The 57,671-nt window shown below is 42.6% G+C and carries 46 protein-coding genes and 1 tRNA gene; 31 read left to right on the top strand and 16 right to left on the bottom strand.

Annotated features, from left to right (window positions below; genetic code table 11):
• Positions 1–215 precede the first annotated feature (215 nt).
• Entirely contained in the window at positions 216–2,348 is a 2,133-nt protein-coding gene (locus MTF64_RS11980; RefSeq protein WP_248451526.1) for an alpha-galactosidase, read from the top strand.
• A 63-nt stretch (positions 2,349–2,411) separates the two neighbouring features.
• Here the strand turns inward: MTF64_RS11980 and MTF64_RS11975 are convergent, their stop codons facing one another.
• Entirely contained in the window at positions 2,412–3,113 is a 702-nt protein-coding gene (locus tag MTF64_RS11975; protein WP_004588172.1) for a FadR/GntR family transcriptional regulator, read from the bottom strand.
• A 178-nt stretch (positions 3,114–3,291) separates the two neighbouring features.
• Here MTF64_RS11975 and MTF64_RS11970 point away from each other — a divergent pair, with 178 nt between their 5' ends.
• Together MTF64_RS11970 and MTF64_RS11965 are read left to right on the top strand one after the other, a co-directional pair.
• Positions 3,292–4,050, top strand: a complete 759-nt coding sequence (locus MTF64_RS11970) for an SDR family NAD(P)-dependent oxidoreductase (RefSeq protein ID WP_054983386.1) — start codon at positions 3,292–3,294, stop codon at positions 4,048–4,050.
• A gap of 1 nt (position 4,051) precedes the next feature.
• Complete coding sequence (locus tag MTF64_RS11965) at positions 4,052–5,008, top strand: 2-dehydro-3-deoxygalactonokinase (protein WP_248451525.1); 957 nt, start codon at positions 4,052–4,054, stop codon at positions 5,006–5,008.
• A 95-nt stretch (positions 5,009–5,103) separates the two neighbouring features.
• On the opposite strand, the gene glpD is transcribed toward MTF64_RS11965, so the two are convergent.
• The 7 genes from glpD to galE all read right to left on the bottom strand — a co-directional run bounded on the left by glpD (position 5,104) and on the right by galE (position 14,117).
• Complete coding sequence (gene glpD / locus MTF64_RS11960; protein ID WP_096041020.1) at positions 5,104–6,609, bottom strand: glycerol-3-phosphate dehydrogenase; 1,506 nt, start codon at positions 6,607–6,609, stop codon at positions 5,104–5,106.
• 201 nt (positions 6,610–6,810) lie between these two features.
• Complete coding sequence (gene glpK / locus MTF64_RS11955; protein WP_096041021.1) at positions 6,811–8,313, bottom strand: glycerol kinase GlpK; 1,503 nt, start codon at positions 8,311–8,313, stop codon at positions 6,811–6,813.
• 205 nt (positions 8,314–8,518) lie between these two features.
• A complete protein-coding gene (locus tag MTF64_RS11950) occupies positions 8,519–9,847 on the bottom strand; it encodes a dienelactone hydrolase family protein (RefSeq protein WP_248451524.1) in 1,329 nt (442 codons plus the stop codon).
• A 31-nt stretch (positions 9,848–9,878) separates the two neighbouring features.
• Complete coding sequence (locus MTF64_RS11945) at positions 9,879–10,880, bottom strand: Gfo/Idh/MocA family oxidoreductase (protein WP_248451523.1); 1,002 nt, start codon at positions 10,878–10,880, stop codon at positions 9,879–9,881.
• A 19-nt stretch (positions 10,881–10,899) separates the two neighbouring features.
• Positions 10,900–12,048: a galactokinase gene (gene galK / locus MTF64_RS11940; RefSeq protein ID WP_248451522.1), complete on the bottom strand. Its 1,149-nt coding sequence runs from the start codon at positions 12,046–12,048 to the stop codon at positions 10,900–10,902.
• Positions 12,038–13,102, bottom strand: a complete 1,065-nt coding sequence (locus MTF64_RS11935) for a UDP-glucose--hexose-1-phosphate uridylyltransferase (RefSeq protein WP_029774133.1) — start codon at positions 13,100–13,102, stop codon at positions 12,038–12,040. The genes galK and MTF64_RS11935 overlap by 11 nt, the downstream gene beginning before the upstream one ends.
• Before the next feature lies 1 nt (position 13,103).
• A complete protein-coding gene (gene galE, locus MTF64_RS11930; RefSeq protein ID WP_004588180.1) occupies positions 13,104–14,117 on the bottom strand; it encodes a UDP-glucose 4-epimerase GalE in 1,014 nt (337 codons plus the stop codon).
• Between the two features lie 306 nt (positions 14,118–14,423).
• On the opposite strand from galE, the gene MTF64_RS11925 reads away from it, so the two are divergent.
• Positions 14,424–15,251, top strand: coding sequence for an SDR family NAD(P)-dependent oxidoreductase (locus MTF64_RS11925; protein WP_248451520.1), 828 nt, complete (start codon positions 14,424–14,426; stop codon positions 15,249–15,251).
• A gap of 144 nt (positions 15,252–15,395) precedes the next feature.
• Here the strand turns inward: MTF64_RS11925 and MTF64_RS11920 are convergent, their stop codons facing one another.
• Complete coding sequence (locus MTF64_RS11920; protein WP_004588182.1) at positions 15,396–15,635, bottom strand: YdcH family protein; 240 nt, start codon at positions 15,633–15,635, stop codon at positions 15,396–15,398.
• A gap of 301 nt (positions 15,636–15,936) precedes the next feature.
• Between MTF64_RS11920 and MTF64_RS11915 the strand changes: the two genes are divergently transcribed.
• The 10 genes from MTF64_RS11915 to speD all read left to right on the top strand — a co-directional run bounded on the left by MTF64_RS11915 (position 15,937) and on the right by speD (position 27,639).
• Entirely contained in the window at positions 15,937–16,926 is a 990-nt protein-coding gene (locus tag MTF64_RS11915; RefSeq protein ID WP_248451519.1) for a zinc-dependent alcohol dehydrogenase family protein, read from the top strand.
• A gap of 332 nt (positions 16,927–17,258) precedes the next feature.
• The gene (locus tag MTF64_RS11910; RefSeq protein WP_248451518.1) at positions 17,259–19,532 is read left to right on the top strand and encodes a bifunctional diguanylate cyclase/phosphodiesterase; all 2,274 of its coding nucleotides are present in this window, start codon (positions 17,259–17,261) and stop codon (positions 19,530–19,532) included.
• Positions 19,533–19,660: 128 nt separating this feature from the next.
• Positions 19,661–20,242 (top strand): aminodeoxychorismate/anthranilate synthase component II, encoded by a 582-nt coding sequence (locus tag MTF64_RS11905; protein ID WP_089346413.1) that lies wholly within the window; start codon positions 19,661–19,663, stop codon positions 20,240–20,242.
• A gap of 46 nt (positions 20,243–20,288) precedes the next feature.
• Positions 20,289–21,449 carry an HDOD domain-containing protein gene (locus MTF64_RS11900; RefSeq protein WP_248451517.1) on the top strand — a complete coding sequence of 387 codons (1,161 nt, stop codon included), beginning with the start codon at positions 20,289–20,291 and terminating at the stop codon, positions 21,447–21,449.
• A 444-nt stretch (positions 21,450–21,893) separates the two neighbouring features.
• Complete coding sequence (locus MTF64_RS11895) at positions 21,894–23,099, top strand: aspartate aminotransferase family protein (RefSeq protein ID WP_248451516.1); 1,206 nt, start codon at positions 21,894–21,896, stop codon at positions 23,097–23,099.
• Between the two features lie 84 nt (positions 23,100–23,183).
• The gene (gene astA, locus MTF64_RS11890) at positions 23,184–24,200 is read left to right on the top strand and encodes an arginine N-succinyltransferase (protein WP_089346416.1); all 1,017 of its coding nucleotides are present in this window, start codon (positions 23,184–23,186) and stop codon (positions 24,198–24,200) included.
• A gap of 16 nt (positions 24,201–24,216) precedes the next feature.
• A complete protein-coding gene (gene astD / locus MTF64_RS11885) occupies positions 24,217–25,686 on the top strand; it encodes a succinylglutamate-semialdehyde dehydrogenase (protein ID WP_248451515.1) in 1,470 nt (489 codons plus the stop codon).
• A 140-nt stretch (positions 25,687–25,826) separates the two neighbouring features.
• Positions 25,827–26,174, top strand: a complete 348-nt coding sequence (locus tag MTF64_RS11880; protein ID WP_089346418.1) for a DUF3802 family protein — start codon at positions 25,827–25,829, stop codon at positions 26,172–26,174.
• Positions 26,175–26,324: 150 nt separating this feature from the next.
• Complete coding sequence (locus MTF64_RS11875; protein WP_089346419.1) at positions 26,325–26,738, top strand: OsmC family protein; 414 nt, start codon at positions 26,325–26,327, stop codon at positions 26,736–26,738.
• Between the two features lie 88 nt (positions 26,739–26,826).
• Positions 26,827–27,639 carry an adenosylmethionine decarboxylase gene (speD, locus tag MTF64_RS11870; protein ID WP_089346420.1) on the top strand — a complete coding sequence of 271 codons (813 nt, stop codon included), beginning with the start codon at positions 26,827–26,829 and terminating at the stop codon, positions 27,637–27,639.
• A 77-nt stretch (positions 27,640–27,716) separates the two neighbouring features.
• Here speD and MTF64_RS11865 read toward each other — a convergent pair whose 3' ends face one another.
• Positions 27,717–29,000, bottom strand: coding sequence for an aromatic amino acid transport family protein (locus tag MTF64_RS11865; protein WP_248451514.1), 1,284 nt, complete (start codon positions 28,998–29,000; stop codon positions 27,717–27,719).
• 426 nt (positions 29,001–29,426) lie between these two features.
• Between MTF64_RS11865 and MTF64_RS11860 the strand changes: the two genes are divergently transcribed.
• Positions 29,427–30,224, top strand: a complete 798-nt coding sequence (locus tag MTF64_RS11860) for an alpha/beta hydrolase (RefSeq protein WP_341606050.1) — start codon at positions 29,427–29,429, stop codon at positions 30,222–30,224.
• Positions 30,225–30,483: 259 nt separating this feature from the next.
• Positions 30,484–31,200, top strand: coding sequence for a hypothetical protein (locus MTF64_RS11855; RefSeq protein ID WP_248451512.1), 717 nt, complete (start codon positions 30,484–30,486; stop codon positions 31,198–31,200).
• Positions 31,201–31,404: 204 nt separating this feature from the next.
• Here the strand turns inward: MTF64_RS11855 and cysQ are convergent, their stop codons facing one another.
• The 6 genes from cysQ to cysG are packed head-to-tail and all read right to left on the bottom strand — an operon-like array spanning position 31,405 to position 38,362.
• Positions 31,405–32,175, bottom strand: coding sequence for a 3'(2'),5'-bisphosphate nucleotidase CysQ (gene cysQ, locus MTF64_RS11850; protein ID WP_248451510.1), 771 nt, complete (start codon positions 32,173–32,175; stop codon positions 31,405–31,407).
• A gap of 5 nt (positions 32,176–32,180) precedes the next feature.
• Complete coding sequence (gene cysC / locus MTF64_RS11845) at positions 32,181–32,777, bottom strand: adenylyl-sulfate kinase (RefSeq protein WP_089346424.1); 597 nt, start codon at positions 32,775–32,777, stop codon at positions 32,181–32,183.
• Between the two features lie 29 nt (positions 32,778–32,806).
• Entirely contained in the window at positions 32,807–34,531 is a 1,725-nt protein-coding gene (locus MTF64_RS11840; protein WP_089346425.1) for an SLC13 family permease, read from the bottom strand.
• A 31-nt stretch (positions 34,532–34,562) separates the two neighbouring features.
• Complete coding sequence (gene cysN, locus MTF64_RS11835) at positions 34,563–35,987, bottom strand: sulfate adenylyltransferase subunit CysN (protein ID WP_248451508.1); 1,425 nt, start codon at positions 35,985–35,987, stop codon at positions 34,563–34,565.
• The gene (cysD, locus tag MTF64_RS11830; protein WP_089346427.1) at positions 35,987–36,886 is read right to left on the bottom strand and encodes a sulfate adenylyltransferase subunit CysD; all 900 of its coding nucleotides are present in this window, start codon (positions 36,884–36,886) and stop codon (positions 35,987–35,989) included. The genes cysN and cysD overlap by 1 nt, the downstream gene beginning before the upstream one ends.
• A gap of 48 nt (positions 36,887–36,934) precedes the next feature.
• Positions 36,935–38,362: a siroheme synthase CysG gene (gene cysG / locus MTF64_RS11825; RefSeq protein WP_104643439.1), complete on the bottom strand. Its 1,428-nt coding sequence runs from the start codon at positions 38,360–38,362 to the stop codon at positions 36,935–36,937.
• 281 nt (positions 38,363–38,643) lie between these two features.
• Between cysG and deoC the strand changes: the two genes are divergently transcribed.
• The 15 genes from deoC (at position 38,644) to tuf (ending at position 57,211) form a co-directional block, all read left to right on the top strand.
• On the top strand, positions 38,644–39,387 hold the full coding sequence (gene deoC, locus MTF64_RS11820) for a deoxyribose-phosphate aldolase (protein ID WP_248451507.1): 744 nt from the start codon (positions 38,644–38,646) through the stop codon (positions 39,385–39,387).
• A gap of 13 nt (positions 39,388–39,400) precedes the next feature.
• Positions 39,401–40,249, top strand: a complete 849-nt coding sequence (locus tag MTF64_RS11815) for an SPFH domain-containing protein (protein WP_248451505.1) — start codon at positions 39,401–39,403, stop codon at positions 40,247–40,249.
• 106 nt (positions 40,250–40,355) lie between these two features.
• A tRNA-Trp gene (locus MTF64_RS11810) sits at positions 40,356–40,432 on the top strand.
• A gap of 132 nt (positions 40,433–40,564) precedes the next feature.
• Positions 40,565–40,942 (top strand): preprotein translocase subunit SecE, encoded by a 378-nt coding sequence (secE, locus tag MTF64_RS11805; protein WP_004588203.1) that lies wholly within the window; start codon positions 40,565–40,567, stop codon positions 40,940–40,942.
• Between the two features lie 4 nt (positions 40,943–40,946).
• A complete protein-coding gene (gene nusG, locus MTF64_RS11800) occupies positions 40,947–41,504 on the top strand; it encodes a transcription termination/antitermination protein NusG (RefSeq protein ID WP_024032045.1) in 558 nt (185 codons plus the stop codon).
• Between the two features lie 214 nt (positions 41,505–41,718).
• Complete coding sequence (gene rplK / locus MTF64_RS11795; RefSeq protein ID WP_004588205.1) at positions 41,719–42,147, top strand: 50S ribosomal protein L11; 429 nt, start codon at positions 41,719–41,721, stop codon at positions 42,145–42,147.
• A gap of 3 nt (positions 42,148–42,150) precedes the next feature.
• Positions 42,151–42,855, top strand: a complete 705-nt coding sequence (gene rplA, locus MTF64_RS11790; protein ID WP_004588206.1) for a 50S ribosomal protein L1 — start codon at positions 42,151–42,153, stop codon at positions 42,853–42,855.
• 323 nt (positions 42,856–43,178) lie between these two features.
• A complete protein-coding gene (gene rplJ / locus MTF64_RS11785; protein WP_024032046.1) occupies positions 43,179–43,673 on the top strand; it encodes a 50S ribosomal protein L10 in 495 nt (164 codons plus the stop codon).
• 75 nt (positions 43,674–43,748) lie between these two features.
• Entirely contained in the window at positions 43,749–44,111 is a 363-nt protein-coding gene (rplL, locus tag MTF64_RS11780; RefSeq protein ID WP_004588208.1) for a 50S ribosomal protein L7/L12, read from the top strand.
• Between the two features lie 272 nt (positions 44,112–44,383).
• Positions 44,384–48,409: a DNA-directed RNA polymerase subunit beta gene (gene rpoB, locus MTF64_RS11775; RefSeq protein ID WP_004588209.1), complete on the top strand. Its 4,026-nt coding sequence runs from the start codon at positions 44,384–44,386 to the stop codon at positions 48,407–48,409.
• Positions 48,410–48,513: 104 nt separating this feature from the next.
• Positions 48,514–52,686 (top strand): DNA-directed RNA polymerase subunit beta', encoded by a 4,173-nt coding sequence (rpoC, locus tag MTF64_RS11770; RefSeq protein ID WP_054983402.1) that lies wholly within the window; start codon positions 48,514–48,516, stop codon positions 52,684–52,686.
• Between the two features lie 193 nt (positions 52,687–52,879).
• On the top strand, positions 52,880–53,254 hold the full coding sequence (rpsL, locus tag MTF64_RS11765) for a 30S ribosomal protein S12 (protein WP_002958885.1): 375 nt from the start codon (positions 52,880–52,882) through the stop codon (positions 53,252–53,254).
• Positions 53,255–53,351: 97 nt separating this feature from the next.
• Positions 53,352–53,822, top strand: a complete 471-nt coding sequence (gene rpsG, locus MTF64_RS11760; protein WP_004588211.1) for a 30S ribosomal protein S7 — start codon at positions 53,352–53,354, stop codon at positions 53,820–53,822.
• Positions 53,823–53,849: 27 nt separating this feature from the next.
• Positions 53,850–55,964: an elongation factor G gene (gene fusA / locus MTF64_RS11755; protein WP_054983403.1), complete on the top strand. Its 2,115-nt coding sequence runs from the start codon at positions 53,850–53,852 to the stop codon at positions 55,962–55,964.
• Between the two features lie 62 nt (positions 55,965–56,026).
• Positions 56,027–57,211 carry an elongation factor Tu gene (tuf, locus tag MTF64_RS11750; RefSeq protein ID WP_004589660.1) on the top strand — a complete coding sequence of 395 codons (1,185 nt, stop codon included), beginning with the start codon at positions 56,027–56,029 and terminating at the stop codon, positions 57,209–57,211.
• Positions 57,212–57,671: the final 460 nt, after the last annotated feature.

Below are 57,671 nucleotides of genomic sequence, written 5' to 3'. Positions count from 1 at the left end.
TTAAATTTTTTAACCGCTGTTCAAGTTAATGACTGGTATAGCCAGTAATAATATTGGCTAAATTACACCGTAAACACTATCTAAAAGTAATTTGTATGATATATACTATTATTTTAAAATCACTGACTGCAATTTGATGCAGTAAGCGGCGAGTAAGCACACATATAATGTACTCGCGTATTAAACTCATCTTCATTAAAGAGGACAGGAGAATCATGGCTGATATTAAACCATTCTTTCGATTAGACAGCGCAAACAGCACCGTTATTTTCGACTGCCAGAGCAAAACCCCAGCGTTACTTTATTTTGGTAAGCGCTTATCTGAGCAAACAACTGAAACAATGCTAACTCAGCTTGCGACTCGTCAGGAAGTAAAATGTGCCGTGGTTGAAGAAGCACCTATTTCTCTTTCTCCGCTATTAGGTGAAGGCTTTACCGGCGCGCCAGGGCTAGAGCTGTCAAACGACACCATAGCTTGGTCAGTTGGCCCTGCTCTTCAAGATGTTCGTCAGCCAACCCCTTCTAGCTTAGAGTTTGTAAGTGTTGATGAGCTGCGTGGTATTGAAGTAGTGCACAGCATCACACTTGATAGCAACACCGATGTGCTAAGTGCGCATACCGTATTAACTAATTTAAGTGATGCACCACTAAGCGTTAACTTTTGCGCCGCACCTACGTTCCAACTACCCGATAGCATGAATAAGCTAGTGAGCTTTGAAGGACGTTGGTCTAACGAATTTCAACGCCAATCGGTTGATTTAGTATTAGGTAGCTTTGTACGCGAAAACCGCAAAGGTAAAACATCGCACGACGTATTCCCTGGTTTATTAGTTCATAGCGAAGGCGCAGGCGAGCAACAAGGCGAGTGTTATGGCTTTCATTTAGGTTGGAGCGGTAACAACAAGCTACGCGCTGAGCTATTACCCGAAGGGCGCCGTTATGTGCAAATGGGTGAGTTATTATTACCGGGCGAGCTAACCCTTGCTAAAGGCCAAACGTATCAAAGCCCAAGTATTTATGGCTCGTTTTCGAGCGATGGCTTTAGTGCACTGTCGCGTAATTTTCATCGTTTTGTTAAAGCTAACTTACTTAGCCAGGCGCAGCGCGAAAAAACACGCCCAGTACATTACAACACGTGGGAAGGTATTTACTTCGATCATGATGTAGACACGCTAAAGCAGCTAGCCGATAAAGTAGCGCCATTAGGTATTGAGCGTTTTGTACTGGACGACGGTTGGTTTAAAGGTCGCCGTGGTGATTATGCTGGCCTAGGTGATTGGACCGTAGACTACGAAATTTACCCAGACGGCCTATCGCCAGTGATTGACCATGTAAACAACTTAGGCATGGAGTTTGGTATTTGGTTTGAACCTGAAATGGTAAACCCAGATAGTGACTTATACCGCGCTCATCCTGATTGGGTATTAGGCTCAGAAAATAACGAGCAACTTAGCTTTAGAAACCAGCTAGTGCTTGATTTAACGCGCACAGAGGTTGTTGAATACCTATACAAAGCGATTGATGACATTTTAGTTGAATACCCAACAATTAAGTACATTAAATGGGATATGAACCGCGATATAAACCACGCGGGTAACTTCTCAGGCAAGCCTGCGGTGCATCAGCAAACACTGGCACTGTATCGCTTAATTGACCGTATTAAAGCGGCGCATCCTGGCCTTGAAATAGAAAGCTGTTCGTCAGGTGGTGCCCGTGTAGATTATGGTGTTCTTGCACACACAGACCGTGTATGGACGTCAGATTCTAACGATGCACTTGACCGTCTTGAAATTCAACGCGGCTGTTCGTTCTTCTTCCCATCGTCGGTTATGGGTGCACACGTAGGCCCTCGTGATTGTCATATCACAGGACGTAATGTCAGTATTGAAATGCGTGCTGCGGTATCTATGTTTGGCCATATGGGTATAGAAATGGACCCACGTGAGCTGACCGATCACGAATACAATGCGCTTAAAGCGGCTATTTCGCTGCACAAAGAGCACCGTGAATTTATTCATGCTGCCGATTTGTACCGCCTCGATAGCGACGATTTATCAATTAACTTTGGTTTAATCAACGAGCAAAAATCAAAAGCGTTATTTGCGTATAACAGTGTACGCGAAACACCGCGCACTGCGCCTAATAAGCTTCGTTTTGTTGGTTTAGATGCAGATACGCAGTACACACTTAATTTAGTGTGGCCTGTTAAATTTGAAGAATACCGACCTTCGTCTATTGCCGCTGTTAACGGGCAAACTTTTACGGGTGAGGCGTTGATGGAATTTGGCCTACAAATGCCAATTTCATTCCCGCAAACATCGCTTATTTTTGAGCTTAACAAAGCTTAAAATATAGCAAGCAGTAAAAAGGGAGCTAATTAGCTCCCTTTTTTAATAATGTTTTTTAAGCTATTAGTCGAGTTTAGACTCAATCAGCTCAAGCGCTTCTTCTAAAATGGTTTCTACTGCTTTTTTAGCGCGCTCTGGGTTGCGCGATTTAATCGTATCTAAAATATCAGCATGCTTTGCAACGTCGGCCCCTGGCACACCTTTAATGTGGTTGGTGTAACGAATACTTACACGCAGCGCGGTGCTAATAAATTCAGTGAGCTGTACAAAAAAGCGGTTATTACTGGCTACTAAAATACTGGTATGAAAGGCAATATCGGCTTCAAGCGGATCGTCTAAGCCTTGGTCTGCATCGGCCATGCGGGCAAGTGCGTTGTCTATTTCAGCAAGTTGTTCGGCGCTGGCATTTTCAGCTGCTAGGGCAGCGGCTTGTGGCTCAAGTGCGACACGTACTTGCGTAAACTCTTTTAATAAAGAAAGCGACGGTTTACTGCTTAAAATCCAGCGCAGTACATCTGTGTCAAACATATTCCAGCTGCTTTCTGGCAGTACACGGATCCCTTGCTTAGGGCGAGAAGATATTAAGCCCTTAGCAGAGAGCATTTTTACAGCTTCGCGTGTTGCACTGCGGCTCACATCGTATTTTACGCATAGGTCAGCTTCTGAGGGCAGGCCTTCGTTAACAGGGTAAACGCCACGCACAATTGCAAAGCCTAAATCATGGGTTAATTGTTGTGTTAAATTTTGACGAGGTTGGCTTTTCATTGAGCGTTATCCGAATGAGTTATTGCTTTATTATATATCATATATCATATTAATGTACGAAAGGATATGTTATAAACTTTGTTAAAGGCAAGTATTTTAACACAGCTGTAACAGTAATCCTCTTTAGCAAATAATTATAAATATTGAGAGGGGCAGTCTGTATTATGGAGAAACGCATTTGAATAATCACGCTCACTACCCCAGTATTTCTGGCAAAGTTGTTTTTATTACCGGGGGCGCTTCAGGCATTGGCCGTGCAATGGTAAAGGCGTTCGCCGCTCAAGCTGCCAAAATTGCCTTTATAGATATTAATAACGAGGCTGCCCAATCTCTTATAGCCTCACTGCCTAATGCTAAATTATGGTTTAGGCAGGTTGATGTAACCGACTCAAATGCTTTACAGCAATCTTTGGTAGATGCATGTGCTGAACTAGGCGCTATTAATGTACTGGTAAACAATGTAGCCAATGACCGCCGCCAAGCCAGTGAAGACGTTACAGTACAAGATTGGGATCAATGCCTACAAATTAACTTAAATCCGGCATTTTTTGCCTCGCAAGTCGCTATGTCTTTTATGAAGGGCGAAGGCGCGGGGAGCATTATTAATTTTAGCTCTATCAATGCCATCATGGGGCAGCCACAAATGGCGGGTTACGTAACGGCAAAGGCCGGTTTAATCGGCATGACTAAAGCACTGGCGCGCGATTATGGTGAATTTGGTATTCGGGTGAATGCTATTTTGCCGGGTTGGGTTGCCACCGACCGCCAATTAGCCAGTTGGTTTACCGAGCAAGAGCAAGTGAAGTGGATGGAAGCCATGGCACTTAAAAAGTTAGTAACCCCTGAAGATGTAGCTAATTTGGCACTTTTTTTAGCTGCCGACGAAAGCAGTATGATCACCGGTCAAGGTATTAAAATTGACGGTGGGAGGCTCTAAGTTGCAGCACTTAAACCTTTTTATAGCCGTAGATTGGGGCACGAGTCATTTACGCGCCTATTTATGCAGCGTAAATACCACAGGGCAGTTAACTTTAATTGCTCAGCGCGACGGCCCAGGTGTGATTAGAGATAAACAAAACTTTGAACATACTTTAATTGGTGTCGTTGCACCATGGACCAGCGAATACGGCGTTTTACCTATTTATATGGCAGGGCAAATCACCTCAAGTATTGGCTGGAAAGAAACCCCTTATTTAGCGTGCCCCATAAACCCCGAAAGCCTACTTAGTGGCGCAATTAATTTTGATTGTGCAGGTAATAAAGTCAGTGCTTTGCCTGGTACAAAATGCACATTACAAAACAATTTATTTGATGTAATGCGCGGCGAAGAGCTGCAAATATTAGGTTTTTTAAAACAAAACCTGGCCTATCAGCAAGGCAACGTACTCATTTGTTTACCCGGTACCCACACTAAATGGGTGCTGTTAAAAGATGGCCAAATTATCTGTTTTAAAACCGCAATGACCGGCGAATTATACGACTTGCTATGTCATCAAAGTGTGCTTATTCCTAACGACTGTGAAGCGGGGGAATTTGATTGGCATGCATTTGAGCAAGGCTGTGAACTCACGTTAGGCAGTGACAGCGGTAATTTGGCGCACGGTATTTTTAGTGTCCGTACGCGCCAGCTTTCAAAAGAGTTAACACCAGTGCAAGCCAAGGCATACTTGTCGGGCGTGCTTATTGGTAGCGATGTACGCGCTGCACGCCATGCCAGTGAGTGGCAATTAGTGAATAATTCTAAAGTAGTGGTTATTGGCACAGAGCAACTAAATACCTGCTTTACCCATGCGTTAAATTGCATTGGTGTGCAATGTTTAGAGTTTGACGTGAAAGAGGCTACGTTAAGTGGTTTTAACTACTTATTTAATAGTAATAAAACCAAGCAAACATAAAAAAGCCCCTAATATTGATTGTGCAATCATTGGGGGCTAGTTCTTAAATTAAATAAGGGTTAAAGCTGCTGTTAGGCTGTTAGGCTGTTAGGCTGTTAGGCTGTTTTAGCCGCTTGGCTTTGCGTAATATAATGATTAAGCGTTGCCACTTGTGCTTCATTAAAGCGCAGCCCTAGTTTACTTCTGCGCCATAAAATATTGTAAGCGTTACCTGCCCATTCTTCATTTAGTAAGTAATCGACTTCTGCTGCAAATAAGCCATGACCAAAGTCTTGGCCTAAATCACTGAGCTGGGTTGCACTGCCTAATATTAGCTTTGCACGAGTCCCGTAGGTACGTACAAAGCGTTTAAGAGTGATTTCTGGTAACCAACTATAAGCCGCTTTAAGCTCATTGGTCAGCGCTTCTACCGAGCTAAAATCGCCACCGGGTAAGGCGCTGTGTTTGGTCCACGCTTCACTCATTTGTGGGTAAAATTCTTCAAGCTTATTCACTGCAGCTTCGGCAAGTTTACGGTAAGTGGTAATTTTGCCACCAAACACACTTAACAGTGGTGTGTGTTTGCCTTCACTTGAAAGCTCTAACTTGTAATCACGCGTTACTTTTTGTGCATTCACTGATTCGTCATCAAGCAGTGGGCGCACACCCGAAAAGGTATGTACTATGTCTTCGCGTTTAATATGGTTTTTAAAGTAGCTGTTAGTAATATCGATTAAGTAATCGATTTCTTCATCACTAATTTTTACATCTTGCGCTGCGCCTTTGTGTTCAACATCGGTGGTGCCTACTAGCGAGTAGTCATCTTCAAACGGTATAACAAACACAATGCGCTGATCTTTATTTTGTAAAATGTAGGCTTGTTTTTCATCGTGAATACGCGGCACCACAATATGGCTGCCTTTAACAAGGCGAATATTTTGTGGTGACTTTTCTATCAGTGCTTCGTCAAATAATTTTGCAACCCAGGGGCCTGCTGCATTAACAATACCTTTGGCTTTAATAGTTTGTTGTGCCTTAGTTTGTTGTTGCTCAAGCGTTACCTGCCATTGGTTATCGATGCGTTTTGCACTTACGCACTTGGTTTGCGTAGCAATGGTCGCGCCTTTGTTTTGGGCAGCTAAGGCGTTTAAAATTACCAAACGTGAATCATCAACCCAGCCATCTGAGTATTCAAACCCTTTGGTAATTGAAGGTTCTAATACGCTGTTTTCACCAAACTTAATGCCACGCGAGCCAGCCAGTGTTTCGCGCTTAGCTAGGTTGTCGTACATAAATAAGCCAATGCGGATCATCCATGCTGGGCGTAGGTGCGATTGGTGCGGTAGCCTAAAGGTAAGCGGCCACATAATATGCGGGGCATTTTTAAGCAGCACTTCGCGCTCAGCCAAGGCTTCTTTTACTAATCTAAATTCGTAATGTTCAAGGTAGCGTAAACCGCCGTGGATCAGCTTAGAACTATTTGAAGACGTTGCACTGGCAAGGTCTGATTGTTCACACAATAGCACTTTTAATCCTCTGCCTGCTGCATCAGCTGCTATTCCAGTGCCGTTTACACCGCCACCGACGACGAGTAGGTCGTATTCGTTATCTGCTAATTCCACCGAGCTAACCTTTTTATTTGTAATATAAATAAGACATATAGCATCATAAAGCTGCGGCTCTTATTTGACAATAGATAACCGCGCTTTTTGCTTGTTAATTTTTAATCCTGATCTTTTTAAAACATACAGCGTACAACGCGCCATTTAAGCGCTGTTGCCGGTGTTTTGTAAGCCGCTAATTTTAATTAGCGGCTGGGCGTATTACGCTTGTTTGCTATCGTCACTAGAGAGACAAACTTGCGCTACACAGTGCTGCCACTTTGCGTATAAATCATTACGTTCGTCAGCGCTCATTGTTGGCTCAAAGCGACGGTCGCAGGTCCACATTTTTGCTAATTGCTCAGTTGACTCATACACACCGGTTTGTAAGCCTGCTAAGTATGCTACGCCTAAAGAGGTGGTTTCGGTCACTGTTGGGCGTTCTACCGTTGCGCCTAAAATGTTTGATAAAAAGGTCAGTACCCAGTTATTTTTAACCATGCCGCCATCTACCCGTAACACGCTTGGGCGTAAGCCATCACGCTCCATTGCTTTTTGTAAGTCTTTGGTTTGATACCCAACCGATTGCAGCGCAGCAGCAACAATGGTGCTAATGCCCGAGTCGCGGGTTAAGCCTAAAATAGCGCCACGTGCATTTGGGTCCCAGTAGGGCGCGCCTAAACCTGTAAACGAAGGCACTAAAAATACCCCATGATCAAGCGGTACATCTTTTACTAACGATTCGCTCTCTCCGGCATGGCTTAATAGTTTTAAGCCTTCAACAATCCACTGCATCGTGGCGCCTGCCATAAAAATGCTGCCTTCAATGGCATATGTTGGTTTGCCATTTAGCCTATAAGCCACCGTGGTTAGTAAGCGGTTTTCAGAGGTAAGCGCTTTTTCGCCGGTATTCAGCATTAAAAAACAGCCCGTACCGTAAGTACTTTTTGCCATACCTTGCTCAAAACATGCGTGGCCAACAAGGGCTGCTTGCTGATCGCCGGCAATACCACATACGCGTATTGGTGCGCCAAAAATCTCATCGCTGGTTGAGCCAAACTCGTCGGCTGAGTCCATCACTTGGGGCAGCATAGATTCAGGAATTTCGAATAAATCGAGTAGTTCTTGATCCCATTGCTGAGTATGAATATTAAATAACATAGTGCGTGATGCATTGGTGGCGTCGGTGCGGTGCTCTTTACCACCGGTTAACTGCCATAGTAAGTAGGTATCAACGGTACCAAACGCCAGTTCACCTGCAAGGGCTTGTTCGCGTGCGCCTTCAACGTTGTCTAAAATCCAGCGTACTTTAGTGGCCGAAAAATACGGGTCTAGCAGTAAGCCGGTTTTATCGCTTATGGTTTGGCAAAGCTCGTCAGTGCTTAGGCTTTCGCAGTAATCGCTGGTGCGGCGGTCTTGCCACACAATGGCGTTATAAATAGGTTTGCCGGTTTTTTTGTTCCACACTAAAGTGGTTTCACGTTGGTTGGTGATACCAATGGCAATAATTTCTTCAGGCTTAACGTTTTTATCTGCTAATACTTCGCGGCTGGTACTTAGCACGGTTTGCCAAATATCGTTAGGGTCGTGTTCTACCCAACCATTTTGTGGAAAATGCTGCGAAAATTCTTGTTGTGCTGAGCCAAAAACGTCTGCATCTTTTGTAAACAAGATGGCCCGAGAGCTTGTGGTTCCTTGATCAATTGAGAGTATGTATTTTGACATGATATTTGTGTTATTTATCTTATCTTATATATGACTAGATTGCCTTTAACTTACATTAATGGCAATGATTTTTTCTTAAAATAGCCGTTTAAAAAATAAGCACGCTGTTTTTATTTGCTAACTCTTTTAAATAACAGGTGTTTTATAGCAGCATTATTTTAAGTGCGTATGCGGCTAAATATAAAAATAGCCGCCAAAGTTTGTGTTACTTGGTGCGCGGTTTAGCTTGTTGCCAATCCATACCAGTAGAAAAACGATTATCAAACCCATGCCATGCTGGTAGTGGCTTACCATTAACCACAGCTTGGTCGCCATTTTGTGGCAAGTCTAGGTATTCACATTGGCTGGTAATGCCTTTTACGTGGCAGTCCATCATAGCAAGTACAAAGTGTTTGTTGGTCTCGTTTAGGGTGCGCATTGACCACGATGGCTCGTAGTAATGGCCTATATCTAATTCGCTGCTACGTTTGGCAATAGCAGGAGCAGGGTGCGGCGCAATATTATGGCGCGCATTTTTGTAAGTAAGCAGGTACTTGTCGGTGCTTCCCGTTTGGTTATATAGGTTTTTAATGCCTTCATAACCGGATATATCATCTAAGCTACCCGCGATATAAAGCGAAGGCACTTTAATGTTTTGCATAGCACTGGCATTAAATAAGTTATGTTGCCCGCCCCAAGGCGCAAAGGCCACCATGGCTTTTATGCGTGTATCTACTTGTGGGTTTTTATATTGCCCACCCGCACAGCTATTAAGTAATTGCTGCACGTGTTTAATTTGTTCAGGGTCTTTCATACCGGTAAACATTGCAGTGGTTTGCTCGTTAAAGTCATAACATCCACCAATTGTATTAACCGCGCCAAAACCACCCATAGAGTAACCAATTATGCCTGCGCTTTTGTTATCTACTTGCTTGCTGGCAAAGTTGTTTTGTTCGTTAAAGTAGTTAAGTACAAATTGTTGATCGCGTGAGCGGTTAATAAGGGTACTAAAAAAGCCCGAAAACGGCGCATTTTTAAAATCAACATCTGCATTGGTTGAGTCGGTATGATCTATGGCTGCCACAATGTACCCGTGCGATGCTAAATGTTCGCCCAAGTAATACATAATTGTACGATAGCCGGTATAACCGTGTGAGAGCACAATAACAGGGTAGTGCTCTTTGTTATTAATGGCTACATCGCGCATGGCATCGGCTTGTAAGGTAAACGCTTTACCTGTACGGGTTATGTCGCTGTAGCTGGTTAAGGGTGCGTTTGCACTGTCTGCTGCTGGGTACCACACTTCTACTTTTAAAGGGCGATCTTTTTCCCCTTGGGTTGCAGGGTCAAACTGCGCGGGATTTATCAAATCAAGCGTTTGTACGCCAACGCTGTAACTACCTTTAGCAGCAAGCTCAGGAAGTACTTCGCTGGTTAAAGGTGGGTAGAGTTGCTCTGGCGTTTTTTGATCTGCAAAAACACTACTTGCTGTTAAGCAGCCCGTTGCTAGCAGCAAGGCCTTTGAAAGCGCCTTTAACGTGTGTGTGGTTGTCATTGTGTATCCTTGTTGTGTGTATTTTTTATTATTAATCTAGCTGATGGGCTTCAACGCTATCGCTGTATTTAAGTTGCCACTGCGCCCGAAGCGTATCCATTATGTGCATTACCCGCAGGCTTGTGCTGAGCGGTAATACATTGCTTTGTGTTTGTTGTTGTAAAATACATTCGCTAGCGTGAGTAATTTCGAATTTAAAGTTTTCATCGTCATTAAAGCTAAAATCAAACTGCTGCACTTGTTGTGCGTTTAAATGAAGCTCTAGCGACTGTGCACCAACAAATTCAGCAATGCGAATATACCCGTGCTCCCCTAAAATACAGGCTTCGGTAGGGCCATTTTGTTGTAACGCGCTACTAAGCTGCGCAAATTGCCCTTGGCCGTAATTTATAAGGGTTACACTGCGCTCATCTACGCCGGTCGTGCTTTTGTGTACTAATGATTTAATTTGTTCAGGGGCTTTATTAAATACCACATCGGCAATTGATATAGGGTAAATACCTAAATCAAGCAATGCGCCACCTGCGGTCGCTGGGTTCATTAAACGGTGTGAGTCAGCAAAGTTGCCCGCTAGGCTAAAGTTGGCATTCACACTGTGTACTTTGCCTATTACGCCCTCGCTTAATAACTGCTGCAGTTTTACTATGGCAGGTAAAAAGCGCATCCATACACCTTCCATTAAAAAGCAGTTTTGTTGCTCGGCTAACTGGCTAAGGGTTGTGAGTTGCTGTGCATTAACAGTAATGGGTTTTTCGCTGAGTACATGCTTATCGTGCACTAAGCATTGCGCAATAGTTTTAAAGTGTTGTTCGTGGGTATTAGCAATATAAATGGCGTCAATGTGTGGGCATTGCATAAGGGCCTGGTAGCTCTCATAGCCTTTAACTGAATAGTGTGTGGCAAATTCTTTTGCGCGTTGCTCGCTGGTCGATGCAGCGCCAATAAGCTGTGCATTAGCGCAATGCGCAATGCTTTTAGCAAAGGTGTGAGCAATATTGCCACACCCAATAATACCCCAATTAACCTTTGCCATGCTTATTCCTTAATGATGTTTAAAAAGACGTAATTTGTAATCCTGAACCTGCTGAACATACGTAAATGTCGGCATTTAAATTAAAACGTTCAAAGTAGTGCTGCTCAACCGCTGCTTTAATAAGTGGTACTTCTGCATCACGGCATAAACATACAATCGCACCGCCAAAACCGCCGCCGGTCATACGTACTGCACCGCGTTCGCCCATCGCTTCTTTACAAATTTCTACTAGGCCGTCGGTTGCTGGTACGGTTACTTCAAAGTAATGCTTAAGCGATTGGTGCGATGCTGCCATTAGCTCGCGCAGCGTATCAATGTCGTTATTTTGCAGCGCTTTAGTTGCTGCAATTACACGCTCGTTTTCGCTAATTACATGGTGTGCACGTTTGTATTCGTTTTCGCTTAGTGCATCTTTAGTTGCTTCAAGCGTGTCCATGGTGGCTTTACGAAGCGTGGCTACATTCATTTTTGCAGCTGCTTGCTCACAGTCAACACGACGTTGGTTGTACTCGCTATCTACCAATTTACGTGGGTAGTTAGAGTTAACAATAACAATGTTTAAATCATCGGGTACTTTTACTGATTCAGTTGCTAGGTTTTCACAGTCAATTAAAAGCGCATGGCCGTTTTCGCCTTTTGCCGAAATAAGCTGATCCATAATGCCCGATTGGCAATGCATAAAGTCGTTTTCGGCTTCTTGGCCTAGTAAGGCAATTTTTTCTTCGCTTAAACCAAGCTGTGCAATATGGTTAAACATACCACCAATGGCCACTTCTAATGCCGCCGATGACGATAAGCCACTGCCTTGCGGTAAGTTACTGTCAATAAGTAAATCGGCGCCGCGTAAAGTATGGCCCGCGCGCTTTAATACAAATGACATGGCACGGATATAGTTACCCCATTGCGATTGCCCTTCGCTGATGTCTTCATCAACACTAAAGCTGTCTTTTTCGCCTGGGTAATTTAACGAATGCACGGTAATGATGTTGTCGTCGCGCTCTTTAAACATAACTTGAGTACGAAACTCTAACGAGCATGGAAATACAAAGCCGTCGTTGTAATCGGTAAATTCGCCAATTAGGTTTACACGCCCAGGTGCTGCAGCAATACCTTGAGCAGGCGCACCGTACAGTGATAAAAATTGTTGTTGAAAATCGTTAAGCGTCATCTGTGTGTCCTGCTGTTTTTTTGTAGTGTGTGGTACTGGCTGCTTGTAAAATAGAGGCAGCTGTTTCTGCGCTTAAATCGCGCTGGCTTTCGCCTAGCATTTCGTAGCCAACCATGTGTTTTTTAACGGTGGCAGAGCGAAGTAGCGGCGGGTAAAAATGGGCATGTAAGCGCCAATGTTGCTCATCTGAGCCACGATTAGCCGGTGCATTGTGCCACCCCATAGAATACGGGAAGCTACAATTAAATACGTTGTCGTATTTAGTGGTTAATACTTTAAGCGCTTGTGCTAGGGCGTCTGTTTGCGCATCGTTTAGCTGGCTAAAGTTTTGAATGTTATCTTTAGTTACAAGCAGTGTTTCAAACGGCCACGCTGCCCAAAATGGCACCACAACAAGCCAGTGCTCGTTTTCAAATACGACGCGGGTTTTATCTGCTTGCTCTTTTTGCACGTAATCGGCAAGCATCGCGCTGCCATGCTTTTTAAAATAGGCAAGCTGCTGGGTATCTTCGGCTTCTATTTCGGTTGATAAGTGCGAATGCGCCCATACTTGGCCGTGTGGATGAGGTTGCGAGCAACCCATGATCTCGCCTTTATTTTCAAACACCTGAACACATTCATAGTGTTGTGCAAGTTCTGTGTAGTTGTCTTTCCAGGTTTTTACTACTTCGTGTAGGGCATCGTGCTCAAGCTCTGGCAGTGTTTTGTTATGCTCTGGCGAAAAACAAATTACACGGCATTCGCCGCTTGCTTCATCAGCAATAAATAAATCGCTGTCTGAGTCCAAGCTTTGCGATTGCTCGCTCTCATTAGGGGTAAGTGCGCCAAAGTCATTTCTAAATACATGGGTGTATTTGTAATCTGGGTTGCTGTCGCCATTTGCACGGGTGTTGCTTGGGCAAAGTGGGCAGCTTTCATCGTGTTTTGGTAGTACGCTTTCGTTTACTGCTTCTGTAGCGCCTAACCACGGGCGGTTATTACGATGCGGTGATACTAATACCCAGCGTCCCGTTAGCGGGTTTTTACGTCTGTGAGTACTTTCTAATAAAGCCATGTTAACTCTCCAACCCACTTGGGTAATTAGTTTGCCAGCGCCATGTGTCGTTAGTCATGTCGCTCAGTGTTAGTTCTGCGTGCCAGTTAAGGGTGGTTTGCGCTTTTGTGGCATCGGCGTAATTACAGGCAATATCGCCTGCTCGGCGCGGTGCACTTTTATAAGGAATATCTTTATTGGCTGATGCGCTAAATGCTTTGATCATATCAAGCACCGAATACCCTTGGCCTGTGCCTAAGTTGTAAGCATGAAAGGCGGTATCTGTTTTGTGTTGCATAAAGGCCGCTACATGGCCTTTAGCTAAATCTAAAACGTGAATATAGTCGCGCACGCCGGTGCCATCTTTGGTGTCGTAGTCGTCACCAAAAATATTCACCACTTCGCGTTTACCTACCGCAGTTTGAGCAATAAATGGCATTAAGTTATTTGGGATACCATTTGGGCTTTCGCCTAATAAGCCGCTTGGGTGTGCACCAACTGGGTTAAAGTAACGAAGAGCAATGCCCATAAATTGGCTGTTGGCATTACATACGTCTTGCATGGCTTGCTCAACCATAACTTTGGTCCAACCGTAAGGGTTCGTAGCGCGTATAGGGTGTTTTTCATCAATAGGGAGGTAGTCTGGCTCGCCGTACACAGTGGCCGATGAGCTAAATATAATATGGTTAACGCCTACCTCTTGCATGTTTTGTAGCATGCTTAATGTGCCCGACACATTGTTTTGGTAATAACGCAGTGGTTGCTCAGTTGATTCACCTACCGCTTTAAGTGCTGCAAAGTGAAATACAGCCTCAGCTTGGCTGTGTTTAAGGGCAAGTTTAAACTGCTGCTCGTCTTGAATGTCACCTAAAATAAACTCAAAACGGGTACCGGTAATTTTTTCGAGTTGATCAAGCACACGGGGGCTTGCGTTAGATAAGTTGTCGTAAATAACTGGGGTAATGCCTGCCTCATGAAGGGCAATACATGTGTGGCTACCTATATAACCCATACCGCCTGTAACTAAAACTTTCATGTGTTTTCTCGAAAAGTGTATTTATATGATAAATACTACTATTAAGGTAATTTAAAAACAATAGTTATGATTGCCCGTTATTTCAAATAAAAGCTTAAAATTCACCCAAGCAAAGGCACAATGGCTATACCTACTTAATAAGGGCGCATAGGTTTATCAATTAATTCTATAAACTGATTCTACTGAGCCACTAATTATTAGTCGCTAAAAGTGGTGGTACTATTAATAAATAGCAGTGAGCTAATGCGTGTGTAATTTGTAGTTAATGCAATGGCCAAAGTCTTAATATAAAAAGGAACGTTCAACATGAAAAAAACAATTTTATTAACCGGTGCCACCGACGGTATTGGCCTAGAGACCGCTAAAATGTTGTTAGCGCAAGGGCATACTGTATTATTACATGGCCGCAACCAAGACAAGTTAAATACCGTACAAGCAAGCTTAAACGCTGATTACCCGCAAGCAAGCACAGCCACCTACATTGCCGATTTAAGCGATATGGCGCAAGTAAATACCTTGGCTCAGTCAGTGTTAGCCGACTTACAAAACGCGAATAAAATACTTGATGTAATTATTAATAACGCCGGTGTTTATAAATTGGCAAATATCACTACTGTAGATGGGCTAGATGCACGGTTTGCAGTTAATACGTTAGCGCCTTATTTACTTACTAAAGCGTTACTGCCTGTAATGAACACGCAATCACGTGTGGTTAACGTGTCATCGGCTGCACAAACCAGCGTTAACTTTGACTCGTTAGTGGGCAACAAGCCACTATCAGATAGCGCAGCCTACGCGCAAAGCAAATTGGCTATTACTATGTGGTCGCGTCATTTAGGTTTAGCACTTAAAGGCAGTGGGCCGTTAGTTGTTGCGGTAAACCCTAAGTCCTTACTAGGTAGTAAAATGGTAAAAGATGCCTACGGGCTTGCTGGTGGCGACTTAAAACTAGGCGCTGATATTTTTTGCCGCGCCGCATTAAGTGACGAATTTAAAGATGCCACTGGCCTTTATTTCGATAACGATGCAGAGCGCTTTGCACCGCCACATCCAGATGCGCTCAACCCTGCTAAAAATCAACAGTTAGTTGATACGTTAGATAGCCTGCTTGCTCAGCTAAATGCTGATAGCTAGTAGCAAAATAACGCGAAAAGATTTTACTCATGCCTTATAAGGCCTAGTTGTTTTTATAAAGCCGATATGTGCTTTAAATGTTTTACCCTTTGTTGATCGTCAAAGAGTTCACCTAACGGTGAACTCTTTTTTTTGCGTGCAACATTACTCTTGTTGTAAACGCTCGTACAACCAATCTTTTAATTCTGAACGCTCATGTTTTAGTTGATTCATTTGCTCATCGCTAATGGGCGCATCTTTAAGCTCTAAAACACGAATCTCTTTATCTAGCTTGTCGTATTTATCTGCCTTTTTAGCAAATTCTGTGTCGCTTTTGTTTAGCTCTGCAATGGTATTTAGGTACTGCGGAAAGTCATTGGTAAGTGAGTGGTCTTCGCCTAACATATTCGCTCCTTAGTAGGATAAATGAGTTACTTAAGTGAATTACTACCTTTTCATATATTACTCTGGGGCTTAGACAATAATAAATCAACCATAGCTAGCTTAAATTGATATAGCGCAGCGACTGGGTAGCATTTTGTTTAATGCCTACTTTTAAACTGTGATGGAGTGATTTTTAAACTCTATTATAAATATTATTTTGAAACTGATTGTATGTTTAGCCTTATTATCATTTGTAAAGGGTGTGTCTACAATGAAGCTTCATTACACAATTACTTATCAACAGATAACAGAGGCAATACCCATGAAAGCAATGACAATTAATAATTTTGGTGGCACTGAAGAGTTTTTAGCAGCTGAGGTTGCAAAACCACAAGTAACAGCAGGTAATGTGTTAGTTCGTATTGCCGCAACAAGCGTAAATACAATTGATATGATGATTCGTCAAATGGGTGCTGACTTACCCTTTGCTCCAAAACTACCGGGCATTTTAGGGATGGACTTTGCAGGCACCGTTGAAGCTGTTGGCGAAGGTGTAACAGAATTTGCAGTAGGCGACGAAATTTACGGTTGTGCTGGTGGACTAGGCGATTTACCAGGTGCACTTGCTGAGTTTATTCTTGCTGATAAGCGCTTAATTGCTCACAAACCTAAAAACCTAAGCATGAAAGAAGCAGCCGCTATTCCACTTGTAGGTATTACAGCACTTGAAGGCTTAACACGTGCAAGTGTAAGTGCAGGCCAAAAAGTATTAGTACACGGCGGCGCAGGTGGTGTAGGCCATTTAGCAGTACAACTAGCTAAGCATTTTGGCGCTGATGTTTACTCAACTGGCGGTAACGCAGAGCAACTAGCACTAATAGAAAGCTTTGGCGCTACAGGCATAAACTTTAAAGACGAAACCGTAGAGCAGTACGTTGAAAAACACACAAGCAACGTTGGTTTTGACATGGTATTTGACACCGTAGGTGGTGGTAACCTGACTAACTCATTTGCTGCAGCAAAGCTAAATGCACAGGTATCTACAACGCTTTCTTTATTAGAAGTAGATTTAAGCCCTGTACACTTTAAAGGGTTATCGTTAAACGTAATCTTTATGCTTATTCCAATGATCCACGACTTTAACCGTCAAGACCACGGCGACAAACTGACTAAACTGGCACAAATTGTTGAAGCAGGCGGTATGCGCCCAGTACTTGATGAGCAAGACTTTAGTTTAGAAGAAGCTGCTAAAGCGCATGACCGCTTAGCAAGTGGCCAAGCTATGGGTAAAGTTGTTATTTCAGTACAATAAATTATATCAATCCGCATAATTAAGTGATCTATTTTGAGGATGGAAAAGCGTGTTGATAGCAAGGCAAAAAATTCGCTATTTAGTTGCTCTAAATGAGAATTTTTTAACGTAGATAGCGACACGTTTAGCCCCTGAAAATGATTAAGTATTATTGCGGATTGGTATCATTAAGGCCGGCATCCTCGCCGGCCTCTTTCTTTTTTATGCCCGCCTGATTAACGTTTGTACACCCTTTTTTATAACCAAATATAAACAATAGTGCTTTTATTAATCGTATATAATTATGTTTTAAAATAAGTTGTTAATATTTTAGGGTCAGAGCAAGCGTTTATATGAAAATATTCACTAATAAATTTGCCAGTAAAGCTAAGCAGTTTTATATCGGTATTGTGCTGGTAGGCTGTGTACTGTCTGCGATGGTTTATTATCAGGCAGAAACCATTAAGCGCACCTCATCGACCTTAATGGAACAGCAAATTCCGGCGCTGCGCGATATTCGTTTAATCGAAACCTACCTAGTAAAGCAAGAGCGCTTATTATATGAGTATTACGCAACGAGTAAGCGTGAACTTTATTTAATCGACTTTTTAGAAAACCATGTACGTATACTTGCGCTAATAAAAAACCTAGATCAAAACCACAGCACATTAGCGCTAGAAAGCAGCTTAAGTGATGAGTTTAAAAGTGGTTTAGACTTAGCACTTAAATTACACGAAAACTTATCAAGCAGCCGCACTAGTTGGGATTTAGCCAGAGAGCAACTAGAGCAACTCACCGAACTGCAAGCCCAAGTGATGGGGCACTTAACAAATGCAGAAACGGTTATTTCAAATGCGGTTGATAGCGGCTACAAAGACACCGAAAGCAACCTGCACACCACAGTCAATATTGTGTTTTTGTTTACGTTTGCCATAGTGCTGGTAAGCATTTATACAGGGCGTTACGCATCTAAATTTATAAAGCTTAGTGCCCGTAACGAACGTTTAGCGCTATTTCCAACGCGCAACCCTAACCCAATTGTGAGTTTAAGCGCCAACCTTGAGCTTAACTACTGTAACCCTGCCGCTATTGCTATGCATAAAGCGTATGTAAGCGATAAACACAGTACGCCCATTGCATTACTAAGCCCTAATATAAAACAGCAACTAATAGACACTAAGCAGTCGGCTAGTCATGTTGAGCGTTTTTATACACAGCTAGATAATCATTACCTCACTTACCAAATACATTGGCTGCAAGAAATAGATGCCTTTGATATACACATACGCGATGTAACAGAGCAATTTGAGGCAGAGCGCTCATTAGAGTATTTAGCCTTTCATCACCCGTATTCAAAGTTGCCTAACCAAGCCAGTTTAGAAACATACACCAATGAGCTAATTTCGCTTGAGCAGCCTTTTAGTTTAATGCTGATTGATGTAAGCCACTTTAAGCTATTGCTTGAGCAATATGGTTTATCGGGCGCTAACGAGTGTATAAATGCCTTTGCTATGCACTTATCGCGCAGCGCTAATAAATTTTCTCAGCAGTTAAAAAGCAAAAACAAACTGACCTTTTATCACATTGGCGATGCAAACTTTGTGGTTATTTATACCGAGCAAGATTGCTCAACAACCCTAGATGACTTACTCAAAGGCGTCCAAAGCCGTTTAAGCCAAGCTATTAGCACACCGTACGGTGAAATGCGCATGAGCTTTAACTGCGGTGTAACTCGCTACCCAACTAGTAATGACTATAAAACGCTGCTACTGCACGCCAATATTGCCTTAGAAGAGGCAGTTAAACGTAATATTCCCTACGCTTATTTTGATACCGAAAGCGGAGTTAAGCACGCCCAGCAGCTGCATATTGCTCGGCGCCTTGATACCGCGATTGAAAAGAAGCAGTTTGAGCTTTATTTTCAGCCTAAAATGCACCTTAAATCGCAAACCATAAACAGCTGCGAATGTTTAATTAGGTGGTTTGATGATGGGAAGTTTGTCTCTCCGGCGCAGTTTATTCCTATTGCCGAGCACAGCGGGTTTATATTGCCATTAGGCGAATGGATACTCGATAGTGCCTTTGCCCAAGCTACAAAATGGCATCAGCAAAACTTAAATATCCGCTTGGCTATTAATATATCGGTAAGGCAATTTACACAGCAAGACTTTGTGCAAAGCATAAAACAGCGGTTGGCGCACTTTAATGTGCCCGCGCATTTAATTGAGCTAGAAATTACCGAAACCGCCATTATGGACGATGAAGAGTTTGGTATTTCAGTACTGCAGGCGCTGAGTGCACTGGGTATTAGCTTATCAATTGATGACTTTGGTACGGGCTATTCGTCGCTGGGTTACTTACAGCGTTTTCCGGTTAATAAATTAAAAATAGATCAGTCGTTTGTGCGCAATATGGCCACAGACACACGGGATCAGGCTTTAGTATTGAGTATTTGCCAATTAGCTAAAAACTTAGGGCTCGATATTATCGCCGAAGGCGTAGAAGAGCATGCCCAACTTGAAAAACTAAAAGAGTATAACTGCGACCTCATTCAAGGATACTTGTTAAGCCGGCCAATACCAGCAAACGAATTTGAAGCATTTTTAGCTAAAGGCGTAAGTTTTTAAGGCGTTTTGCTAATGTATGTTGGGTAATTATTAGTGATAGAATGGCTCTATAAAAGCTTCTATCGCTCATTTTACAAGCCACACATGTGAGCAAAGAGCACTACATTATTAAATAAGGTCGTTGTGTAATGCTGTTGATGATCGATAACTACGATTCGTTTACGTATAACCTAGTACAATATTTTCAGCGCTTAGACCAAGAAGTTTTGGTAAAGCGTAATGACGAAATATCTGTTGCACAAATAAAGCAACTAAACCCGCAGCATATTGTTATTTCACCTGGGCCATGTACGCCAAATGAGGCGGGCATATCACTAAGTGTGGTAGAGCAGCTTAAAGGTATTTACCCAATATTAGGCATTTGCCTTGGGCACCAAAGCATAGCGCAAGCATTAGGTGGTAAGGTTATTCGTGCAAAGCAGGTTATGCATGGTAAAACCTCACCTATTGTTCATAATAATAAGGGGGTATTTACCGGTTTAGAAAACCCACTTACGGTGTGTCGTTATCATTCGCTGGTGGTCGAAAAGCACAGTTTACCGAGTGAATTAGCCATTACCGCATGGAGTCAAACCGAACAAGGTGAGTTTGATGAAATTATGGGGTTACTGCACACGGAACTTGCACTTGAAGGCGTACAATTTCATCCTGAGGCTATTTTAACAACTCAAGGGCTCGAATTGCTTGCTAACTTTTTATCTCGCTTCTAACCTTACAGTAACCACCGAATGGCAAAACTAACACTGAATGGACTTTATGACTGAACTTGCGTCGCAACAGCGAATAGCCACAATGCTTGACCAGCGTGCTCACGATCTGCTGCTTGGCCATAGTTTTGCACATCAACAAATAGGCTTCATACATACGTTAGACATTGATTATGGCAAACCTATGAAGCAACGTACTTTATTAGAAGTAGAAGTTGCCGCACAGCAAAAACGCCAGCAAAACAGCACCGCGCATCATAAGTACCGTGCACAAGCGAGTAAACAACTTCATAAAGTAATAGAAACAGCCATATTTAAGCAACTAGAAGATATGGATGGGGTAATTCAAAACACCATAGGTATAGAAGATAACGTGGCGACTATGCTAGATATACTCGCGGTTAAGTCGGTGTCTGTTGGGCGCTTAGAGCCATTAATAAATGACTCAAGTTGGCTTGGTCGCGAATTAGTATCATTAGTAAACCTACCTTACTACCGAAAGCAGCGCAGTAAAACCACCTCAGTTAAAGTAGACAGCCCAGCACTTGCACTGCGTTATATTGGCCTTGATAACTTACAGCTGGTAATTCCTACTTTTGCGGTGCGTCATTGGATGCCTCACAGTACAGAACCATTTCCATTATTAAAGCGCCGCCTACGCGATGCCGCAATGGCCAATGCAATAGCAGCGCAAAAAATTGCTGAGCTTAACGATGTAAACCCTATTCATGCTTTTACACTTGGAATGCTTATAGATGTAGGGCGTATTGCCTTAGTGCGCTTGTACTTAAAAACATTTGAGCAGGTATGGCAACGAAAGGTGCAAATAGCGCGAGAAGCACAGCAAAAAGATTTACACACAGCCTTGATGGAGCTAAAACCAGATTCCTTATTTTTAACTACCTTGCTAAGCAATAAGTCGCTTGAGTTAAGTGCTAAAGTAATCCGCAAAATGGCTTTTCAGTACTTGCCGTTTGACCATGTTATGGCGCAGCTTGTTCATGGTATTCACCAAAGTAGCGATGTTTTCCCAATGAGCGAAGTGATGCTCAAAGCCCGATGTTATTCTCAGTATTTAAACCTTAAGCATCATCAGCTTATCGAAGAAGATGAAGTAGAGGCGTGGTTTTCGTATCATCAGTTCACTAAAAATGAGCTAAAAACCCTCGAAACAAGCAATTTTACCAATCTGGCTATTCAAATTGACTAAAAATCAGCTTATTGGTTGGGCCTTTAATAGGTAATTTAGTGCTGGTGGCGCTAAATTTTCCTTAACTATTGAATTTTTTGTTAATTTTTTTGCGACTATTCATTCATTAACATCTCCTTTGGCGCACCTTACTTTAAGCACTTATTGTAAGGCGCGGCTCAGTGCACAGGCGCTAAAGCTGCAAAACAAGCTATTTATTATCTATGCAAATAGTTATTCACTATCTATGAAATAATATCCCAAGCCCTTTATTTTAAAGGCCTGCATGAAAGTTTTTAACGAGACACAATCACAAATATCTGAAATAATGAGCGCCTGAAAATTGAACCACAAGGCAGTTTTACGCTCAATCTTTTGCTATTTAGTGCGTAAATATCTTGGTTACATTTATAGCCAAACACCTATTTTGATGTTTTGTGTTGCTCACAATTAAGAGGAAAAAAAATGACAGTAAATCGCGAATTATTTGATCACGTAATGGTTCCTAACTACGCGCCTTCAAGCGTTATTCCTGTTCGAGGCGAAGGCTCTCGCGTATGGGATCAACAAGGTAAAGAATTTATCGACTTTGCCGGTGGTATTGCTGTTAACTGTCTTGGCCATTGCCATCCTGCATTAGTAGGTGCATTAAAAGAGCAAGGCGAAAAAATTTGGCACCTATCAAACGTAATGACTAACGAGCCTGCGCTGCGTTTAGCTAAAAAAATGGTCGATGCGACCTTTGCTGAAAAAGTTTACTTTGCAAACTCAGGCGCAGAAGCAAACGAAGCTGCGCTTAAATTAGCTCGTCGTTTTGCACTTGATAAATTTGGTGCTGAAAAATCACAAATTATCTCATTTAACAAAGGTTTTCACGGTCGTACGTTCTTTACCGTAACCGTAGGCGGTCAAGCTGCATACTCAGATGGTTTTGGTCCTAAGCCAGGCGACATCGTACATTGTGATTACAATGACCTAGCTGCATTTGAAGCGCTAATTAGCGACAAAACATGTGCCGTAATGATGGAGCCACTGCAAGGTGAGGGCGGTATTATTTCGCCAACTGACGAATTTGCACAAGGCGTTCGTGAGCTATGTACTAAACACAATGCACTGCTTATTTTTGATGAAGTACAAACAGGTGTTGGCCGTACTGGTGAGCTATACGCATACCAAGGTTTAAACGTAGTGCCTGATATTTTAACGTCAGCTAAAGCACTTGGCGGCGGTTTCCCTATTGGCGCTATGCTAACTACTACTGAGATCGCACAGCACTTAAAAGTAGGTACTCATGGCTCTACTTACGGTGGTAACCCACTAGCGTGTGCTGTTGCAGAAGCTGCATTTGATACTGTAAATACACCTGAAGTACTTGCTGGCGTAAAAGAAAAAGCAGCGTTATTTAACGAGCTACTTGCAGCGGTAAACGAAAAATACAACGTATTTAGCGAAATCCGCGGCCAAGGTTTATTAATTGGTGCAGTAGTAAACGAGCAATACAAAGGCCGTGCTAAAGAGTTTTTAGTAGCGGGTACTGAGCAAGGCTTAATGTCACTTGTTGCAGGCGCTGATGTTGTACGTTTTACACCTTCATTAGTTATTACCGAAGCGGACATCCGCGAAGGTATGGCACGTTTTGAAAAAGCAGTAGCAAGCGTAGTAAACGCATAACCGCTTTGCACCAACCTATTAAGGGCAAGCCTGCTTGCCCTGCATATTCTATTTACCGTTATTGATAAGGGAGCAAGCGGACTCATGATGATCCTTCGCCCAATCCAGCAAAATGATTACGCAGCGTTATTAAAAATAGCCCACGAATCGGGCCATGGCTTTACGTCTTTGCCGTTAAACGAAGAGTTACTGCAAAAGAAAATTGACCATTCTGTAAGCTCATTTGCTAAACAAACGTCACAACCTGGTGACGAAGGCTACCTGTTTGTTCTTGAAGATACCGAAACCGGTGAAGTAGTGGGTACTTCAGCTATTGAAGCTGCGGTAGGGCTTGATGATGCGTTTTATCATTACCACTTAAGTAAAGTGATTCATTCATCACGCACGCTAGATGTATACAAAGCGGTTGATATTTTAACCCTATGTAACGACTACACCGGCGCAACAGAACTATGTACCTTATTTTTGAAAGATGGCTACCGTAAAAACTGTAACGGTAAGTTACTTTCAAAAGCGCGCTTTATGTTTATAAAACAGCATGAACAGCGTTTTGCACAAACAGTAATAGCAGAAATGCGTGGCGTGTCTGACGAAAACGGCAGCAGCCCGTTTTGGCAGTGGCTAGAAGAGCACTTTTTCTCAATGGACTTTCCAACAGCCGACTACCTTACAGGTATTGGCCAAAAAGTGTTTATTGCCGAACTTATGCCAAAATACCCAATTTACGTAAACTTGCTAAGCAAAGATGCGCAAGCGGTGATTGGTAAAGTACACGACAACACGCGCCCAGCTATTGAGCTATTAAAAAATGAAGGTTTTACCTTCAATGGTTACGTCGATATTTTTGATGCTGGTCCAACAGTAGAAGCAAAAGTAGATAACATCGCCACTATTCGTAATGCGAAAGACTTTAAAGTAGAAATAGGCGAAGCGTCGGGCGATACCATGGTATTGCTGGCTAATGGTAAGTTAGAAGCTTATCGCGCAACCGTTGCCGCACTGAGCTTTGATGAGCGTGCAAGCAGCCTTATTTTATCGCAAGAAATAGCCGATGCACTACAACTGCAATCTGGCGACACAGTAAGCGCAACCCCAGTTTAATTTAGGAGAAAGTATAATGACTCATCCTGCACAATTTATTAATGGTCAGTGGTCACAAGGCCAAGGCACCGCTTTTAATTCAGTAAACCCTGCTAACAACGATGTTATTTGGCAGGCATCATCAGCAACCGCTGAGCAAGTAGATACGGCTGTAAATTCAGCGCGTGAAGCGTTTTACGCATGGGCTGATAAAAGCTTTAGCGAGCGCTTAGAGATAGTAGAAACCTTTGCTGCAACGCTAAAAGAGAACAGTGAAGAGCTTGCCATTGCAATTGCCCAAGAAACAGGTAAGCCACTGTGGGAAACGCGCACAGAAGCAGGCGCTATGGTGGGTAAAATTGCTATTTCTGAAAAAGCATTTTTAGAGCGCACTGGCGATGTTGAAAACGCCATGCCACTTGGACGCGCCATGATCCGCCACAAGCCACATGGTGTTGTAGCAGTATTTGGCCCGTATAACTTCCCTGGGCACTTACCTAACGGTCACATTGTACCTGCGCTTTTAGCGGGTAACACGGTTGTGTTTAAACCGTCTGAGCTAACGCCAATGGTTGCTGAGCTTACGCTTAAACTATGGGAAAAAGCCGGTTTACCAGTAGGCGTAATTAACCTAGTGCAAGGTGAAGTAGAAACAGGCAAAGCCCTTGCTGCTCATAAAGGCATTGATGGCTTATTCTTTACAGGTTCTTCGCGCACGGGTCATATTTTACATGAGCAGTTTGCAGGCCAGCCAGGTAAAATTTTAGCGCTAGAAATGGGTGGTAATAACCCACTGATTATTAAAGATGTGGCCGATACTAAAGCTGCAGTACACGATATTATTCAATCGGCGTTTATCTCAAGCGGCCAACGTTGTACCTGTGCACGTAAAGTATTTTTACCTAAAGGCCAAGAGGGCGATGATATTTTAGCGCGCCTTATTACTGCTACTAAAGCGATTAAAGTAGGCAACTACGATGATGCAGACCAGCCATTTATGGGCTCTATGATCTCATCTGCAGCTGCAGCAGGCATGGTTAAAGCACAAAAAGAGCTTGTAGAACTTGGCGGTGAAGTACTAGTAGAGCTTGAGCACACAGCAAATACCGGTTTTGTAACGCCAGGTATTATTGAGTGTTCAGCAATTGGCGACTTCCCAGATGAAGAGCATTTTGGTCCACTTTTAAAAGTGTTCCGCTTTGATGACTTTGACCAAGCAATTGATAAAGCAAACGACACAAGCTTTGGTTTATCAGCAGGTTTATTAAGCGACAGCGAAGCCGACTACAATCACTTTTTACGCCGTATTCGTGCCGGTATTGTTAACTGGAACCGCCCAATTACTGGCGCATCAAGCGCAGCACCATTTGGTGGTATTGGTGCGTCGGGTAATCACAGAGCAAGTGCGTATTACGCAGCCGATTACTGTGCATACCCAGTTGCCTCGGTTGAGCTTGAAAAAGTAGCTATGCCAGCAACACTCAGCCCAGGGTTAAAAATAGATTAATTAACAAACTATTATTGGTAATTAATTATTAGAAAAGCAGCTTAGGCTGCTTTTTTTGTATTGGTATCGCGCAAAGCTAGTAATTAGTAGCGCTTTCTGCTTAAATCTATGCAATTAGTTATTCAAAGGTGAAAATTACAATGGTTTTAGACAGGCAAGGGTACGATGACTTGATCATGTATCTAACTCAAAATTTAGCCTTATTTGAGAAGCCAGGCGAAATCAAACCCGGTGCGCCAACGGTAATGGAGCTCATAGAAGACGTAATAGCGCAAAACGTTATGCTAATTTGTGAACAACATACAAATTTAAACACCGAACAGCGTAGCCAAATTGTGCGCGAAGTTGACGGTATAGTGTACGACTTGCAAGAAGTGCTTAGCAGCATAACCTCGCAACCTGTAACGGTTGAGCAACACGCTTTTATAGATGAGTTCGCAGGGCTTATTAAAAACCTTTTTGATAACGCGGTATCTCACGCTTCTTAATCCTACGTGTAACTGTGCGCAGTATTAATCATTCGCTGCGCATATTATCCTTCCTCACCTTGTTAATAACGACCTTAAAAATTAATCTCAGCGCTCACGTATCGTTGCAGATTGGTATACAATCAATAAAATTTTTTTAGAGATAAACACATGCAAGCAAATGTAAAATGGGTTGAAGGCGATACCTTTATTGGCCGTTCTAATTCTAATCATAATATTGTTTTTGATGCCGGTAGCGACAGCGCCGCACCTAGCCCAATGGAAATGGTGTTAATGTCGGTTGGGTGTTGTTCGTCGGTTGACGTGGTAAGTATTTTAAAAAAAGCTAAACAAGACTTTTCTGACGTGCAAGTGCAGTTAAGCTCTGAGCGCGCCGAAACAGCGCCTCGTGTATTTACTAAAATTAATTTACACTTTGTTGTTAAAGGCAATAATGTGTCGGAAAAACACCTCGCACGTGCGGTTTCGCTTTCTGCTGAAAAGTATTGTTCAGTTGCTTTAATGCTTGATAAAACAGTAGAAATTACCCACAGCCACGAAGTTGTGCAAGATCAGGTAAAATAACGCTTTTTCCATAAGGAAAATTCGTATAAAATCCGCGAACTTTTCATTCTGCAGGTGCAGATTTCACTAATTTATAGGTTGGTTTATCATGAACAAACCCTTCGATAAACTTAAACTTCATGGCTTTAATAATTTAACCAAAAGTTTAAGCTTTAGTATTTACGACATTTGCTACGCAAAGACCGAGCAACAACGTAAAGAATATATTGAATATATCGACGAGCAGTACAGTGCAGATAGACTAACCGACATACTAGGTGACGTTGTTGATATTATTGGTGCCAACATTTTAAATGTGGCGCGCCAAGACTATGAACCACAAGGCGCAAGTGTGACTATTTTGGTTTCGGAAGAGCCGGTAGAAGAGCAGCAAAATTACGATGCTGACGAAGCACCAGGCCCACTTCCTGATTCAGTGGTTGCGCACCTAGATAAAAGCCACATTTGTGTACATACCTACCCAGAGGCTCACCCTGATGATGGTATTTGTACATTCCGTGCCGATATTGAAGTATCTACCTGTGGCATTATTTCGCCACTTAAAGCATTAAACTTCTTAATTCATAGCCTTGAGTCAGACGTAGTAACGATTGACTACCGTGTACGTGGTTTTACCCGCGACATAAACGGTGTTAAACACTACATAGACCACGCTATTAACTCTATTCAAAACTTCATGACAGAAGATACTAAAGAAGCGTACCAAATGATGGACGTGAACGTGTATCAAGAAAACCTGTTCCATACCAAAATGATGTTAAAAGAAACCGACTTAAATACCTATTTATTCGGCCTTTCTACTGATGAGTTATCGGATGAAGAAGAAGAAGAGATTCGCTCTAAACTAACCCGCGAAATGCAGGAAATATTCTACGGTCGCAACTTACCAGACGCAGAATAAACAGTTTAAAGTAATTTGATTTTATTAAAAATGGCGCTCAGTGAGCGCCATTTTTTATGGGGGTAATATTTTTGCTATTAATTAAGCATGCTGTAAATAAGCGCACATACGGCTAAAGAGCCCACAGCAAGAATAAACAAGGTACTTAAGCGATTGCGGTACTTACTCAGTGCAGGCACTTTGTACACGGCAATCATAGGCATAATAAATAAAATCATCGCGATGATAGGGCCAGATAGCTGATCCATCATGTCTAAAATGCTCGGGTTTTTAACCGCACAAAACCAAATAGCAAAAAACATAATGAGTACACCAATTTTGTCGACTACTTTGGCGCTTAAGCTCGTTTGTTTAGTAACCAAACCGGTAAAGCTTTCGCGAGCGCCTAAAAAGTGCCCTAAAAACGATGAGGTAATAGCTATAAACGCAACCAGCGGTCCAAGGGTTGCGATATACGAATTACTGGTGATGTTAGCAAGGTAGGATAAAATCGATACGTTCGCCGCTTTAGCTGCCGCCATTTGCTCGCCAGTCAGCGAAAGCACGCACGAAAATACAAACAGCAGTACAAATACAATAAGTAACAAGCTAGTGCGCTTTAAAATAGCCTCAGCCTTGTTAGTAGCCTGATTGCCATAATGCCCACGCTGTACGTTCACAAAGCTTGAAATAGCCGCTGCATGGCTAAACGAAAACACAATAATAGGAATAGATAACCACAGTGTTTTAGTAAAGCTGCCTGCCTCAGGAAAACTCATATCTGGCATTTGCCAGCTCGGAATTAAATATATCGATAAGCAAAATAAAATACCTACCAATGGGTAAACCAAAATAGCAAAGGCACGCAGCATTAAACGCTCGCCACCCATCATTAGGCTTATCATCCCCGCTACTAATACGCCCGAAAGCAGCACGCGAGAAGGTGACTCAAGGCCCATTTGGTTCACCATAAAGCTATCCACCGTATTGGTTAAACCAACGCCGTAAATAAGCAAAATTGGGAATATAGATAAAAAGTATAATAAAGAGATTAACCTGCCCGCCGTTACACCAAAGTGCTCCTCAACAACATCGGTAAAATCTGAATCCTTATTTTTAGACGATAACACAAAGCGGGCTAAGCCACGGTGCGCTAAAAAGGTCATTGGAAACGCTAAACACGCCATAATAATCAGTGGCCAAAAACCACCTATACCAATGTTAATAGGTAAAAATAAAATACCGGCACCTACTGCGGTGCCAAAAAGGCTTAACGTCCACTGCGTATCGTGCAGGTTCCATTTAGAAGAGAGTGTTTCAGAGGTTGTGTGTGTGTCTGCTGATGATGCATTTGAAAGCGTTGCATCTTGTGATGGTGTCATGTGTGTGCTCATCCATTATTTAAATAATAATCGCGCGCAAGAATATAGTTTTTAGCTAAAACTTTCATGTTTTGAGGCGTTTTGTAGACTAATTAATTAGACGCCGTTGCAGCAAAAGTGTCATGAATACGAAACAGCGCTGTAAAATTAAACAAATACCTCAACCAGCACAGTTTGTAGGTTGGCTAGAGCGAAGCGAAACCCAACACGCCATAGGGTCATTTGTGCGATAAAGCCAGATAGGCTGTTTTCATAACATGAAAACAGAGGGTCATTTTTATTGGCTTCAACTAAAAATCAAAGTTTGTTCACAACATCTGCTAAGTAGAAGCCATTGCTTAGAACTTCATAAGAGATTTATTCTAAACTCCGTTATACTTCCTGCAATTAAATATGCCAAACGAAGTAAACAGGCCGCTAACTGCAATGAGCAAAGACATTCTTTTTCATACTATTTTCCCACACGAAACCAGTAAAACATGGGTTGTATTTGTTCATGGTGCAGGTGGTAGTTCGGCAATTTGGTTTCGTCAGCTTAAAGCCTATAAAAAAGAATATAATGTGTTGTTGCTCGATCTTCGCGGTCACGGTAAATCGAATAACTTAGTGCAAAACTTTGTAGATAATAATTACTCGTTTAATAAGGTCTCTAAAGACATTATTGATGTACTAGATCATAACAACATTCCCAGTGCACACTTTGTTGGGATTTCATTGGGTACCATTTTGATTCGTAATATTGCTGAAATTGCGCCGCAATATGTTTCTAGCATGGTGCTAGGTGGAGCGGTTACTCGCTTTAATACTCGCAGTAATACATTGGTTTATTTAGGGAATACTTTTAAACACTTCTTGCCTTATATGTGGCTGTATCGCTTATTTGCTTTTATCATGATGCCGAAAAAGCGCCATAAAGAATCTCGACTTTTGTTTGTTCGTGAAGCAAAACGCTTGTGCCAAAAAGAGTTTATAAAGTGGTTTAAATTAGCCATGGACGTAAACCCTTTAATGCAGTACTTCAAAGAAAAAGACATTGATATACCCATCCTTTACATAATGGGCAAAGAAGATCACATGTTCCTTGGCCCTGTTAAAGAAATGGTAAAGCGCCATAAAAATAGCGTACTGCAAACTATTCACCAATGTGGCCATGTTTGTAACGTAGAACGCCCTGACTTATTCAATCAGCACTCACTTGCTTTTATCGCCCAGCAAAATCGTTAAGGGTTGTAGACATAATAGGGTTAGCTCTTTTTTTTCCTTCCGCCCTAAACTCAAAACAAGACCTGCCCTGAAAGAATGCCGAAAGAATAAAACTCTATTTTTATATCAAAGTGTAGGTTGGGTAGAGCGAAGCGAAACCCAACATTTCATAACATCTGCGAGTCGCAAGCCTAAGAGAGCGGTTTTATTTATTAAACAACTTATTCAATAATGTTCAATTGATATACACTGGCAAGGTAACGTATTGATAAGGATATTTATGAGAATCGAAATCACGTGTCCACAATGTATGAGAGAGCCTCATAATGATAATGGCTTCCGTCTATTTAAAATGCAGCCCCAACAGCTTATTGATGATGGAATTCATAGGGTTGTTTGTGAGAAAGGACACGAATATATAGTTGAATTGAAAGCGCAAAAATTTGAAATGCTTTTTGATATCGCAGTCAATGCAATCAGTGATGGATATATGAGAGAGGCTGTTGCTTCATTTGCAGCATCACTTGAACGTTTCTATGAATTTTTCATTAAATATCATATTCATTCATTAGGAATTGATGAAAGTATTTTGCTTGATACATGGAAGGAAGTTTCTAATCAGTCAGAGAGGCAATTAGGCGCATTTACTTTTTTATTTTTGGCAAAATATAATGAGAAAGCCCAAGTTCTTGAAAGTAATACTGTTGGCTTTAGGAATAAGGTCATTCATAAAGGGTATATACCTACGGAGAAAGAAGCTATAGATTTTGGTGATAAAGTTTATAGTATTATTAAAAGTACAGCGCAGAAGTTAGAGTTAAGTGATAAAGAAGGACTGTATAGCTATTACAGTTCTTGTCTTCCAAGTTCAAGGGGAGCTAAATATTCAGTAACGAAACAGTCAGAAGCTATTTCGTTGGGCCATAAAACAAATGGCACTAGTTTTAGAGATTATAAAAGCATTTTAAAACAATTTAGAATAGTAGATGTCAGATGATACCTCACCGGAAATAAAAACTGTATGTGCATTTTTGTGTAGTGAAGCACCTAGGTAAGCCCTGTGGTAAAAATGGTTTTATTATGGCTGATGTCACACCTCAAGCTGGGTTTCGCTTCGCTCTACCCAGCCTACGGTGTTAAGTCTAGTTTTGCGCTACACTTGTCTTGCTGACAACTGATAGCTAACCACTCAAAACTGCTCTTACTCTTCTATTGCACTCACCACAAAATACGGATTCAAGTACTCATCTTTGGTGTTATACAAAAGCGGGCTGCCATCGAGCTTAGTGACTTTTGCACCGGCTATTTCGGCAATTGCATGTCCGGCGCCGGTATCCCATTCACACGTTGGGCCTAAGCGCGGGTAAATATCGGCGCTGCCTTCAGCCACTAAACATAGTTTTAGTGAGCTGCCTTTTGAGACCATTTCAACGTCGTCAAAGCGTTTTACAAACTCGGCTAAATCAGGTGAGGGGTGAGAGCGGCTGCCAACTACGCGGATTAATCCTTTGTTAGGCTTAGTGGTAACTTTAAGTTCTATGCGTTCATCGCCTTTATCTTTAAATGCGCCAATGTCGTTACTGGCTAAGTACGATACGCCAAGTGCGGGTGCATCAACTACAGCAAGCACAGGTTTGCCGTTTTCGATTAGGGCTATGTTTACGGTAAATTCGCCGTTCTTTTTTATAAACTCTTTAGTGCCGTCGATGGGGTCTACTAACCAGTAGCTTTTCCATGTTTGGCGAATATCCCAGCTTATATCAGCGCTTTCTTCGCTAAGTATAGGTGTGTCGGGAGTGAGCTGTTTTAACCCTGCCACAATCACTTTATGAGCTGCTAAGTCGGCGTCGGTTACTGGGCTTTCATCGGCTTTGTATTCAACGTTAAAGTCCTTTTCGTAAATCCCCATAATGGCGTTGCCTGCTTTGCGGGCAAGGATGAGGGTTTCTTCTAGTAGCTCGGTTTGGTTCATTGGGGTTAACCTATAATATGCTTTTGTTTTAGATACGTTATCAGTTGAGTAACCGATTGGTCTAGGGTGTTTTTACTGGTATCTAAAATTATTTCTGGGTTGTTAGGTATTTCGTAGCTTGAGTCGATTCCGGTGAAGTGTTTTATCTCTCCTGCGCGGGCTTTTTTGTATAAGCCTTTAGGGTCGCGGCTTTCACATACATCCAGTGGGGTATCTATAAATACTTCAATAAATTCGCCGTCGTCTACTAAGTTACGCACCATGTCGCGCTCAGCTCTAAACGGTGAGATAAATGCGGTAAGCACTAATAAGCCTGCATCGGTCATTAGTTTGGCTGTTTCGCCAACGCGGCGTATGTTTTCAATGCGGTCTTCGTCGCTAAAGCCTAGGTCTTTACATAAGCCGTGGCGTACGTTGTCGCCATCGAGTAGGTAGGTGTGCGCACCTTGTTGGTTAAGCGCCGCTTCTAATGCATTTGCTACGGTGCTTTTGCCAGAACCTGAAAAGCCGGTAAACCATAAAATGGCAGGTTTATGCTTTTTTTGCTCACTACGCTGTGCTTTAGTGGTTGCGTAGTTATGCCAAACAATATTTTCGTCCATTGTGTAATCTCTTTTAAATGCCCTAGGTATTAAAAAGGAAATACCAGCGGGATCAGGGTTAATACCGTGATTGAATAAATAATAGAAAGGGGCAAGCCCATCACTATGTAATCTTTTAAGCGGTAATTACCCGCACTATAAACCATTAGGTTAGTTTGATACCCAAATGGCGATATAAAACTGGCCGATGCACCAAAGGCTACCGCCATAATAAACGGTAGTGGGTCTACATTAAAACCAACCGCTAATGAGTAAGCCACTGGGAATGACAGCGCAGCTGCAGCGTTATTTGTTATAAGCTCGGTAAATAATACGGTCATTAAAAATATGGCTATAAATGCGCCATACGGGCCAAAATCTCCTAATACCATAAACAAAGCACTTGATATTTGCCCAGCAAGCCCGGTCTCTATCATTAATTTAGCAAGCCCTATAGCGCTGCCTACTACCGCGAGTAATTCAATAGGAAAGCGGCGTTTAACTTCGCTTAGTTTAATGGTGCCACTAAGCATTAAGCCTATTAATAATACCAGTAAGCCTTTAACAAGCGGCACTATACCTACAATACTTAGCCCTAATACAGCGGCAAAACCTGCAAGCACAATATTAGATTGTTTTGGTTTTAAGTGTGTTTGTAAGTCAAACCCCGATATATACACAAATTCGCGATTTAAATTAGGCAAGCTATAAAAGTTTTTACCAGGGGCAAGTATTAATGAGTCGCCAGCTTGTAATTGTACTTGCCCAAGGCCGCCTTGTAGGCGGTCGTGGCCGCGGCGAATGGCAATAACGGCTGCATGAAATTGCTCTCTAAAGCGCACTTCTTTTACGGTTTTACCAATAAATTTAGAGGATTGACTTACCACTACTTCTACTAGGTGTTCTATGTCTTTTTCGTGGTTGTCGTGCACTACTTTTAAACCATCAAAACGCTGAAGTAGCGGCACCGACTTTATATCGCCAACAAACAGCAGTACGTCGTTTTGCCTAATAATTTGCTGAGGTGTTACTGCGTATATACGCTCATCGCCGCGGATAATTTCGGCGAGGAATAAATCTTTTAAATCACGTAGGCCGTTTTCTTCTACGGTACGGCCAATTAATTTAGAGCCTGACTGTACTTTACCTTCGAGGTAAAAAGGAATCACTTCCTGATCGCTTTTACCGTTGTCAGGCAGGTATTTAAGCATTACTAAAATAGTAATAAGGCCCACACTTAATGCGCCAATGCCTACAAGCGTAAAGTCAAAAAAGCCCAGCGGCGCCATGCCGGCATCTACAGCAAAGCCGTTTACAATTAAGTTAGTAGAGGTACCAATAAGCGTAATGGTGCCGCCTAAAATAGCGGTGTACGACAGCGGTAACAATAGCTTTGAGGGTGAATGATTTGGGTTGTCTTTTATGGCGGTAATCAACGATGCAACAACCGCGGTGTTATTAGTGAACGATGACAAAAAGGCGGTAGATAAGCCAAGTTTTGTAACCGACTTTACTAAGCTTCCCTTAGACAGCGACTGCGAAAGCTGCTGTATTAAAGTGGTTTTTTCAATCGCAATTGAAACAAGTACCAATAACACTAAGGTAATAAGTGACGGGTTAGCATAGTTTACTAACATGCTTTCTAGGTCTATTAGCCCAGTTAAATAACCAGTACCAATAGCACTTACAAATAACCAAGCTGGATTAATGCGGGTGCCAAAAAGGCACCCGACTAAAGTAAGCATAATGCCTGTTAAAACGAGCTGCTCTACCATGCTTTTAAATTCCTAACAGACATTTTTATACTTACAGTTTTGATATATCAAGCGCTTGCCAATGCGGGAAGTGCTTGCGTACTAAGCTATTAAACTCAACTTCAAAGTCGCTAAAATCGCTTTGTTGTTTTTCGCTTTTTAGTACTTGCTCAATCATACCTGCTGCAACCGTTAAGTTAGATAAGCGGTCAATCAGGATAAACGAGCCAGTTTCGTGGTTGTTGTGATACTCGTCAGCTAAAATTGTTTCGCTTAGTTCAAGCGTTACAATGGCAATTTCGTTTAGCTGGAGCGAGTCGGCTGTGCCGTGCTCTAGGGTATTTACATCAATGGTGTGATCAATCTTTTTAACCACGGCTGATGTGTTTTTGCTGCCTAGTTTAATGTTGTAGCTTTTACCAAGTACCAGTGGCGCTTCGTGCATCCACACAAGTTTTGCTTGAACAAGGTTAGTTACCGAAGCCGTTGAGCTTGCAGGTACTATTACGTCACCGCGGCTAATATCTATTTCGCTATTAAGGGTAACGGTAATTGCTTGGCCAGCCTCAGCGTGATCTAGGTTGCCATTAAAGGTCACAATTTCTTTAATGCTTGATGTTTTACCCGACGGTAATACTTTTACTGCATCGCCAACATGTAACTTACCTGATGCCAACGTGCCCTGAAAACCACGGAAGTTTAAGTTAGGGCGTACTACGTACTGCACTGGTAAACGTGCTTCAAAACCGGTATCGGTTTCTGCCGCTGGTGAGTCTTCTAAAAGCTCAAGTAATGGCTTATCTGTGTAATAAGGCGTATGTGCAGAGCGCGTTACTACGTTGTCGCCTTTAAGCGCCGACATAGGTACAAACTTAATGTTTGATACGTTAAGTTGCTCAGCAAATTTAAGGTAGTCGGCTTTAATTTTTTCATAAACGGTTTCGTCAAAATCAACGATATCCATTTTATTTACTGCTACCACAAACTGTTTAATGCCTAGCGAGTCACAAATAAAGCTATGGCGCTTAGTTTGTACTTGCACACCGTAGCGAGCATCAACCAAAATAATAGCCACATCACTTGTTGATGCGCCTGTTACCATGTTGCGGGTGTATTGCTCGTGCCCTGGGGTGTCGGCAATAATAAATTTACGCTTAGCAGTTGAAAAATAGCGGTACGCTACGTCAATGGTAATGCCTTGCTCGCGCTCAGCTTGTAAGCCATCTACCAGTAGGGCTAAGTCGAGCTCTTCGCCTGCGTTACCTACTTTTTCGTTATCTTTGTGAAGGGCAGCTAGCTGATCTTCATAAATTTGGTGGCTGTCGTGCAAAAGGCGGCCAATCAGTGTTGATTTGCCGTCATCTACGCTGCCACAGGTAAGCATGCGTAATAAGCTTTTATCTTGTTGGCGTGCTAGGTAGGCGTCTATGCCAATTTCTTTTACTTCGTTAATCGTGTCGTTAGTATTGGTAGACATTAGAAATACCCCTCACGTTTTTTCTTCTCCATTGAGCCTGCTGAGTCGTGATCTATTACACGGCCTTCACGTTCAGATGACGTAGATAACAGCATTTCTTCAATAATTTCAGTTAGGTTGCTAGCAGTAGATTCAACTGCACCCGTAAGTGGGTAACAGCCTAAAGTACGAAAACGTACCGACTTCATTTGTGGTACTTCACCATCAGCAAGTGGCATGCGCTCGTCGTCAACCATAATTAAGGTGCCGTCGCGCTCAACCACTGGGCGCTCTTTAGCTAAATAAAGCGGAACCATTTCGATGTTTTCTTGGTAAATGTATTGCCAAATATCAAGCTCAGTCCAGTTAGATAGTGGGAATACACGAATGCTCTCACCAGGGTTAACTTGGCTGTTGTAGGTATTCCAAAGTTCTGGGCGCTGGTTTTTAGGGTCCCAACGGTGGTGTTTGTCGCGGAACGAGTAAACACGTTCTTTTGCGCGAGACTTTTCTTCATCGCGGCGTGCGCCACCAAATGCAGCATCAAAGCCGTATTTATCAAGTGCTTGTTTTAAACCTTGGGTTTTCATTATGTCGGTATGCTTACCTGAGCCGTGCTCAAACGGGCTAATACCCATTGCCATGCCTTCTGGGTTTTTGTGTACCAGCAGGTCAAAGCCGTATTCTTTTGCAAGGCGATCGCGAAACTCAATCATTTCACGAAACTTCCAGTTGGTGTCTACGTGTAATAACGGAAACGGAATTTTTGCAGGGTAAAATGCTTTACGCGCTAAGTGCAAAAGTACCGACGAATCTTTACCAATAGAGTAAAGCATTACTGGGTTCTCAAACTCAGCGGCGACTTCGCGCATGATTTTGATACTTTCAGCTTCAAGTTGCTGAAGGTGAGTTAAAGCCATTGTTAGTCGTCCTACTAAAATGATTAAAAGTTACAAATTTAAATATATTTAGGTATTTGATACATCGGTTAGCGGCTGTGCAAAGCTACTTGTTTGCTCGTTTTGGCCAAACCAAGCTAGCTGCGAGTGCAGGGCGGCTACTTCGCCAATAATAAGTAACGCTGGTGAAATAACGCTGTTGCGCTCAATTAAATCAGCAAGCTCACCTAATTGCCCCGTAACCACACGCTGGTTTTTACGTGTACCGTTTTCAATAATGGCAACCGGTGTTGTTGCGCTGCGGCCATGCTTTAACAGCTCAGCTTGTATATGTGGCGATTTAATAACGCCCATATAAATAGCTAAGGTTTGATGCGCTTTAGCAAGCGATTGCCAATCAAGCTCTTGGCCATCTTTTTTACAATGCCCTGTTACAAACTGTATAGCCTGGGCGTGGTCGCGGTGTGTAAGCGGTATACCTGCATACGCGCTACAACCTGCAGCTGCTGTAATACCAGGCACTATTTGATAATTTACGTTGTTGGCAGCCAGTACTTGTACTTCTTCACCGCCACGGCCGTAAATAAATGGGTCACCGCCTTTAATGCGGCACACTTTTTTGCCTTGCTTGGCAAAATCAACCAGCATTTGGTTAGTGTCTTCTTGGGCTACACTGTGATCGCCTAAGCGCTTGCCTACGCAAACTAGGTCGGCATCACGGCGAACTAATTCCATAATTTCATCAGACACTAAGTAGTCGTATACAACAACATCGGCTTGCTGCATTAGTTGCAGTGCTTTAAGTGTTAAAAGCTCAGGATCGCCAGGGCCTGCACCGACTACATATACTTCGCCTTCTGGCTCTGCTTTAGCATCGAGCATTTGGTTCAGCTGTGCTTGCGCAGCTTCGGTATTACCGGTTTGTACTTTACTCACTACTGATGAATCAAACACGCCTTCCCAAAATTGGCGGCGGTCGGCAAAGTGTTTAAAACGTTGTTTTACTTTATCTCTAAAGCTGCCAACTAAAGTAGCTAATGGGCCAATATGCTGTGGAATAAGAGTCTCTAACTTTTCACGTAATCGGCGCGCAAGTACAGGAGCAGTCCCTGCGCTTGATATAGCAATAGTTATTGGGTCGCGGTCAACAATAGACGGGAATATAAACGTACATTTAGGCTGGTCATCAACCACGTTTACAAACACGTTGCGCGCATTGGCAAGTTCAAACACATTGTTGTTTACGTCATCGCGATCTGTGGCTGCTATAACCAGCATTTTGCCTTCAAGGTGCGACTCGTCAAAGTAAGCGTCAATAAGTGTTACTTCGTTATTGTGCGCATGCTCTTTAAGTTCATCACAAAACCAAGGTGCTACAAGTGTTACATTTGCACGTGCTTTTAAAAACGCGCGACATTTGCGTAATGCGACCTCTCCACCGCCAACAACCAGTACAGGTTTGTTGTCGAGTTTGGTAAAGATAGGTAAATATTGCACGTGGATAACACCCCTAGAAAAAATCTAAAATAAAACGCTATTAAGCTGATGGGCAGAATATAGCGCGTACAAGTAAGTAAAAAATAATTAAAACCAAGTTGATATAACTAAAAGTTATAATAGGTGGTCTTTTTTGGCCTAAGACTTAGTTAATAAGGGTTTGCGAGCAATTACAAGTAAAATAAGGTGCTTATAGTGTTTGGTTATGAGCTATAGCGAGATGGCGTTTATTTGTTACTATGGCTGCAACCTAGATTTATTGCTTAATAAATGGATTATTTATGACAGAACAACACAATAACGCTCATTTAGCTGTATCACTTATGGATTTAACGAGCCTAAACACAGCTGATACCTCAAACGATATTAAGCAGCTTGTAGAGAGTATTAACCCACAATTAGGCACGCCAGCGGCGGTATGTGTTTACAGCGATTTTGTAGACGATGCAAAAATAGCGCTAGCAGCACGAGAGCTTAACCACGTTAAAGTGGCTACGGTTACTAACTTTCCTACGGGGGATGCACCGCTTAGCGACGTAATAAACGAAACGCTTATTGCAATTGAGCGCGGCGCTGACGAAATAGATTTAGTTATACCCTATAAAGCACTTATTGCTGGCGATGAAAACACCGTGCTTGAATATATACAGCAAAGCAAAAAAGCTTGCGCCGCACAGGCGAAATTAAAAGTAATTATAGAAAGCGGCGAGCTAAAAACTGAAGCGCTAATTACTAAAGCTACAAACTTGACCATTCAAGGCGGAGCTGACTTTGTAAAAACCAGCACAGGTAAAGTGGCTGTAAATGCGACGCTTGAAGCCACAAAAGTAATGCTTAGTGCTATTAAGCAATCGGGCAAGGTGGTGGGCTTTAAAGCCGCCGGCGGTGTTAAAACAGTAGCCGATGCAAAGGAGTATTTAGCACTTACTCGTTCAATATTGGGCGATGACTACTTACAGGCTGATACCTTTAGGTTTGGCGCATCAAGCTTACTTAGTGATGTGTATAAAGTATTAGAAAAATAATAAAGGAAATACAATGAAACCAAGAAATTCAGGGATGCAAAATCTGATCAATAACCTAGTTAAAGGCGCTATTTTGGTCGGTGTTGTTGGATTTGGCTTAACTGCGTGTACTAACCCAAGTACGCCTGCGGGTGAAGAAGGGTACGTATACGAAAAGCCGCGCGTGTTTGGTGAAGGTGGTTATCAAGGTACCATGAAAGGCCCTGCAAATTATGGTGTGTCGTTACTTCGCAATGAGGTTGTAAATATTGATATGCGGCCTAATACATACACCGAAAAATTTAGAATACTGGCTAACGATGACTTAAATATTCAGTTTGATTTTCATGCAGTGATAGGAATTCAAAGCGGCTCAGTTAAAACGGTTGTAGAAGAGTACGGCGCAGAGAATTGGTATAAACGCTTTGTGCGTGAAACATTTAGAACCTATGTGCGCGACATCGTGCAAAAGTACGACAGTGGTGAGCTTAAAACCAACCGCGAAAAAATAGCTAAAGAAGTGAGCCTTCGTTTGCAAAGTTACTTATCAACCACGCCGTTTAAATTAGCAAATGTGGTAGTAGGGGATATTAATTACCCCGCTATAGTGGCAAATGCCGTAGAGAAAAAACTTGCAGCGCAGCAGTTACTAGCAGAAAAAGAAACGCAAAAAGAAATAGCCCGCAAAGATGCAGAAATAAGAGTAGAAGAAGCTAAGGGCATAGCGCAGGCACAAAAAATTATTAACGCTACGCTAACGGCTAATTATTTGCAGCATGAAGCAATAAATGCACAAGCTAAAATGGCTGAGTCGCCAAATCATACAACTGTTTATATTCCGGTTGGAAATAATGGCGTGCCGTTAGTAAAAGGGGCTAATTAAGCCTTTTTATTATTAAGGACTTAATTGTTTATCGAGATTTTGCAATGTGGGTATCTTTTAGGCTTGTGTTAATGATTTGCGTAAGTATAATAGGCATCCACTTTGCAGGGGCGTAGTTCCAATTGGTAGAACAGCGGTCTCCAAAACCGACGGTTGGGAGTTCGAATCTCTCCGCCCCTGCCATTTTTACTCATAAGTTGAGTAAGTCTGGGGTTAAAAATCGGTTTAAATAAGTCTGTTTTTAAGTTTAGATTTTAATGGATTAACCCTGCCATTGTGTAGGGTTGTTGTGTCTGTAGTTAAGGTAATAATATTATGAGCACGAATGTAGAAACACCATCAAGTGCGATGGAGTCGGTAAAGTGGTTAGTAGCAATCGCGCTACTTGCAGGCGCAGTTGTTGGTAATCACATGTTTGCAGATCAATCTGTATTACTACGTGCAATTGGCGTTGTGGTTGCAATAGCAGCAGGTTTAGGTATTGCCTCGCAAACCGCTAAAGGCCGTGACTTTTTAGCTTTTGCTAAAGAAGCACGCATTGAAGTACGCAAAGTAGTTTGGCCAACGCGTCAAGAAACTACCCACACGACATTAATCGTAATGGTTGCAACAGTGATTATGGCGCTTATCCTTTGGGGATTAGACGGCATTTTATTCCGCGCTGTAGGCTTTTTAACTGGATTGGAGATCTGATCCCATGTCGGATGAGAACAAAGAAATTAAATTACGCTGGTACGTTGTACAAGCATTCTCTGGTTACGAAAAGCGTGTAGCGCAAACGTTATCAGAGCACATTAAAATTGAAGGTCTTGAAGAGAGCTTTGGTGAAATATTAGTACCAACGGAAGAAGTTGTTGAGATGCGCGCCGGTCAAAAGCGTAAATCTGAGCGTAAATTTTTCCCAGGTTACGTACTAGTTCAAATGGATATGAATGACGCTAGCTGGCACTTAGTTAATAGCACTGAACGTGTTATGGGCTTTATTGGTGGTACATCTGACCGCCCAGCGCCGATTAGCTCTAAAGAAGCAGAACGTATTCTTAACCGGTTACAAGAAAATGCTGAAGCACCTAAACCAGCTACATTATTTGAGCCAGGTGAAGTTGTTCGCGTAACAGACGGTCCATTTGCAGACTTTAGTGGTGTGGTTGAAGAAGTTGACTACGAAAAGAGCCGCGTAAAAGTATCTGTACTTATTTTTGGTCGTTCTACGCCGGTTGAGCTTGAATTTGGTCAAGTTGAACAAGATAAGTAATTGATTAAAAAAGCTTCGCCATTATTTATTTAAATTTTGGCACGAAGCTTGAAAAAGGCCGCTGATTAACTTATAATCAGCGGCCTTTTTGTATTAAGGCAAAAATTTATTTTTTGCTGGCAAAAAGTACGAAACCAATTTTTAAACTGGGAAGCCGTTAGAGTACGCGTCCTCGCGCGCACAAGGCTAAGACCCACCAAATGAGGTATTTATAATGGCTAAAAAAGTTGAAGCTTTAATCAAGCTACAAGTTGCCGCTGGTATGGCTAATCCTAGTCCTCCAGTAGGTCCTGCACTAGGTCAACACGGTGTAAACATCATGGAATTCTGTAAAGCGTTTAACGCACGTACAGAATCTATCGAAAAAGGCGCTCCAGTTCCTGTAGTGATCTCTGTTTACGGTGACCGTTCATTTACGTTCGATATGAAAACGCCACCTGCTGCTTACTTACTTAAGAAAGCTGCTGGTATCAAATCAGGCTCAGGCCGTCCTAACACTGAAAAAGTAGGCACAGTAACTCGTGCTCAACTTGAAGAGATCGTTGAGACAAAACGAGCTGACCTTACAGCGGCTGATATGGACGCTGCGGTTCGCACTATCGCAGGTTCTGCGCGTGCGATGGGCTTGAACGTAGAGGACTAAGAAATGGCTAAATTAACTAAACGTATGCGTACTATCCGCGAAAAAGTGGAAGTAACTAAAGATTACGAAATCAATGAAGCAGTTGCTCTTTTAAAAGAGTTAGCGACAGCTAAATTCGTAGAAAGTGTTGACGTTGCTGTTAACCTTGGTATTGACGCTCGTAAATCTGACCAGAACGTTCGTGGTGCAACTGTACTACCTAACGGTACTGGCCGTGATGTTCGTGTTGCTGTATTCACTCAAGGCGCTAATGCAGAAGCTGCAAAAGAAGCCGGTGCTGAATTAGTAGGCATGGAAGATCTTGCTGAACTAGTTAAGAAAGGCGAGATGGATTTTGACGTTGTTGTTGCATCACCAGACGCTATGCGTGTTGTTGGTCAACTAGGTCAAATCTTAGGTCCACGTGGTCTAATGCCAAACCCTAAAACTGGTACTGTAACGCCTAACGTTGCAGAAGCAGTTAAAAATGCGAAAGCAGGTCAAGTACGTTACCGTAATGACAAAAATGGTATCATCCATACTACTATCGGTAAGGTTGATTTCACTGCTGAGCAACTTCAACAAAACCTTGAAGCTCTAATCGTTGCGCTTAAGAAGGCTAAACCTTCTCAAGCTAAAGGTGTTTACGTTAAGAAAGTAACCATCTCTACAACAATGGGCGCAGGTGTTGCTGTTGACCAAAACACTTTAAGCACTTCTGTAGCTTAATAGGTGTTTACATGGCGTGAAATTTGTACTATAATTTTGCGCCATTTTGTTGAATAATTTATTATTTAACAAGTAAAGAATTCGGGTTGAAGTCCATAATTTCGCTAAGCTCTTGAGTGATGCGATAAATTGGGCTTCCGTCCAAGACCGTAGGCGGCTTCGGCCTTAATATTACCTACGTAGACGGTGTGAATCCCCAGATAGATTTTTCCTAATCTCTTCTGGCTCTCGCCGTAAAAAGCATCTCTATCAAGTTTGTTGATAGGGAAGAGTAAAACAGGGAAGCCGAGTGTCGGTGACCCATTAAACCAGGAGTAACACCCATGGCTTTAAATCTTCAAGGCAAAAAAGCAATTGTTGCTGAAGTCAACGAAGCAGCCAATGGTGCTCTTTCTGCAGTTGTTGCAGATTCTCGTGGTGTAGCAGTAGGCGCAATTACAGCCCTTCGTAAAGAAGCTCGTGAAGCTGGTGTATGGATGAAAGTTGTTCGTAACACTCTAGCAAAACGTGCTGTTGAAGGTACTGAATTTGAATGTCTATCTGATTCGTTAGTTGGTCCAAGCTTAATCGCTTTCTCATCAGAGCACCCTGGTGCTGCTGCGCGTATCTTCGCAGATTTCGCGAAAAAGAATGAGAAATTCGAAGTTAAAACGGCCGCTTTTGAAGGAAATGTTGTAGATGCAGCAATGCTTGCTACATTACCTACATACGATGAAGCTGTTGCACGCTTAATGAGCGCTATGAAAGAAGCGTCTGCTGGCAAATTGTGTAAAACAATTGAAGCAGTACGTGTACAGAAAGAAGAGCAAGCTGCTTAATTTTAAGCTGTTTAACCTCTCTTTCGGTGTAAATTTATTTGGACCTAGAGTCCGTTAATTATTAGGAAATTTGTAATGTCTGTAACTAAAGACCAAATCCTTGACGCAATTGCTGAAATGTCAGTAATGGACGTTGTTGCTCTTGTTGAAGCAATGGAAGAAAAATTCGGCGTAACTGCTGCAGCTGCTATGGTAGCAGGTCCTGCTGCTGAAGCTGCTGAAGAGAAAACTGAATTTGACGTAATCCTTACTGGCGCTGGCGCTAACAAGGTTGCGGCAATCAAAGCTGTACGTAGCGCAACAGGCCTAGGCCTTAAAGAAGCGAAAGCTCTTGTTGAAGCTGCTCCTGCACCTATCAAAGAAGGTGTATCTAAAGAAGAAGCTGAAGCACTTCAAAAAGACCTTACTGAAGCTGGTGCTGAAGTTGAGGTTAAGTAATCTAGCTCACGCTAGGTTCGCTGCCTGAGTAATCAGGCAAGGGCTGGTGATTATTTAATCACCGGCCTTTTTGCGCTATAGAGTTATGTATTCCTGTAGCTCAAATAAAATCTGATTTTCTCTTTACTTTCAACGCTTTATAGTTTGCTAGTGTTGCTAAGGCGGAGTTAATTAGAACAACAATTAAATGTTGTAAATCTTGGCATAGATGCCAGTTAAGTCTGTTCTTACAAGAACAGGTCGGGTCAAAGATCAGCAAGCTGAGGAACCCCATGGCTTACTCTTATTCTGAAAAGAAACGTATCCGTAAGGATTTTGGTAAACGTCCACAAGTTTTGGATATACCTTTCTTACTGTCGACACAGTTAGAATCGTTTAAAAAATTCTTAGTCCCAGACGCTGATGGCGATCATGGTTTGGAAGCAGCCTTCCGTTCTGTGTTCCCTATTAAAAGCTACTCGGGAAATTCTGAGCTTCAATACGTAAGTTATCGTATTGGTGAGCCAGTATTCGATGTAAAAGAATGTCAAATTCGCGGTGTGACTTATTCTGCTCCACTTCGCGTGAAACTGCGTCTTGTAGTTATGGACAAAGAAGCTCCAGGCACAGTTAAAGACATTAAAGAGCAAGAAGTTTACATGGGCGAAATTCCGCTCATGACTGATACCGGTACTTTTGTAATCAATGGTACAGAGCGTGTTATCGTTTCTCAGCTACACCGTAGCCCTGGTGTATTCTTTGATAACGACCGCGGTAAAACCCATTCATCGGGTAAAGTATTATATAACGCACGCGTTATACCTTACCGTGGTTCATGGTTAGACTTCGAATTTGATGCAAAAGATAACTTATATGTACGTATAGACCGTCGTCGTAAATTACCGGCGTCTATTATTTTACGTGCACTTGAGTACTCTAGCGAAGAAATCTTAGATATGTTCTTCGATACTACCGCGTTTGAAGTAACTGACGGTAAAGTTCTTATGGAACTTGTGCCTTCACGTTTACGTGGTGAAACTGCCGCTTTTGATATCAAAGGCGAAGACGGTGAAGTACTTGTTGAAAGCGGTCGTCGTATTACGGCTCGCCACATCAAGAGCATCGAGAAAAAAGGCATTAATCAATTAGAAGTACCACATGAGTACATCATTGGCCGTATTGTAGCTAAAAACTATGTTGATGAGTCAACAGGTGAAGTTATTGCAAACGCTAATGACGAGCTATCACTAGAGTTGATGGCTGAATTGGTTAAAGCAGGTCACACTAAAATTGAGACGTTATACATCAATGAGGTGGACAGCGGCGCTTACATGTCAAATACATTAAATATTGACTCGTCTAGCAACCGTTTAGAAGCATTAGTAGAAATTTACCGCATGATGCGCCCAGGCGAGCCACCGACGAAAGACGCGGCTGAAGCCTTATTCGAGAACTTATTCTTCTCTGAAGAACGTTATGACTTATCTACTGTAGGTCGTATGAAGTTCAATAGCCGTGTTGGTTACGATACAGACACAGGCCCTGGCACATTAAGCAAAGAAGACATCGTGTCTGTTATGAAAGTATTAATTGCTATTCGTAACGGTCAAGGCGATGTTGATGATATTGACCACTTAGGCAACCGTCGTATACGTAGTGTTGGCGAAATGGCTGAGAACCAATTCCGTGTTGGTCTAGTACGTGTAGAACGTGCTGTACGTGAGCGTTTAAGCTTAGGTGACCTTGACGCGATAATGCCACAAGATCTTATTAACGCTAAGCCTATTTCGGCAGCGGTTAAAGAGTTCTTCGGTTCGTCTCAGTTATCACAGTTTATGGACCAAAATAACCCGCTATCAGAAGTAACGCATAAGCGTCGTATTTCTGCATTAGGCCCGGGCGGTCTAACACGTGAGCGCGCTGGCTTTGAAGTACGTGACGTTCACGTAACTCACTATGGTCGCGTATGTCCAATCGAGACTCCTGAGGGTCCAAACATCGGTCTAATTAACTCGTTATCTACGTACGCACGTACAAATGATTACGGTTTCTTAGAAACACCTTACCGTAAAGTGGTAGATGGTGTAGTAACTGATGAAGTTGATTATTTATCAGCCATTGAAGAAGGTCAGTTTGTTATCGCACAGGCGAACTCAAACTTAACTGAAACCAATGAGTTTGTTGATGAACTTATTCCGTGTCGTCACAAAGGTGAATCTACCTTTATGGGTCGCATGGACCAGCAATATATGGATGTATCACCACAACAGGTGATCTCTGTAGCGGCAGCACTTATCCCGTTCCTAGAACACGATGATGCTAACCGTGCATTGATGGGTTCAAACATGCAACGTCAAGCAGTACCAACATTGAAAGCGGATAAGCCGTTAGTAGGTACAGGTATTGAGTTAACACTAGCGAAAGATTCTGGTGTAACGATTGTTGCTAAACGTGGTGGTGAAGTAATGTACGCCGATGCTAGCCGCATCGTTGTAAACGTACATGACGATGAGCGTATTCCTGGTGAAGCGGGCATCGACATTTACAACCTTACTAAATACACACGTTCTAACCAAAATACATGTATTAACCAAAAACCAACGTGCATGGTTGGTGAACCGGTTACTCGTGGTGACGTGTTAGCAGATGGTCCTTCGACTGACTTAGGTGACTTAGCCCTTGGTCAAAACCTTCGCGTGGCATTCATGCCATGGAACGGTTATAACTTCGAGGATTCAATCTTACTATCAGAGCGCGTAGTTGAAGAAGATCGTCTAACGACTATCCACATTCAAGAACTACAGTGTGTTGCCCGTGATACTAAATTAGGTCCTGAAGAGATCACTGCAGATATCCCGAATGTGGGTGAGTCTGCGCTAGGCAAGCTTGATGAATCAGGCGTTGTTTATATTGGTGCTGAAGTTAAAGGCGGCGATATCCTAGTAGGTAAAGTGACTCCGAAAGGCGAGACGCAATTAACACCTGAAGAGAAGCTACTGCGTGCTATCTTCGGCGAAAAAGCGTCTGACGTTAAAGACAGCTCTTTACGTGTACCAAACTCTGTAACTGGTACTGTAATTGACGTACAAGTTTTCACCCGTGATGGTGTTGAAAAAGATAAGCGTGCGTTAGAAGTTGAAGACATGCAGCTTCGCGAAGCGAAGAAAGACTTCAACGAAGAGTTCCGTATTCTAGAAGCTGGTGTATTAGACCGTGCTCGCAAGCTACTTGCTGCAGCAGGCTTCGATGAAGACAACTTAGCGTCACTAAATGCTGAAAAGCTACTTACTCAAAGCCTTGCACAAGAAGACAAGCAAGCTGAACTTGAGCAACTAGCTGCACAGTACGATGAGCTTAAAGCTGAATACGATAAGAAGTTTGAAAACAAACGTCGTAAAATTACTCAAGGTGATGACTTAGCACCAGGCGTACTTAAGATTGTTAAAGTATACCTAGCTGTTAAACGTCGTATCCAACCGGGTGATAAAATGGCGGGTCGTCACGGTAACAAAGGTGTTATCTCGACTATCGTACCAGTAGAAGATATGCCATACGATGATAAAGGTCGTACGGTAGATATCGTACTAAATCCACTAGGTGTACCATCACGAATGAACATCGGTCAGATCCTTGAAACACATATGGGTCTAGCTGCACGTGGTATTGGTGAGCGCTTAGAGGAAATGATGAAGGAACAACGTGAGCTGCATGAGCTACGTGAATTCATCAAGCAAGCTTACGAAATCGGTGAATCTCGTCAAGAAGTAGATATTGCTAGCTTCTCTGATGATGAAATTCGTCGTTTAGCTGATAACTTAAAAGGTGGTTTACCAATCGCTACTCCTGCATTTGATGGCGCTAAAGAAGACGAAATCAAAGACATGCTAGAGCTTGGTGGATACCCAAGAAGTGGTCAGGTTACACTCTATGATGGCCGTACTGGCGATCAGTTTGAACGTCAAGTAACTGTTGGTTACATGTACATGCTTAAACTTAACCACTTGGTTGACGATAAGATGCACGCACGTTCTACTGGTTCTTATAGCCTTGTTACTCAGCAGCCGCTGGGTGGTAAAGCACAGTTCGGTGGCCAGCGTTTTGGTGAGATGGAAGTATGGGCACTTGAAGCTTACGGTGCTGCTTACACTCTACAAGAAATGCTAACAGTGAAATCGGATGACGTGAACGGTCGTACTAAGATGTATAAAAACATCGTTGATGGTAACCATAAAATGGAACCAGGTATGCCAGAATCGTTCAACGTATTGTTGAAAGAAATCCGCTCACTGGGTATCAACATCGAGTTGGAAGAAAATTAAGCCAATTAGATGCTGCAGTTAACCCTGCAGCATCTGTTACGGCTGAATAGAATGTAGGGGCGAGATTATCCGCCCTCAAGATTAACTCCGACAGGAGAGCTAAGGTGAAAGACTTACTTAAGTTTCTGAAGCAACAAAATAAGACCGAAGAATTCGATGCAATTCGCATTGGTCTTGCTTCACCAGACATGGTTCGTTCATGGTCATACGGTGAAGTAAAGAAACCTGAGACTATTAACTACCGTACTTTCAAGCCTGAGCGCGATGGCTTATTCTGTGCCCGTATTTTCGGCCCAGTGAAAGATTATGAGTGTTTATGTGGTAAATATAAACGCCTTAAACACCGTGGTGTGATCTGTGAGAAGTGTGGCGTTGAAGTTACACTTACAAAAGTGCGTCGTGATCGTATGGGTCATATCGACCTTGCGAGCCCAGTAGCACATATATGGTTTTTAAAATCATTACCGTCTCGTATTGGCTTAATGCTTGATATGACACTTCGTGATATTGAACGTGTTCTTTACTTCGAATCATTCGTAGTAACTGAGCCTGGTATGACAACGCTTGAGCGTGGTCAACTATTAGGTGAAGAAGAATACCTAGATGCACTTGAAGAGCACGGTGATGAGTTTGAAGCTAAGATGGGGGCAGAAGCAGTATTAGACTTGCTTCGTGAACTTGATCTTGGCCAATTAATTGCAGAAATGCGTGAAGAGTTACCAACAATTAACTCTGAAACGAAGCGTAAAAAGATCACTAAGCGTCTTAAGTTAATGGAATCGTTCCACCAATCAGGCAATAACCCTGAGTGGATGATCATGACAGTACTTCCAGTATTGCCACCTGACTTACGTCCATTAGTACCGCTAGACGGTGGTCGTTTTGCGACATCTGATCTAAACGACCTTTACCGTCGTGTTATTAACCGTAATAACCGTCTTAAGCGTCTATTAGATTTAGCTGCACCAGATATTATCGTACGCAACGAAAAACGAATGTTACAAGAAGCGGTAGATGCGCTACTTGATAACGGTCGTCGTGGTCGTGCAATTACAGGTTCTAACAAGCGTCCGCTTAAATCTCTTGCTGATATGATCAAGGGTAAGCAAGGTCGTTTCCGTCAGAACTTACTTGGTAAGCGTGTAGATTACTCTGGCCGTTCTGTAATCACGGTTGGCCCTACACTTAAGCTTCACCAATGTGGTCTTCCTAAGAAGATGGCACTTGAGCTATTCAAACCATTTATCTATGGCAAATTAGAGCGTCGCGGCATGGCTACGACAATCAAAGCTGCTAAGAAAATGGTAGAGCGCGAAGTAGCGGAAGTATGGGATGTACTAGACGAAGTAATTCGTGAACATCCAGTATTACTTAACCGTGCACCTACACTTCACCGTTTAGGTATCCAAGCGTTCGAACCTGTACTAATTGAAGGTAAAGCAATCCATTTACACCCATTAGTATGTGCGGCTTACAACGCCGACTTCGATGGTGACCAAATGGCGGTACACGTACCGTTAACGCTTGAAGCTCAGTTAGAAGCTCGTGCACTAATGATGTCTACTAACAACATTCTATCTCCAGCGAATGGTGAGCCAATCATCGTTCCTTCACAGGATGTTGTATTAGGTCTTTACTACATGACGCGCGATCGCATTAATGCGAAAGGCGAAGGCATTGTATTTAAAGATCCTAAAGAAGCAGAAAAAGCATACCGTAGTGGTAACGCAGAACTTCACGCGCGCGTTAAAGTGCGTATTAGTCAGTCAATTACTAACGAAGCAGGTGTTGTTGAAGACACTGTAACGCTTATCGACACTACTGTTGGTCGTGCAATTCTGTCTCTAATTTTACCTAAAGGCATGCCGTTTGAGTCAATCAACCAAGCATTAGGTAAAAAGCAGATTTCTGGCTTATTAAACGAGTGTTACCGTCGTCTAGGTCTTAAAGACACTGTTGTGTTTGCTGACCAAGTTATGTACACCGGTTTCCACTACGCAATGAAGTCAGGTGTTTCAATTGGTATCGATGACTTAGTTATCCCACCAGTTAAAGCATCAATCATTGAATCAGCTGAAGCTGAAGTAACTGAAATCAACCAACAATTCCAATCAGGTCTTGTAACGGCTGGTGAAAAGTACAATAAAGTTATCGATATCTGGTCACGTGTAAATGAAAACTTATCACGTGAAATGATGGCCAACTTGTCTAAAGACACGGTTATCAATGCGAAAGGTGAAGAAGAAGAGCAACCGTCATTTAACTCAGTGTTTATGATGGCCGACTCAGGTGCTCGTGGTAGTGCCGCTCAGATCCGTCAGCTAGCAGGTATGCGTGGTCTAATGGCACGTCCAGATGGTTCAATCATCGAGACGCCAATCACGGCTAACTTCCGTGAAGGTCTAAACGTACTACAGTACTTCATCTCAACGCACGGTGCGCGTAAAGGTCTTGCCGATACAGCACTTAAAACAGCTAACTCAGGTTACCTAACGCGTCGTCTAGTAGACGTTGCACAAGATTTGGTAATCAATGAAGACGACTGTGGCACAGAAGATGGCTTAACAATGAAACCGCTTATTGAAGGTGGTGACGTTGTAGAAGCACTTCGCGAACGTGTACTAGGTCGTGTTGTAGCTGAGCCTGTGGTTATCCCTAATACAGATACTGTATTAGTAGAACGTAATATCATGCTTGATGAAAAACTGTGTGACCTTTTAGAAGAGCACTCAGTAGATGAAGTTCGCGTACGTTCTGTTATCACCTGTGATAACGACTTTGGTGTATGTGCTAAGTGTTATGGTCGTGACCTTGCACGTGGTCATATCATCAACGCGGGTGAATCAGTAGGTGTTATCGCAGCACAATCAATCGGTGAGCCGGGTACACAGCTTACGATGCGTACATTCCACATCGGTGGTGCGGCATCAAGAGCATCAGCTGAAAACAATGTACAAGTTAAAACTGACGGTACGTTAAAACTACATAACGCTAAGTATGTACTTAATACCGACGGTAAGATTGTAATTACTTCACGTTCAACTGAAATCACTATCATTGATAGCTTCGGTCGTGAAAAAGAGCGTTATAAAGTACCTTACGGTGCGGTACTAACAGTACAAGACAATGCAGAAGTTCAAGGTAACGACATCGTTGCTACTTGGGACCCGCATAGTCACCCAATCGTTCTTGAGCATAAGTCAAAAATCTCGTTCAGCGATGTTGATGACTCAAATACGGAAGCACAAACTGATGAACTAACCGGCTTAACCCGTGTAGTTGTTAAAGACCTTGCTAAAGTAAATGCGAAAGAGCCTAAGCTTATCATCGAAAGTGAAGAGCGCGGCTTGCAAGAAACACGTCTACCTTCATTCACTACGATTGAAGTGACAGATGGCGTTACAGCAAACCCAGGTGACGTACTTGCACGTATTCCGCAAGAAGGTTCGAAAACTCGTGATATCACGGGTGGTCTACCACGCGTAGCCGACTTATTTGAAGCACGTAAGCCAAAAGATCCAGCTATCTTAGCTGAAATCACAGGTACTATTAGCTTCGGTAAAGAAACTAAAGGTAAGAAACGTTTAGTTATTACACCAGCTGAAGGCGATCATTACGAAGAGATGATTCCTAAGTGGCGTCAACTTAACGTGTTTGAAGGTGAGCAAGTGTCTAAAGGTGAAGTTATCGCCGATGGCCCTGAATCACCACATGACATCTTACGCCTACGTGGTGTGACTCATGTTGCTAACTACATTGTTAACGAAGTGCAAGAGGTTTACCGTTTGCAGGGCGTTAAGATCAATGATAAGCACATTGAAACAATTATTCGTCAGATGCTACGTAAATGTACCATCCTTGACGGCGGTGATACTGAGTTCTTAGCGGGTGAGCAAATTGAAGTAGCTCGCGTTAATATCGCTAATCGTGACCTTGAAAAACAAGGTAAAATCCCAGCGAAGTTTGAAATACAACTTATGGGTATCACGAAAGCATCACTAGCAACCGAATCTTTCATCTCGGCAGCGTCTTTCCAAGAAACAACACGTGTTCTTACAGATGCCGCAGTGAATGGTAAGAGCGATGAGCTTCGTGGTCTGAAAGAAAACGTAATTGTGGGTCGTCTGATCCCAGCCGGTACTGGCTTTGCGTATCACCAAGACCGTATGGCTCGCCGCAAGCAGGGTGAAGTTGTTGAAGAGCAAACAGTAAGTGCAGAAGAGGCAACTCAAGCACTAACAGATGCTCTGAACGCAGATTTATCTGGAAATCAATAAACTCTTATTAATCAACAGATTAATAAATCGTAAGACAGTTATCTACTGTCTTACGATGAGTTTAGGTTGACAGGTTAAACTTTGCTCATTAAAATTCCGCCACCCATTTACTTGCATGTATGTTACAAGCTTGTAAAAAGGGCGGATTTTTTTATTTTTTTCAGTAGTAATTTTAATTTCAGGAGCTATTTAAATGGCAACTATTAACCAGCTAGTGCGTAAGCCACGTCGTAGCAAGGTTACTAAAAGTAACTCAGCTGCGCTTAAAGCGTGTCCGCAAAAGCGTGGTGTATGTACTCGCGTATATACAACTACACCTAAGAAACCAAACTCAGCGTTACGTAAAGTAGCTCGTGTACGTTTAACTAACGGTTTCGAAGTAACATCATACATCGGTGGTGAAGGTCATAACCTTCAAGAGCACAGTGTAATCCTAATCCGTGGTGGTCGTGTTAAAGATTTACCAGGTGTGCGTTTTCACACTGTACGTGGTGCACTTGACTGTGCAGGCGTTAGCGACCGTCGTCAAGCTCGTTCTAAATACGGTGCAAAACGCCCTAAAGGCTAATTGTTTTCCGTTAGTAAGGCCAAGCACTAAATATTATTAATTATTGTTTTGGGTGATTGTTCCAAAAGGACAAACCTGAATAAACCGGAGATACAAAATGCCTAGAAGACGCGTAATAGGTCAACGTAAAATTCTTCCAGATCCTAAGTTCGGATCGGAACTTCTTGCTAAATTCGTTAACATCGTAATGTTAGACGGCAAGAAATCTACTGCTGAAAAAATTGTTTATGGTGCGCTAGACGTGGCTGCTGAGAAATCAGGCAAGTCGCACCTAGAAATCTTTGAATCTGCACTTGATAACATCCGTCCACAGGTAGAGGTTAAATCTCGCCGTGTTGGTGGTTCAACTTATCAAGTTCCAGTTGAAGTACGTCCAGTACGTCGCAACGCATTAGGTATGCGTTGGTTAGTAGACGCTGCACGTAAGCGTGGCGAAAAATCTATGGGCTTACGTTTAGCTCAAGAAATCGTTGACGCTGCTGACAACAAAGGCACTGCGGTTAAGAAACGTGAAGACGTTCACCGTATGGCTGAAGCGAATAAAGCATTCGCACATTACCGTTGGTAATCTGTCCTTAACCTTTAAGAGGATCATATGGCACGTACAACTCCACTTGAGCGCTACCGTAATATCGGCATAGTAGCTCACGTAGATGCAGGCAAAACCACTACAACAGAACGTGTTCTGTTCTACACAGGTCTTTCTCATAAGATCGGTGAAGTACATGATGGCGCCGCAACTATGGATTGGATGGAGCAGGAACAAGAGCGTGGTATCACAATCACTTCTGCTGCAACAACGTGTTTCTGGAAAGGGATGGACGCGCAATTTGACGACCATCGTATCAATATCATTGATACTCCAGGACACGTAGATTTCACTATTGAAGTAGAGCGTTCTTTACGCGTACTTGATGGTGCGGTAGTTGTTCTTTGTGCTTCATCAGGTGTACAGCCGCAAACTGAGACAGTTTGGCGCCAAGCGAACAAATACGAAGTTCCAAGAATGATCTTCGTAAATAAAATGGATCGCACCGGCGCTGACTTCTTAACGGTTGTTGACCAGGTGAAATCTCGTCTTGGAGCAACGCCTGTTCCAATCCAGTTGCCAATTGGCGCTGAAGACGACTTTAAAGGTGTTATTGACCTGATAAAAATGAAAGCCATTAACTGGAACGAAGCGGACCAGGGTATGACTTTCTCTTATGAGGCAATACCGGCAGAACTTCAAGAGCTCGCTCAAGAATGGCACTCTCATTTAGTTGAAAGTGCAGCTGAAGCCTCTGAAGAACTAATGGATAAGTACTTAGAAGGTGAAGAGTTAAGTGAAGCAGAGATTAAATCTGCCTTACGTCAACGCACATTAGCGAACGAAATTGTTCCCATTACGTGTGGTAGTGCATTTAAAAACAAAGGCGTTCAAGCTGTGCTTGATGGCGTTGTTGAATACATGCCTGCACCAACACAAGTGAAACAAATCCAAGGTATCCTAGAAAATGGAACTGAGGAAGAACGTCCAGCTGATGATAAAGCGCCGTTTGCTGCACTTGCATTTAAAATTGCAACAGACCCGTTTGTTGGCACTTTAACCTTTTTCCGTGTTTACTCTGGTACTGTTAAACAGGGTGACGCGGTTTATAACCCAGTTAAAAGTAAGCGTGAGCGATTTGGTCGTATCGTACAGATGCATTCAAACTCACGTGAAGAGATCAAAGAAGTTCACGCAGGCGATATTGCGGCAGCTATTGGTCTTAAAGACGTAACAACAGGTGAGACACTGTGTGATCCGAACTCTATCATTACGCTAGAGCGTATGGAGTTCCCAGAGCCAGTTATCTCTGTTGCGGTTGAGCCTCGCACAATCGCTGACCAAGATAAGATGGGTATTGCACTAGGTAAACTAGCTGCTGAAGACCCTTCTTTTCGTGTACAAACTGACGAAGAATCAGGCCAGACTATAATCTCTGGTATGGGTGAACTTCACCTTGATATCATTGTCGACCGTATGAAACGTGAATTCAGTGTTGAATGTAACGTTGGTAAGCCGCAGGTTGCATACCGAGAAGCTATTCGTTCAACTGTTGAAGTTGAAGGGAAGTTTGTACGTCAATCAGGTGGTCGTGGTCAATATGGTCACGTCTGGGTTAAACTTGAACCGATGGATATTTCGGATGATGAAGCACCAATTTATGAGTTCGTTAACGAAACTGTAGGTGGTTCGGTTCCAAAAGAATTTATCCCTGCGGTAGACAAAGGTATCCAAGAGCAAATGTCTCAAGGTGTACTGGCAGGCTACCCATTACTTGGCGTTAAAGCGACTTTATATGATGGTTCATTCCATGATGTAGACTCGAATGAAATGGCATTTAAAATTGCAGGTTCAATGGCAATGAAAGCTGGGGCGCTTAAAGCTGACCCTGTACTTTTAGAGCCAATGATGAAGGTTGAAGTAATCACTCCTGACTCAAACATGGGTGATGTAGTTGGCGACTTAAACCGTCGTCGCGGCATAATCGAAGGCATGGAAGATGCAATAGGTGGACTTAAGCAAGTTAATGCTCAGGTTCCTCTTTCTGAAATGTTTGGTTATGCAACTGCTTTACGATCTGCAACACAGGGCCGTGCTTCTTACTCTATGGAGTTTTTGAAGTACGCTGAAGCCTCTAAAAATGTTGCAGATACAATAATTTCAGCTCGCGCTGTTATATGATTTTAGCTTGTCTGGCTCAATAGTGAGTCAGGCTTTAATTTCTTAATTAGGAATTTTTTAAGATGGCAAAAGAAAAGTTTGAACGCGTAAAACCGCACGTAAACGTTGGTACAATCGGCCACGTTGACCACGGTAAAACTACACTAACTGCAGCAATCACTAACGTACTTGCAAAAGTATACGGCGGTGTTGCTAAAGATTTCGCATCAATCGATAACGCTCCAGAAGAGCGCGAGCGTGGTATCACAATCTCAACTTCTCACGTTGAGTACGATACACCAACTCGTCACTACGCACACGTAGATTGTCCTGGACACGCCGATTATGTTAAAAACATGATCACTGGTGCTGCTCAAATGGACGGCGCTATCTTAGTAGTAGCTGCGACTGACGGCCCTATGCCACAAACGCGTGAGCACATCCTACTTTCTCGTCAGGTTGGCGTACCTTACATCGTTGTATTCATGAACAAATGTGACATGGTTGACGACGAAGAGCTACTTGAGCTAGTAGAAATGGAAGTTCGTGAACTTCTTTCTGAATACGACTTCCCAGGTGATGACTTACCACTAATTCAAGGTTCTGCTCTTAAAGCACTTGAAGGCGAAAAGCAGTGGGAAGACAAAATCGTTGAGCTTGCAGAAGCACTAGATTCTTACATCCCAGAGCCAGAGCGTGACATCGATAAGCCATTCATCATGCCTATCGAAGACGTTTTCTCAATCCAAGGCCGTGGTACAGTAGTAACTGGTCGTGTTGAAGCTGGTATCATCAACGTGAACGACGAAGTTGAAATCGTTGGTATCAAAGAGACTACTAAGTCTACTTGTACTGGTGTTGAAATGTTCCGTAAGCTTCTTGACGAAGGTCGTGCTGGTGAGAACATTGGTGCACTTCTACGTGGTACTAAGCGTGAAGACGTTGAACGTGGTCAAGTACTAGCTAAGCCTGGTTCAATCAACCCACACACTACATTCACTTCAGAAGTATACGTACTTTCTAAAGATGAAGGTGGTCGTCATACTCCTTTCTTCAAAGGTTACCGTCCACAGTTCTACTTCCGTACAACTGACGTAACAGGTGACGTACAGTTACCAGAAGGCGTAGAAATGGTAATGCCTGGTGATAACGTTAAGATGACAGTAACTCTAATCGCGCCAATCGCGATGGACGAAGGTCTTCGTTTCGCTATCCGTGAAGGTGGCCGTACTGTAGGTGCTGGTGTTGTAGCAACTATCGTAGAGTAATAATTAACTTTTAAGTTAATTATTACTATAAAAACCCGAGCTTAGCCTCGGGTTTTTTAATGCCTGAAATTTATGTCATGTGAAGGTGGCGCTATTACCTTTAGGCGTAGGTGCTATGCAGCAACGTTCAATGAGTAATAGTTAACGTTTTAGTTAATTAATACTATAAAAACCCGAGCTTAGCCTCGGGTTTTTTAATGCCTGAAATTTACGTCATGTGAAGGTGGCGCTATTACCTTTAGGCGTAGGTGCTATGTAGCAACGTTCAATGAGTAATAGTTAACGTTTAAGTTAATTAATAATATAAAAACCCGAGCTTAGCCTCGGGTTTTTTAATGCCTGAATAAAAGCCATTAGTTTTTAGCTATCAGCTTTTAGCTGCTTGATCTGACCCCGATAAAGTAGACACGGGGTTTTAATTCATTGATTCATATTGTATGGGGCTAACATTTCCAATCGT

The sequence above is a fragment of the Pseudoalteromonas sp. 2CM41L genome, from assembly GCF_023161905.1.
Taxonomy (GTDB): Bacteria; Pseudomonadota; Gammaproteobacteria; order Enterobacterales; family Alteromonadaceae; genus Pseudoalteromonas; species Pseudoalteromonas atlantica.
The sequence above is the reverse complement of the archived record's forward strand: the minus strand, read 5'-3'. Positions and strand labels throughout refer to the sequence as shown.

Excerpts from the sequence above, each read along its gene's own strand:
- MTF64_RS11980 (WP_248451526.1), top strand. The coding sequence starts at position 216 with ATGGCTGATATTAAACCATTCTTTCGATTAGACAGCGCAAACAGCACC.
- MTF64_RS11975 (WP_004588172.1), bottom strand. The coding sequence starts at position 3,113 with ATGAAAAGCCAACCTCGTCAAAATTTAACACAACAATTAACCCATGAT.
- glpK (WP_096041021.1), bottom strand. The coding sequence starts at position 8,313 with ATGTCAAAATACATACTCTCAATTGATCAAGGAACCACAAGCTCTCGG.
- MTF64_RS11950 (WP_248451524.1), bottom strand. The coding sequence starts at position 9,847 with ATGACAACCACACACACGTTAAAGGCGCTTTCAAAGGCCTTGCTGCTA.
- MTF64_RS11945 (WP_248451523.1), bottom strand. The coding sequence starts at position 10,880 with ATGGCAAAGGTTAATTGGGGTATTATTGGGTGTGGCAATATTGCTCAC.
- galK (WP_248451522.1), bottom strand. The coding sequence starts at position 12,048 with ATGACGCTTAACGATTTTCAACAACAATTTTTATCACTGTACGGTGCG.
- MTF64_RS11935 (WP_029774133.1), bottom strand. The coding sequence starts at position 13,102 with ATGGCTTTATTAGAAAGTACTCACAGACGTAAAAACCCGCTAACGGGA.
- galE (WP_004588180.1), bottom strand. The coding sequence starts at position 14,117 with ATGAAAGTTTTAGTTACAGGCGGTATGGGTTATATAGGTAGCCACACA.
- MTF64_RS11925 (WP_248451520.1), top strand. The coding sequence starts at position 14,424 with ATGAAAAAAACAATTTTATTAACCGGTGCCACCGACGGTATTGGCCTA.
- MTF64_RS11920 (WP_004588182.1), bottom strand. The coding sequence starts at position 15,635 with ATGTTAGGCGAAGACCACTCACTTACCAATGACTTTCCGCAGTACCTA.
- MTF64_RS11915 (WP_248451519.1), top strand. The coding sequence starts at position 15,937 with ATGAAAGCAATGACAATTAATAATTTTGGTGGCACTGAAGAGTTTTTA.
- MTF64_RS11910 (WP_248451518.1), top strand. The coding sequence starts at position 17,259 with ATGAAAATATTCACTAATAAATTTGCCAGTAAAGCTAAGCAGTTTTAT.
- MTF64_RS11905 (WP_089346413.1), top strand. The coding sequence starts at position 19,661 with ATGCTGTTGATGATCGATAACTACGATTCGTTTACGTATAACCTAGTA.
- MTF64_RS11900 (WP_248451517.1), top strand. The coding sequence starts at position 20,289 with ATGACTGAACTTGCGTCGCAACAGCGAATAGCCACAATGCTTGACCAG.
- MTF64_RS11895 (WP_248451516.1), top strand. The coding sequence starts at position 21,894 with ATGACAGTAAATCGCGAATTATTTGATCACGTAATGGTTCCTAACTAC.
- astA (WP_089346416.1), top strand. The coding sequence starts at position 23,184 with ATGATGATCCTTCGCCCAATCCAGCAAAATGATTACGCAGCGTTATTA.
- astD (WP_248451515.1), top strand. The coding sequence starts at position 24,217 with ATGACTCATCCTGCACAATTTATTAATGGTCAGTGGTCACAAGGCCAA.
- MTF64_RS11880 (WP_089346418.1), top strand. The coding sequence starts at position 25,827 with ATGGTTTTAGACAGGCAAGGGTACGATGACTTGATCATGTATCTAACT.
- MTF64_RS11875 (WP_089346419.1), top strand. The coding sequence starts at position 26,325 with ATGCAAGCAAATGTAAAATGGGTTGAAGGCGATACCTTTATTGGCCGT.
- speD (WP_089346420.1), top strand. The coding sequence starts at position 26,827 with ATGAACAAACCCTTCGATAAACTTAAACTTCATGGCTTTAATAATTTA.
- MTF64_RS11865 (WP_248451514.1), bottom strand. The coding sequence starts at position 29,000 with ATGACACCATCACAAGATGCAACGCTTTCAAATGCATCATCAGCAGAC.
- MTF64_RS11860 (WP_341606050.1), top strand. The coding sequence starts at position 29,427 with ATGAGCAAAGACATTCTTTTTCATACTATTTTCCCACACGAAACCAGT.
- MTF64_RS11855 (WP_248451512.1), top strand. The coding sequence starts at position 30,484 with ATGAGAATCGAAATCACGTGTCCACAATGTATGAGAGAGCCTCATAAT.
- cysQ (WP_248451510.1), bottom strand. The coding sequence starts at position 32,175 with ATGAACCAAACCGAGCTACTAGAAGAAACCCTCATCCTTGCCCGCAAA.
- cysC (WP_089346424.1), bottom strand. The coding sequence starts at position 32,777 with ATGGACGAAAATATTGTTTGGCATAACTACGCAACCACTAAAGCACAG.
- MTF64_RS11840 (WP_089346425.1), bottom strand. The coding sequence starts at position 34,531 with ATGGTAGAGCAGCTCGTTTTAACAGGCATTATGCTTACTTTAGTCGGG.
- cysN (WP_248451508.1), bottom strand. The coding sequence starts at position 35,987 with ATGTCTACCAATACTAACGACACGATTAACGAAGTAAAAGAAATTGGC.
- cysD (WP_089346427.1), bottom strand. The coding sequence starts at position 36,886 with ATGGCTTTAACTCACCTTCAGCAACTTGAAGCTGAAAGTATCAAAATC.
- deoC (WP_248451507.1), top strand. The coding sequence starts at position 38,644 with ATGACAGAACAACACAATAACGCTCATTTAGCTGTATCACTTATGGAT.
- MTF64_RS11815 (WP_248451505.1), top strand. The coding sequence starts at position 39,401 with ATGAAACCAAGAAATTCAGGGATGCAAAATCTGATCAATAACCTAGTT.
- secE (WP_004588203.1), top strand. The coding sequence starts at position 40,565 with ATGAGCACGAATGTAGAAACACCATCAAGTGCGATGGAGTCGGTAAAG.
- nusG (WP_024032045.1), top strand. The coding sequence starts at position 40,947 with ATGTCGGATGAGAACAAAGAAATTAAATTACGCTGGTACGTTGTACAA.
- rplK (WP_004588205.1), top strand. The coding sequence starts at position 41,719 with ATGGCTAAAAAAGTTGAAGCTTTAATCAAGCTACAAGTTGCCGCTGGT.
- rplA (WP_004588206.1), top strand. The coding sequence starts at position 42,151 with ATGGCTAAATTAACTAAACGTATGCGTACTATCCGCGAAAAAGTGGAA.
- rplJ (WP_024032046.1), top strand. The coding sequence starts at position 43,179 with ATGGCTTTAAATCTTCAAGGCAAAAAAGCAATTGTTGCTGAAGTCAAC.
- rplL (WP_004588208.1), top strand. The coding sequence starts at position 43,749 with ATGTCTGTAACTAAAGACCAAATCCTTGACGCAATTGCTGAAATGTCA.
- rpoB (WP_004588209.1), top strand. The coding sequence starts at position 44,384 with ATGGCTTACTCTTATTCTGAAAAGAAACGTATCCGTAAGGATTTTGGT.
- rpsL (WP_002958885.1), top strand. The coding sequence starts at position 52,880 with ATGGCAACTATTAACCAGCTAGTGCGTAAGCCACGTCGTAGCAAGGTT.
- rpsG (WP_004588211.1), top strand. The coding sequence starts at position 53,352 with ATGCCTAGAAGACGCGTAATAGGTCAACGTAAAATTCTTCCAGATCCT.
- fusA (WP_054983403.1), top strand. The coding sequence starts at position 53,850 with ATGGCACGTACAACTCCACTTGAGCGCTACCGTAATATCGGCATAGTA.
- tuf (WP_004589660.1), top strand. The coding sequence starts at position 56,027 with ATGGCAAAAGAAAAGTTTGAACGCGTAAAACCGCACGTAAACGTTGGT.